The 57,671-nt window shown below is 70.3% G+C and carries 44 protein-coding genes and 2 pseudogenes (1 of these 46 cut by a window edge); 15 read left to right on the forward strand and 31 right to left on the reverse strand.

The window, feature by feature from the left end; all coding sequences use genetic code 11:
• Window positions 1-14 precede the first annotated feature (14 nt).
• Both K9S39_RS12730 and K9S39_RS12735 read left to right on the forward strand, forming a co-directional pair.
• Complete coding sequence (locus K9S39_RS12730) at window positions 15-632, forward strand: ScbR family autoregulator-binding transcription factor (protein WP_248863455.1); 618 nt, start codon at window positions 15-17, stop codon at window positions 630-632.
• A gap of 111 nt (window positions 633-743) precedes the next feature.
• Window positions 744-908, forward strand: a complete 165-nt coding sequence (locus tag K9S39_RS12735; protein WP_248863456.1) for a hypothetical protein — start codon at window positions 744-746, stop codon at window positions 906-908.
• On the opposite strand, the gene K9S39_RS12740 is transcribed toward K9S39_RS12735, so the two are convergent.
• The 7 genes from K9S39_RS12740 to K9S39_RS12770 all read right to left on the reverse strand — a co-directional run bounded on the left by K9S39_RS12740 (window position 895) and on the right by K9S39_RS12770 (window position 13,395).
• On the reverse strand, window positions 895-3,219 hold the full coding sequence (locus tag K9S39_RS12740; RefSeq protein WP_248868712.1) for a bifunctional salicylyl-CoA 5-hydroxylase/oxidoreductase: 2,325 nt from the start codon (window positions 3,217-3,219) through the stop codon (window positions 895-897). The genes K9S39_RS12735 and K9S39_RS12740 overlap by 14 nt on opposite strands.
• Window positions 3,220-3,233: 14 nt before the next feature.
• Window positions 3,234-4,061 (reverse strand): enoyl-CoA hydratase family protein, encoded by an 828-nt coding sequence (locus K9S39_RS12745; RefSeq protein WP_248863457.1) that lies wholly within the window; start codon window positions 4,059-4,061, stop codon window positions 3,234-3,236.
• Window positions 4,062-4,304: 243 nt separating this feature from the next.
• Window positions 4,305-5,813: an amino acid permease gene (locus K9S39_RS12750; RefSeq protein ID WP_248863458.1), complete on the reverse strand. Its 1,509-nt coding sequence runs from the start codon at window positions 5,811-5,813 to the stop codon at window positions 4,305-4,307.
• 320 nt (window positions 5,814-6,133) lie between these two features.
• Window positions 6,134-7,138, reverse strand: a complete 1,005-nt coding sequence (gene argF, locus K9S39_RS12755; protein ID WP_248863459.1) for an ornithine carbamoyltransferase — start codon at window positions 7,136-7,138, stop codon at window positions 6,134-6,136.
• Between the two features lie 179 nt (window positions 7,139-7,317).
• The gene (locus K9S39_RS12760) at window positions 7,318-8,553 is read right to left on the reverse strand and encodes an arginine deiminase (protein WP_248863460.1); all 1,236 of its coding nucleotides are present in this window, start codon (window positions 8,551-8,553) and stop codon (window positions 7,318-7,320) included.
• A gap of 355 nt (window positions 8,554-8,908) precedes the next feature.
• Window positions 8,909-11,866, reverse strand: a complete 2,958-nt coding sequence (locus tag K9S39_RS12765; protein WP_406707918.1) for a polynucleotide kinase-phosphatase — start codon at window positions 11,864-11,866, stop codon at window positions 8,909-8,911.
• Window positions 11,863-13,395, reverse strand: a complete 1,533-nt coding sequence (locus K9S39_RS12770) for a 3' terminal RNA ribose 2'-O-methyltransferase Hen1 (RefSeq protein ID WP_248863462.1) — start codon at window positions 13,393-13,395, stop codon at window positions 11,863-11,865. The genes K9S39_RS12765 and K9S39_RS12770 overlap by 4 nt, the downstream gene beginning before the upstream one ends.
• Window positions 13,396-13,633: 238 nt before the next feature.
• On the opposite strand from K9S39_RS12770, the gene K9S39_RS12775 reads away from it, so the two are divergent.
• Window positions 13,634-14,557, forward strand: a complete 924-nt coding sequence (locus tag K9S39_RS12775) for an LLM class F420-dependent oxidoreductase (RefSeq protein WP_248868713.1) — start codon at window positions 13,634-13,636, stop codon at window positions 14,555-14,557.
• Window positions 14,558-14,808: 251 nt separating this feature from the next.
• On the opposite strand, the gene K9S39_RS12780 is transcribed toward K9S39_RS12775, so the two are convergent.
• The 4 genes from K9S39_RS12780 to K9S39_RS12795 all read right to left on the reverse strand — a co-directional run bounded on the left by K9S39_RS12780 (window position 14,809) and on the right by K9S39_RS12795 (window position 17,998).
• Window positions 14,809-15,264: a DUF6099 family protein gene (locus K9S39_RS12780; protein WP_248863463.1), complete on the reverse strand. Its 456-nt coding sequence runs from the start codon at window positions 15,262-15,264 to the stop codon at window positions 14,809-14,811.
• Window positions 15,265-15,673: 409 nt separating this feature from the next.
• The gene (locus tag K9S39_RS12785) at window positions 15,674-16,033 is read right to left on the reverse strand and encodes a nucleotide pyrophosphohydrolase (protein WP_248863464.1); all 360 of its coding nucleotides are present in this window, start codon (window positions 16,031-16,033) and stop codon (window positions 15,674-15,676) included.
• Complete coding sequence (locus tag K9S39_RS12790; RefSeq protein ID WP_248863465.1) at window positions 16,030-17,553, reverse strand: biotin transporter BioY; 1,524 nt, start codon at window positions 17,551-17,553, stop codon at window positions 16,030-16,032. The genes K9S39_RS12785 and K9S39_RS12790 overlap by 4 nt, the downstream gene beginning before the upstream one ends.
• Window positions 17,554-17,608: 55 nt before the next feature.
• Window positions 17,609-17,998: a cell division protein SepF gene (locus tag K9S39_RS12795; RefSeq protein ID WP_248863466.1), complete on the reverse strand. Its 390-nt coding sequence runs from the start codon at window positions 17,996-17,998 to the stop codon at window positions 17,609-17,611.
• 288 nt (window positions 17,999-18,286) lie between these two features.
• Here K9S39_RS12795 and K9S39_RS12800 point away from each other — a divergent pair, with 288 nt between their 5' ends.
• Window positions 18,287-18,862: a hypothetical protein gene (locus K9S39_RS12800; protein ID WP_248863467.1), complete on the forward strand. Its 576-nt coding sequence runs from the start codon at window positions 18,287-18,289 to the stop codon at window positions 18,860-18,862.
• A gap of 3 nt (window positions 18,863-18,865) precedes the next feature.
• Here K9S39_RS12800 and K9S39_RS12805 read toward each other — a convergent pair whose 3' ends face one another.
• The 4 genes from K9S39_RS12805 to K9S39_RS12820 all read right to left on the reverse strand — a co-directional run bounded on the left by K9S39_RS12805 (window position 18,866) and on the right by K9S39_RS12820 (window position 25,227).
• Entirely contained in the window at window positions 18,866-19,519 is a 654-nt protein-coding gene (locus K9S39_RS12805; protein ID WP_248863468.1) for a hypothetical protein, read from the reverse strand.
• 241 nt (window positions 19,520-19,760) lie between these two features.
• On the reverse strand, window positions 19,761-22,070 hold the full coding sequence (locus K9S39_RS12810) for a nuclease-related domain-containing DEAD/DEAH box helicase (RefSeq protein WP_406707919.1): 2,310 nt from the start codon (window positions 22,068-22,070) through the stop codon (window positions 19,761-19,763).
• 180 nt (window positions 22,071-22,250) lie between these two features.
• Window positions 22,251-24,530: a family 2 encapsulin nanocompartment cargo protein terpene cyclase gene (locus K9S39_RS12815; protein WP_248863469.1), complete on the reverse strand. Its 2,280-nt coding sequence runs from the start codon at window positions 24,528-24,530 to the stop codon at window positions 22,251-22,253.
• Between the two features lie 112 nt (window positions 24,531-24,642).
• Window positions 24,643-25,227 (reverse strand): hypothetical protein, encoded by a 585-nt coding sequence (locus tag K9S39_RS12820; protein ID WP_248863470.1) that lies wholly within the window; start codon window positions 25,225-25,227, stop codon window positions 24,643-24,645.
• A 578-nt stretch (window positions 25,228-25,805) separates the two neighbouring features.
• Between K9S39_RS12820 and K9S39_RS12825 the strand changes: the two genes are divergently transcribed.
• From K9S39_RS12825 to K9S39_RS12840, 4 genes and pseudogenes are all read left to right on the forward strand, one after another.
• A complete protein-coding gene (locus K9S39_RS12825) occupies window positions 25,806-26,786 on the forward strand; it encodes an aromatase/cyclase (protein ID WP_283112309.1) in 981 nt (326 codons plus the stop codon).
• Window positions 26,776-28,503 (forward strand): FAD-dependent oxidoreductase, encoded by a 1,728-nt coding sequence (locus K9S39_RS12830; RefSeq protein WP_248863471.1) that lies wholly within the window; start codon window positions 26,776-26,778, stop codon window positions 28,501-28,503. The genes K9S39_RS12825 and K9S39_RS12830 overlap by 11 nt, the downstream gene beginning before the upstream one ends.
• A gap of 64 nt (window positions 28,504-28,567) precedes the next feature.
• On the forward strand, window positions 28,568-29,338 hold the full coding sequence (locus tag K9S39_RS12835; protein WP_248863472.1) for an SDR family oxidoreductase: 771 nt from the start codon (window positions 28,568-28,570) through the stop codon (window positions 29,336-29,338).
• A 19-nt stretch (window positions 29,339-29,357) separates the two neighbouring features.
• Window positions 29,358-30,175: pseudogene (locus K9S39_RS12840) on the forward strand (cyclase family protein).
• A gap of 116 nt (window positions 30,176-30,291) precedes the next feature.
• On the opposite strand, the gene K9S39_RS12845 reads toward K9S39_RS12840, so the two are convergent.
• From K9S39_RS12845 to K9S39_RS12855, 3 genes and pseudogenes are all read right to left on the reverse strand, one after another.
• Entirely contained in the window at window positions 30,292-31,356 is a 1,065-nt protein-coding gene (locus K9S39_RS12845; RefSeq protein ID WP_248863473.1) for an acyltransferase domain-containing protein, read from the reverse strand.
• A 5-nt stretch (window positions 31,357-31,361) separates the two neighbouring features.
• A pseudogene (gene dapC, locus K9S39_RS12850) lies at window positions 31,362-32,440 on the reverse strand (succinyldiaminopimelate transaminase).
• On the reverse strand, window positions 32,437-32,886 hold the full coding sequence (locus K9S39_RS12855; RefSeq protein ID WP_248863474.1) for a PPOX class F420-dependent oxidoreductase: 450 nt from the start codon (window positions 32,884-32,886) through the stop codon (window positions 32,437-32,439). Before K9S39_RS12855 ends, dapC begins: the two are co-directional and overlap by 4 nt.
• A 169-nt stretch (window positions 32,887-33,055) precedes the next feature.
• On the opposite strand from K9S39_RS12855, the gene K9S39_RS12860 reads away from it, so the two are divergent.
• Complete coding sequence (locus tag K9S39_RS12860) at window positions 33,056-34,567, forward strand: FAD-dependent monooxygenase (RefSeq protein WP_248863475.1); 1,512 nt, start codon at window positions 33,056-33,058, stop codon at window positions 34,565-34,567.
• A gap of 88 nt (window positions 34,568-34,655) precedes the next feature.
• Window positions 34,656-35,690, forward strand: a complete 1,035-nt coding sequence (locus tag K9S39_RS12865; RefSeq protein ID WP_248863476.1) for an acetylserotonin O-methyltransferase — start codon at window positions 34,656-34,658, stop codon at window positions 35,688-35,690.
• Window positions 35,691-35,776: 86 nt separating this feature from the next.
• Here the strand turns inward: K9S39_RS12865 and K9S39_RS12870 are convergent, their stop codons facing one another.
• Window positions 35,777-36,469, reverse strand: coding sequence for a response regulator transcription factor (locus K9S39_RS12870; RefSeq protein ID WP_248863477.1), 693 nt, complete (start codon window positions 36,467-36,469; stop codon window positions 35,777-35,779).
• A 575-nt stretch (window positions 36,470-37,044) separates the two neighbouring features.
• Between K9S39_RS12870 and K9S39_RS12875 the strand changes: the two genes are divergently transcribed.
• Together K9S39_RS12875 and K9S39_RS12880 are read left to right on the forward strand one after the other, a co-directional pair.
• Window positions 37,045-37,539: a MarR family winged helix-turn-helix transcriptional regulator gene (locus K9S39_RS12875; RefSeq protein ID WP_248863478.1), complete on the forward strand. Its 495-nt coding sequence runs from the start codon at window positions 37,045-37,047 to the stop codon at window positions 37,537-37,539.
• A 222-nt stretch (window positions 37,540-37,761) separates the two neighbouring features.
• On the forward strand, window positions 37,762-39,816 hold the full coding sequence (locus K9S39_RS12880) for an elongation factor G (RefSeq protein WP_248863479.1): 2,055 nt from the start codon (window positions 37,762-37,764) through the stop codon (window positions 39,814-39,816).
• A gap of 60 nt (window positions 39,817-39,876) precedes the next feature.
• Here K9S39_RS12880 and K9S39_RS12885 read toward each other — a convergent pair whose 3' ends face one another.
• The 3 genes from K9S39_RS12885 to K9S39_RS12895 form a co-directional block, all read right to left on the reverse strand.
• Entirely contained in the window at window positions 39,877-40,026 is a 150-nt protein-coding gene (locus K9S39_RS12885) for a hypothetical protein (protein WP_248863480.1), read from the reverse strand.
• Between the two features lie 740 nt (window positions 40,027-40,766).
• On the reverse strand, window positions 40,767-42,095 hold the full coding sequence (locus tag K9S39_RS12890) for a class I SAM-dependent RNA methyltransferase (protein WP_248863481.1): 1,329 nt from the start codon (window positions 42,093-42,095) through the stop codon (window positions 40,767-40,769).
• Window positions 42,096-42,291: 196 nt separating this feature from the next.
• Complete coding sequence (locus K9S39_RS12895) at window positions 42,292-44,370, reverse strand: APC family permease (protein WP_248863482.1); 2,079 nt, start codon at window positions 44,368-44,370, stop codon at window positions 42,292-42,294.
• A gap of 614 nt (window positions 44,371-44,984) precedes the next feature.
• On the opposite strand from K9S39_RS12895, the gene K9S39_RS12900 reads away from it, so the two are divergent.
• Window positions 44,985-45,653, forward strand: a complete 669-nt coding sequence (locus tag K9S39_RS12900; RefSeq protein WP_248863483.1) for a potassium channel family protein — start codon at window positions 44,985-44,987, stop codon at window positions 45,651-45,653.
• A complete protein-coding gene (locus tag K9S39_RS12905) occupies window positions 45,650-46,327 on the forward strand; it encodes a potassium channel family protein (protein WP_248863484.1) in 678 nt (225 codons plus the stop codon). The genes K9S39_RS12900 and K9S39_RS12905 overlap by 4 nt, the downstream gene beginning before the upstream one ends.
• 195 nt (window positions 46,328-46,522) lie before the next feature.
• Here the strand turns inward: K9S39_RS12905 and K9S39_RS12910 are convergent, their stop codons facing one another.
• The 4 genes from K9S39_RS12910 to K9S39_RS12925 all read right to left on the reverse strand — a co-directional run bounded on the left by K9S39_RS12910 (window position 46,523) and on the right by K9S39_RS12925 (window position 51,273).
• On the reverse strand, window positions 46,523-47,392 hold the full coding sequence (locus K9S39_RS12910) for a DUF3159 domain-containing protein (protein ID WP_248863485.1): 870 nt from the start codon (window positions 47,390-47,392) through the stop codon (window positions 46,523-46,525).
• Window positions 47,393-47,395: 3 nt separating this feature from the next.
• On the reverse strand, window positions 47,396-47,794 hold the full coding sequence (locus K9S39_RS12915) for an OB-fold nucleic acid binding domain-containing protein (RefSeq protein WP_248863486.1): 399 nt from the start codon (window positions 47,792-47,794) through the stop codon (window positions 47,396-47,398).
• 151 nt (window positions 47,795-47,945) lie between these two features.
• Window positions 47,946-48,629 carry a response regulator gene (locus tag K9S39_RS12920; protein ID WP_248863487.1) on the reverse strand — a complete coding sequence of 228 codons (684 nt, stop codon included), beginning with the start codon at window positions 48,627-48,629 and terminating at the stop codon, window positions 47,946-47,948.
• An 88-nt stretch (window positions 48,630-48,717) separates the two neighbouring features.
• Window positions 48,718-51,273 (reverse strand): sensor histidine kinase, encoded by a 2,556-nt coding sequence (locus tag K9S39_RS12925; protein WP_248863488.1) that lies wholly within the window; start codon window positions 51,271-51,273, stop codon window positions 48,718-48,720.
• A gap of 164 nt (window positions 51,274-51,437) precedes the next feature.
• Here K9S39_RS12925 and K9S39_RS12930 point away from each other — a divergent pair, with 164 nt between their 5' ends.
• Complete coding sequence (locus K9S39_RS12930) at window positions 51,438-51,998, forward strand: GNAT family N-acetyltransferase (RefSeq protein WP_248863489.1); 561 nt, start codon at window positions 51,438-51,440, stop codon at window positions 51,996-51,998.
• A 131-nt stretch (window positions 51,999-52,129) separates the two neighbouring features.
• Here K9S39_RS12930 and kdpC read toward each other — a convergent pair whose 3' ends face one another.
• From kdpC to K9S39_RS12955, 5 genes are all read right to left on the reverse strand, one after another.
• Entirely contained in the window at window positions 52,130-52,798 is a 669-nt protein-coding gene (gene kdpC, locus K9S39_RS12935; protein WP_248863490.1) for a potassium-transporting ATPase subunit KdpC, read from the reverse strand.
• A 5-nt stretch (window positions 52,799-52,803) separates the two neighbouring features.
• Window positions 52,804-54,933 (reverse strand): potassium-transporting ATPase subunit KdpB, encoded by a 2,130-nt coding sequence (gene kdpB, locus K9S39_RS12940; RefSeq protein WP_406707920.1) that lies wholly within the window; start codon window positions 54,931-54,933, stop codon window positions 52,804-52,806.
• Window positions 54,934-54,965: 32 nt separating this feature from the next.
• On the reverse strand, window positions 54,966-56,687 hold the full coding sequence (kdpA, locus tag K9S39_RS12945; protein ID WP_248863492.1) for a potassium-transporting ATPase subunit KdpA: 1,722 nt from the start codon (window positions 56,685-56,687) through the stop codon (window positions 54,966-54,968).
• A 9-nt stretch (window positions 56,688-56,696) separates the two neighbouring features.
• Entirely contained in the window at window positions 56,697-56,786 is a 90-nt protein-coding gene (kdpF, locus tag K9S39_RS12950; protein WP_248863493.1) for a K(+)-transporting ATPase subunit F, read from the reverse strand.
• Between the two features lie 327 nt (window positions 56,787-57,113).
• On the reverse strand, window positions 57,114-57,671 hold the 3' portion of the coding sequence (locus K9S39_RS12955) for a DUF3710 domain-containing protein (protein WP_248863494.1). Its footprint extends 204 nt past the window's final position; the window shows 558 of its 762 coding nt (coding positions 205-762); the start codon falls outside the window, past its right edge — the gene reads right to left on this strand; it ends in the stop codon at window positions 57,114-57,116.

The following is a 57,671-nucleotide window of genomic DNA, read 5'->3' on the forward strand; positions in this document are numbered from 1 at the left end:
ATGGAGGATGATCGGTGGTCAAGCAGGAACGCGCCTTGCGCACCCGACGCGCCGTCCTCGAAGCCGCGGCTCATGTCATCGGCAGCCGCGGGTACCAGGCCGCCACGATGGCCGAGATCACCCAGCGCGCCGGAGTCACCAAGGGGGCCGTCTACTTCCACTTCACCTCCAAGACCGCACTGGCCCGCGCGGTCGTCACGGAACAGATCGCTCCGTTCCTGCCGCAGGCCAGTGACTCCCGGCTGCAGGACGCCATCGACTTCACCCACCAGGTGGCGCTGGCCCTGCGCAGCGACCCGTTGTTGCAGGCCGGGACGCGGATCGCGGTCGAGACGACGTTCAGTGAGGATCCGCTGATGCCCTATCAGGCGTGGACGGACATCATCACGACGATGTTCACCGAGGCCCGTGCCAACGGTGAGCTGCTGTCCGCCGTCGTGCCGGAACGGGCGGCGGAGTTCTTCGTCGCCGCGTATATGGGGGTGCAGCTGTTCTCCCGTGCCGCGAGCGACCGCGCCGATCTGCCGCACCGCGTCACGGCCCTGTGGAAGCACACCCTCCCGGGTCTGGCATCGCCCGGCGTGCTCAGTCATCTTGACCCGCAGGGGCGCCGCGTGAAGCTCGCCGTCTGACGTCCGTCGCTCACCATCCGGTGCAGGAACGACTCTCCTTGTCCATGCCCTGCTGCGCCCAGACCCTCCGCGGCCCTTTTCGGCACCGGGATAACAGACCACACGGTTCGTATGCCGCGCCGCGCATACCGCGATCTGCGGCCCGCCGGCGCCCGTGAGCTGCCGCTGACAGAGGCCATCGCCCCACGGCTGGTCGCCGGTTACCGCGCGGATGTGGTGCCCTCCCCCACCGACCGGTCCCCGGGCCGAGCCGGCCACCCCGTCACCGCAGGGTGAGGCGGGGCTTCGGTCCGTCGGTGCGCCCGGTCGGCGGGGTGCGGCTGCCCGCCTGATACGGCAGCGGCCAGGGGGCGCCCGGTCCCGTGTAGTCCTGTTCGGCGGCGGCGTGCAGCGTCCAGTGCGGGTCGTAGAGATGCGGCCTCGCCAGCGCGCAGAGATCGGCGCGTCCGGCCAGCAACAGGGAGTTGACGTCGTCCCAGGAGGAGATCGCGCCGACGGCGATGACCGGCACGCCGACGGTGTTACGGATCCGGTCGGCGAACGGCGTCTGGTACGAGCGGCCGAAGTCGGGACGCTCGTCGGGAACGACCTGCCCGGTGGAGACGTCGATGGCGTCGGCTCCGTGTTCGGCGAAGGCCGCCGCGATGGCGACCGCGTCCTCGGCGGTGGTGCCGCCGTCCGCCCAGTCGGTCGCGGAGATACGGACCGTCGTCGGACGCCCGGCCGGCCAGACGGTGCGGACCGCGTCGAAGACCTCCAGCGGGAAGCGCAGCCGGCCGGTGAGGTCGCCGCCGTAGGCGTCGGTGCGGTGGTTGGTGAGCGGTGAGAGGAAGCCGGAGAGCAGATAGCCGTGCGCGCAGTGGAGTTCGAGCAGGTCGAATCCGGCGCGGGCGGCGGACTCGGCGGAGCGGACGAACTGCTCCCGTACGGTGGCGAGTTCGGGCTCGGTCAGGGCGTGCGGCACCTGGTTGACGCCGGGCCGGTACGGCAGCGCGGAGGGGGCGACCAGCGGCCAGTTGCCGTCCGGGAGCGGCTGGTCGATGCCGTCCCACATCAGCCGGGTGGAGCCCTTGCGGCCGGAGTGGCCGAGCTGTACGCCGAGGGCGGTGCCGGGGGCGGCGGCGTGCACGAAGTCGGTGATCCGGCGCCAGGCGGTCTCATGTCCCGGCGCGTACAGCCCCGTACAGCCGGGGGTGATGCGCCCTTCGGGGCCGACACACACCATCTCCGTCATCACCAGGCCGGCGCCGCCGAGTGCGCGGGCGCCGAGGTGGACGAGGTGGAAGTCGCCGGGGGTGCCGTCGCCGTCGGCGGAGTACATGTCCATCGGTGAGACGACGACGCGGTTGCGCAGCGTGAGGTCACCGAGCCGGAAGGGCGTGAACATGGGCGGGGTGCCGGGCGTGATACCGGCCTCCTTCGTCACCGACGCGACGAACTCGGCGTCGCGCAACCGCAGGTTGTCGTGGGTGACCCGGCGGCTGCGGGTGAGGAGGTTGAAGGCGAACTGGTGCGGGGGCTGGTCGGCGTAGGTCGCCAGATCCTCGAACCAGGCGAGGCTGGCGCGGGCGGCGCGCTGGGTCGAGGCGACGACGGGGCGCCGCTCGGTCTCGTACGCGGCGAGTGCCTCGTGCAGGGTGCCCTGTTCCTCCAGACACGCGGCGAGCGCCAGCGCGTCCTCGATGGCGAGCTTGGTGCCGGAGCCGATGGAGAAGTGCGCGGTGTGCGCGGCGTCGCCGAGCAGCACGATCCGGCCGTGCGACCAGTGGTCGTTGACGACCGTACGGAAGGCGGTCCAGGAGGAGTTGTTGGAACGCAGCGGCCTGCCGCCCAGTGCGCGGGCGAAGCGCCGGGCACACCATTCACTCGACGCGTGCGCGTCACAGCGGTCGAGGCCGGCCGCCCTCCAGACCTCGTCGCGCATTTCGACGATGACGGTGCTCGCACCGGACGGATACCGCGGCCCGGAGGGACTCGTTGAGGGGTGGTGGTCGGGCGACGGGCGGGCAAACGGGTAGCCGTGGAGCTGGACGACGCCGTGCTCGGTCTCGGCGATCTCGAAGCGGAAGGCGTCGAAGGCGAAGTCCGTGGCGAGCCAGATATAGCGGCAGCGGTGGGTGGTGATCTGCGGCCCGAACGCCTCCCGGTGGGCCTCCCGGGTCAGGCTGTGCACACCGTCCGCGGCGATGACCAGATCGTGGCAGGACGCCAGCTCCTCGGCCGGTGGGGCCGGTTCGCGGAAGCGGAGCCGTATGCCGAGCGAGGCACAGCGTTCGTGCAGGATCTGCAGCAGACGGCGGCGGCCGAGGGCGGCGAAACCGTGCCCCCCGGAGGTCAGGGTCCGGCCCCGGTGCACGATGTCGATGTCGTCCCAGCGCACGAAGTCACGGCGCAGTGCCTCGTACACCACCGGGTCGGCGTGCTCGATGCCGCCCAGGGTCTCGTCGGAGAGGACTACCCCGAAACCGAAGGTGTCGTCGGGGGCGTTGCGCTCCCAGACGGTGATGTCGCGGGTGGGGTCGAGGCGCTTGAGGAGGGCCGCGGCGTAGAGCCCACCGGGCCCGCCGCCGATGACGGCGACCCGCATGGCGGTCGCCACGCTTATTTCCCCTGCCACTTGGGCGACCGCTTCTCGGTGAACGCGGCGTGGAATTCGCCGTAGTCGGCGCTGTTCATCAGCAGCGCCTGGGTGGCGGCGTCCATCTCGACGGCGGCGGCGAGCGGCATATCGAGTTCGGCGGTGAGCAGGGCCTTGGTCTGGGCGTGCGCGAGCGCGGGCCCCTCGGCGAGCCGCCGGGCGAGCGCCGCGGCCGTCTCGTCGGCCCGCCCCTCGTCCGCCAATTCGCTGATGAGGCCGAGGCGTTCGGCCTCCGGGGCACGGACGGCATCGCCGAGCATCAGCAGTCGGGTGGCATGGCCGAGGCCGATGACGCGGGGCAGGAGGTAGGCCGCGCCCATGTCGCCGCCGGACAGTCCGACCTTGGTGAAGAGGAACGCGAAGCGCGCGGAGGGGTCGGCGACGCGGAAGTCGGCGGCGAGGGCGAGAACGGCTCCGGCACCGGCCGCGACCCCGTGGACGGCGGCGATCACCGGGCAGGGGCACTCGCGGATGGCCCGTACGACCTGCCCGGTCATCCGGTTGAAGTCGAGCAGTTGCCCGGTGTCCATTCCCAGCGTGGCGCCGATGATCTCGTCGACGTCTCCGCCGGAGCAGAATCCGCGGCCCTCCCCACCGAGGACGAGGGCGCGTACGGAGCGCTCCCTGGACACTTCCGCGAGCAGGTCGCGGAGGTCGGCGTACGCCTCGAAGGTGAGCGCGTTGAGTTTCTCCGGGCGCGCGAGGGTGACGGTGGCGATGCCGTCGTCCCTGGTCACGCGGATGTGCTGCCAGGTGTCGGTGCTGCGGGCGGATCCTGCGAACGGGCTCATCGGGCTGCCTGCCCCCTTCAGCCGGACGGCTGGTGCCTGTGGTCGGCGGTGCCTGCTGCCCTTTGAAGCTATCACTGCTTCGTGACTGCCGTCATGGATGCGCGATATAGATGGAGATGGGTGACGGGATGGATCGCATGTGAGTGACGGGCAGTCAGTTCCCGGTACGGCGCAGGGATCCCGACTCCACCATCGCGACCGCCACAGGCACCGGCACCGGCACCGGCACCGGGGCTGTATGGCTCACGCTCCCCGCGATCCGAAAGTCAGAGCCGGGTCAGGAGCCGTCGGATCAGAAGTCAGAGTCGGATCAGGGGCCTCGCTGCCGACCGGCTCCCGCGGCGCCGCACCGAGGCGCGAGTGCCGCCGCCCGTAGAGCGCGTAGACCAGCGAACCGACGACCAGGAAGCCGACGAACTGCAGCCAGGTCGCCGGACCGGTCCCGTAGATCAGATAGCCGCAGAAGCCGATGCCGAGGACCGGGCTGAGCGGGAAGAGCGGGACGCGGAAGCGGCGCGGCAGACCGGGGCGGGTACGGCGGAGGACCAGCACGCTGACATTGACCACCGCCATGATCGCCAGCGTCCCGATGGTCGTCAGATTCATCACGACGTCCAGCGGCACGACCGCCGCCGGGATCGCGAAGACGCCCGCGACGATCCAGGTGTTGGCGACGGGGGTGGCGGTCCGGGGCGAGATCCGCTCGAAGATCCGCGGGATCAGGCCGTCCCGCGACATCGACATCAGGATGCGGGTCTGGCCGTACATCACGGCGAGGACGACGGACGCGATGGCGACGACCGCGCCGAAGGCGATCACTCCGCCGCCGAGCGTGGAGTCGGTGACACGGTTGACGATCAGTGAGAGTGCGGCGGGCTGGTCGGCGACCTGGTCGGAGGAGAGCGCGCCGATGGCGGCGACGGCGACCAGGCAGTACAGGACGGTGACCACACCGATGCAGATCATGATCGCGATGGGGATGTTACGGCGCGGATTGCGGACCTCTTCGCCGGCCGTGGTGATCGCGTCGAAGCCGATGTAGGAGAAGAACGCGACCGAGGCGCCGGAGGTGATGCCGGCGACGCTCTCCGGTGCGAACGGCGAGAGGTTCCCGTCCTGGAAGGCCGAAAAGCCGATCACACAGAACAGCGCGAGGATCGCGAGCTTGAGGACGGCCATGGCGGCGGTCGCACGGGCACTTTCCCGGATGCCGCGGACCAGGAGGAGGGCGGCGAGCAGTATCACGACGACGGCCGGGGCGTTGACGATGCCGCCGTCACCGGGCGGCCTGGCGAGCGCCGCCGGCAGCTCCCAGCCGATCAGGCTGCCCAGCAGTTCGTTCAGATACTGGCCCCAGCCGACGGCGACCGCCGAGACCGAGACCCCGTATTCGAGGAGCAGGCACCAGCCGACGAGAAAGGCGGTGCGTTCGCCGAGGGTGGCGTACGCGTAGGAGTACGAGCTGCCGGACACCGGTATCGCGCCGCCCAGCTCCGCGAAGGAGAAGGCGGTGAAGACGCAGGTGAGGGCGGCCAGCACGAAGGAGACGATGACGGCGGGGCCGGCTTCGGCGACGGTGTCGGACAGGCCGACGAAGATGCCGGTGCCGACGATGGCGCCGATGCCGAAGCACACGAGCTGGAAGAGCCCCATGCTGCGCTGGAGGCCGTTGCCCGCACGGTCCACGCCGGATTCGGCGACGAGGAGGTCGGGGGACTTGATGCGCAGTCCGGACGGACCTGACGAAGCCATGGGGTGGTTCTCTCTCTGGTGGTGCGGTGCGCGCGGGCGGGGGTGGGGCCCACGCTCACGGGGTCCGGACCGGTGGGCCCGAACCCCGTGAGCGGCTCGATGGTAGCCGCTGTGACTGCATGATCGCCCAGCTCGCCGTATGAGTATGCGTACGGGGTGCGCAAACGGGCTTGACGGGCGGACGGGGCCGGCCTCGGCGAGGGACGGTGAGCGGGTGGGCGGCGATCCGGTGGACGGCAATACGGTGGATGATCTGCCGCTCGGCCTGCCGCTCGTTCTGCCGCTGGGCCCTGCCGCTCTCCCCGCCCCTCGTCGGCGCCTCAGCCCGCCATCGTCGCGACCAGCACGGCCTTGATGGTGTGCATCCGGTTCTCCGCCTCGTCGAAGACCACCGAATGCGCGGATTCAAAGACCTCGTCGGTGACCTCCAGCGACGACAGCCCGTGCCGCTCGTGGATTTCCCGGCCGACGGACGTGCCCAGGTCGTGGTACGCGGGCAGACAGTGCAGGAACTTCACGTCCGGTTTGCCGGTGGCGCGCAGCACGTCCATGGTGACCGCGTACGGGGCGAGCAGCGCGATCCGCTCGTCCCAGACCTCCTTGGGCTCTCCCATGGAGACCCAGACGTCGGTGGCGACGAAGTCCGCTCCGCGCACGCCCTCGGCGACATCCTCGGTGAGCGTGACCCGCGCGCCACTGGTCTCGGCAAGCGTGTGCGCCGCGGCGACGACCTTCTCCTCGGGCCACAGCCGCTTTGGCGCCACGATCCGTACGTCCATACCGAGCAGGGCGCCGGTGACGAGGTAGGAGTTGCCCATGTTGTTGCGGGCGTCACCGAGGTAGGCGAAGGCGGTCTCCTCCAGGGCGCGCCCTCCGCCGTGCTCGACCATGGTCAGCACATCGGCCAGCATCTGGGTCGGGTGCCAGTCGTCGGTCAGCCCGTTGAACACCGGCACACCGGCGTGCGCAGCGAGTTCCTCGACGTCCGACTGCCGACTGCCGCGGAACTCGATGCCGTCGAACATCCGGCCGAGGACCCGGGCGGTGTCCTTGACCGACTCCTTGTGCCCGATCTGCGAGCCGGACGGGTCGAGGTAGGTGGTCGACGCACCCTGGTCGACGGCCGCGACCTCGAAGGAGCAGCGGGTCCTCGTGGAGGTCTTCTCGAAGATCAGGGCGATGTTCCTGCCCCGCAGGCGGGCGACCTCGGTCCCGGCGCGCTTGGCGGCCTTGAGCTCGGCCGCCAGGTCGATCAGTCGGCGGAATTCCTCGGCGCTGAGGTCCAGCTCCTTGAGGAAGTGGCGGCCCCTGAGGTCTGTCGCCATGGTGGGCTCCTGGTTCGTGACGGTTGTGGTTCGTGGCGGTCGGGCGTGCGGTCGGCCGGGGACGCGACCAGACGATGGAAGTCTATACGAACTTCCGCATCTCTATACGGGGGGTGTGGGCGAAGCCACGGGTGGGCCCCTGCCGCCACCGCCCACCCGGATCGGCCGAGGACAGGCTCTCAGACCGCGCCCGGGACCGCGTCCCGCTCCACCGGGCAGCTCATACAGCGCGGTCCGCCCCGGCCCCGGCCCAGCTCGCTCCCCGGGATCGTGATCACCTCGATGCCGCGCTTGCGCAGAAAGGTGTTCGTCGTGACGTTCCGCTCGTAGGCCACGACCACGCCCGGCTCCACCGCGAGCACATTGCATCCGTCGTCCCACTGCTCCCGCTCCGCCGAGTGCACGTCCTGGGTCGCGGTGAGCACGCGGATGTCGGCCAGACCCAGCGCGGCCGCTATGGCGCGGTGCATATGCTCCGGCGGATGGTCGGTGACCTTGAGGTCCTGATCGCACGAGCCCGGCTCGATGGTGTACGAGCGGAGCATCCCCAGGCCCTCGTACTGGATGAAGGTGTCCCCGTCGATCATGGTCATGACGGTGTCCAGGTGCATGAAGGCCCGCCGCTTGGGCATGTCGAGCGCCACGATCGTGCGCGCGGAGCCGGCCGCGAACAGCCCGCGCGCCAGCAGCTCCACGGCCTGCGGAGTGGTCCGCTCGCTCATCCCGATCAGCACCGCGCCGCTGCCCAGCACCAGGACGTCGCCGCCCTCGATGGTCGAGGGGAAGTCCGCCTGGCCCTCCGACCAGACGTGGAAGTCCTCGCCCTGGAAGAGCGGGTGGTGCCGGTAGATCGCCTCGTAGTGGACGGTCTCGCGCTGCCGGGCCGGCCAGCGCATGGCATTGATCGACACCCCGTCGTAGACCCAGGCGGAGGTGTCGCGGGTGAAGAGGTGGTTGGGCAGCGGGTCCAGCAGGAAGTCGTCCAGGTCCATCACATGGAAGCGGACCGAGGTCGGCTCGGCGTGCCGCTCCAGGAACTCCCGCTTGGTCATGCCGCCGACCAGCGCCTCGACGAGTTCGGGCACCGGCAGCTCGTCGAAGGCCGCCCGCAGATGGCCGGTGGCCAGCGGGCCGTACTCCTTCTCGTCGAAGACGCGGTCCAGGACGAGCGTGCGCGCTTCGGGGGTCCGCAGGCAGTCGGCCAGCAGATCACCGAAGAGGTGCACGGCCACGCCCCGGTCCCGGAGCACATCCGCGAACCCGTCGTGCTCGGCGCGCGCCCGCCGGACCCACAGCAGATCGTCGAAGAGCAAGGCGTCCTTGTTCGTCGGCGTAAGCCGCTTCAGCTCCAGATCGGGGCGATGCAGGATGACCCGGCGCAGCCGCCCGGCCTCGGAGTCGACATGGAATCCCATCTCCCCATCTTGGCCGCTTCCGGGGCCCGATGAACGGCGCGAGAGCGATGTTCGGGGATGTCGGCGGGATGGTGGGGGTGGCTGGCGCATCAGGGCGGCTGGCGCATCAGGGCGGCCTATCAGGGCAGGCGGTATCAGGGCTGGCCTCCGAGTTGCGTCAGGGACGACGCCCTCCGGGTTGCGTCAGGGCCGGGGCCTCGGGGCTGCGTCAGGCCTCCGGCCTCTGGACCGCCGCCGACCTCCGCCGCCACTTCACCCGCGCCGTCGGCGTACCGCCGATCGACTACCGCCGGTCTTCCGGACGACGCGGGTGGCGTGACGTTTCGGGGCCGCTCCCACGGCCTCGGTGCCGCTCCTACAACCGCGGGTCCACCGGCTCGCTTTCCAGCGCGAGCACGGCGAAGACCACCTCGTGCACGCGCCACAGCGGTTCGCCGTCCGCCAAGCGGTCGAGTGCCTCCAGTCCGAGCGCGTACTCGCGCAGGGCCAGCGAGCGCTTGTGGCCGAGGTGGCGGATGCGGAGCCGCTGCAGGTTCTCCGGACGGGTGTATTCCGGCCCGTAGATGATCCGCAGGTACTCGCGGCCGCGGCACTTGATGCCCGGCTGTACGAGGCGCCCGTCCTTCTGACGCACCAGTGCCTGCACCGGCTTGACGACCATGCCCTCACCGCCGTCCGAGGTGAGATCCAGCCACCATGCGATACCGGCCGCGACGGATGCCTCGTCCTCGGTGTCGACGATGAGACGACGGGTCGGCGCGAGCAGCCCGAGCCGGTCCGCGGGAACCGCTGTCGCAGCGCCGTCGCGCGCTGCGGACTCGCCCGCCGGCGCGGACTCGCCTGCCGCTGCGGTGTCGCCCACCACCCCGATCTCGGGTTCCGCCGCGATGAGCCGGTCTATCAGCGCAAGCTGTTCGGTGTGCGGCAGCCCGGCGAGGCTGCGGCCCTGCACGGCGAGGATCTGGAACGGGGCGAGCCGTATGCCGTCCAGCGCATCGGCCCCGGCCTGCCGGTCCGCACTCCCGCTCGCCACGGCGGACGGGTGCCCGGCTGCCGGCGCCGCTGCCTCCCGCGCCCCTGCCATCCGCGCCGTCTCTGTCCCGACCCGCCAGCAGTAACGCCGGTACGCGTCCGTGAACGCCGCCGCGTCCGCGGCACGGTCGCGCTGCCGCTCCAGCAGTGTCGATACATCGACTCCCCGTGCGGCCGCCGCCTCCAGGGCGCCGAGCGCACCCGGGAACACCGCACCGGACGCCGCGCCGACGGCCGCGTACTGCTTGCGCAGCAGACCGGCTGCCTTCAGGGACCATGGCATCAGCTCGGCATCCAGCAGCAGCCAGTCGGTTTTGAGCTCGGCCCAAAGCCCGGCCCGTTCCGCGCAGTCGCGGACCCTCCGCAGAATGTGCTCCGTCGTCTCGGCGTCGTCGAAGAACGGCCGTCCCGTACGGGTGTAGAGCGCGCCGGTCACGCCCTTAGGCACCCCGAAGAGGCCGGCGGCCACGGCCTCGTCGCGGCAGACCAGGACCACCGCCCGGGAGCCCATGTGCTTCTCCTCGCACACCACCTCCCGCACACCGTCGGCACGGTAGGCGGCAAACGCCTCCGCCGGGTGCTCCAAGTAGCCCTCCTCCTTCGACGTCGCGCAGGGCGCCATCGTCGGCGGAAGGTAGGGCAGCAGCCGCGGATCGATCGCGAAGCGGCTCATCACCTCCAGCGCGGCCGCGGAGTTCTCCTCCTTGACGGCGAGCCGGCCCATGTGGCGGGTCTCCACGATGCGCTTGCCCGCCACGTCGTTCAGGTCGAGTGGACGGCCGTCCGCACCGCCCGGGGCTTCCGTGGTGAGCGGCTTGGCGGGCTCGTACCAGACCCGCTCCGCCGGTACGTCGACCAGCTCGCGCTCCGGCCAGCGCAGCGCGGTCATGGTGCCGCCGAAGACGCAGCCGGTGTCGAGGCAGATGGTGTTGTTGAGCCAGCTGGCGCGCGGGGTTGGCGTGTGGCCGTAGACGACGGCGGCGCGGCCCCGGTAGTCCTCGGCCCACGGGTACCGCACCGGGAGGCCGAACTCATCGGTCTCGCCGGTGGTGTCGCCGTACAGCGCGAAGGACCGGACCCGGCCCGACGTCCGGCCGTGGTACTTCTCCGGCAGCCCGGCGTGGCATACCACCAGCCCGCCGCCGTCCAGGACGTAGTGGCTGACCAGGCCCTGGATGAAGTCCTGGACCTCGGCGCGGAAGGCGTCGTCCTCCTTGTCCAGCTGCTCGATGGTCTCGGCCAGGCCGTGGGTGTGCTGGACCTTGCGTCCCTTGAGGTAACGGCCGAGCTTGTTCTCGTGGTTGCCCGGCACGCACAGTGCGTGGCCGGCCCGGACCATGCCCATCACCAGGCGCAGCACACCGGGGCTGTCCGGCCCCCGGTCGACCAGGTCACCGACGAAGACGGCCGTACGGCCCTCCGGATGCGCGGCGTCCACGGCGCGGCCGGACTCATCGTGCACCAGCGCGTATCCCAGGCGGCCGAGCAGGGTTTCCAGCTCGGAGCGGCAGCCGTGGATGTCCCCGATGATGTCGAAGGGGCCGGTGCGGTGGCGCAGATCGTTGAACCGCCGCTCGGTGACGACTTCGGCCGACTCGGCCTCCGCCTGGCCGCGCAGGATGTGTACCTTGCGGAAGCCTTCACGCTCCAAGTGCCGCAGAGATCGTCGCAGTTCACGCTGATGGCGCTGGATGACGCGGCGCGGCATCCCGGCCCGGTCGGCCCGCGCGGCATTGCGCTCGGCACAGACCTGCTCCGGAACGTCAAGCACGATCGCCACCGGGAGGACGTCGTGCTCGCGCGCCAGCCGTACCAGCTGGGCGCGGGACTCGGACTGCACGTTGGTGGCGTCCACGACGGTCAGCCGGCCGGCCGCCAGCCGCTTGCCTGCGATGAAGTGCAACACGTCGAACGCGTCGCGGCTGGCCCCCTGGTCGTTCTCGTCATCGCTGACCAGCCCCCGACAGAAGTCGGAGGAGATGACCTCGGTCGGCTTGAAGTGCCGGGCGGCGAAGGTGGACTTGCCGGAGCCGGTGGCCCCGACCAGCACGACGAGGGAGAGGTCGGGCACGGGGAGGGAGCGGGACGGCCGGCTCCCGCTTCCCTTGGTGTGCTTCTGGCTCACGGTCTCGCTCACGTTCTCGGGCTCTGTCCTTGCGCGGTGTGTCTCTGTGCGGCCTGTCCCCGCGTGATCTGACCTTGTGTGGTCCGACACTGTGTGGCCCGTCTCTGTACGGTCTGTCCCTGTGTGGCCTGTCCCTGTACGGTCGGCGTCCGTCATGCCGCAGCTTCCTTCATGCTCCGCGGGCCGTTCGCGCTCCCCGAACCGCTCGCCCTCTCACCGCCGTTCGCCTGCCGCTCCCAGCCGTCGACCTCCGCCGTACGGAAGTGCGCGAGCTGGGTCGGCGGACCGACCTCTGGGTCCGCCGGCCCCACGGGACCGAAGGTCACCACGTAACCGTGCCGCTCGGCGACCTCCCGCGACCACTGACGGAACTCCTCCCGCGTCCACTCGAAGCGGTGGTCCGCATGGCGTACATGGCCGGCCGGCAGCGACTCCCAGCGCACGTTGTACTCGACGTTGGGCGTCGTCACCACAACCGTCTTCGGCCTGGCCGCCCCGAACACCGCATACTCCAGCGCGGGCAGCCGCGCCGGATCGACATGCTCGACGACCTCGCTCAGCACCGCCGCGTCATACCCCTTGAGCCGGTTGTCGGTGTACGCCAGCGACCCCTGTACGAGACGTATCCGCTCCGACTGCCGCTCGGGCATCCGGTCCAGACGCAGTCGGCGCCGGGCTTCGTGCAGCGCCCGCATCGACACATCCACCCCGACGATCTCGGTGAACTGCATCTCCTTGAGCAGCGCACCGACCAACTGGCCCTGTCCGCAGCCCAGATCGAGGACCCGCGCCGCACGGGACCCGCGCAGCACCGTGAGAATCGCCTCGCGCCGCTGTACGGCGAGCGGTACCGGCTTCTCCTCGGTGTCGGTCTCCTCGTCCACCGCGTTGTCGATCTCCTCGACCTGGGCGTCGTCGGCCTCGGCCAGGCGTTCCAGCTCCAGCCGCTCCATGGCCTGCCGGGTCAGCGACCGGCGCCGGGCCAGATAGCGGCCGACGATCACCCGCTGCTCCGGGTGGTCCTCCAGCCAGCCCTCGCCGGCGCGCAGCAGCTTGTCGACCTCATCGGGCGCGACCCAGTAGTGCTTGGCGTCGTCGAGGACCGGCAGCAGCACATACAGGTGGCGCAGCGCGTCGGCGAGCCTGCGCTTCCCGTCCAGGACGAGCCGTACGTAGCGCGAATCGCCCCACTCCGGGAAGGTCTCGTCCAGCGGAAGCGGCTCGGCCAGCACCGTCCATCCCAGCGGCTGGAACAGCTTCCGTACGAGTTCCGCACCGCCCCGGGCAGGCAGCACCGGCACCTCGATACGCAACGGGAGCGCCTGCTCCGCCAGTTCGGGACGCGCCGGGCACTGTCCCTTCATCGCGCTCGCGAAGACGCTCCGCAGCGCCACCGCCAGCAGTGAGGAGGCCGCGTACGGCCGGTCGTTCACATACTGCCCGAGCGCCGAATCCGGAGCACCTCCCCGGCCCTTTCCCCTGCCCCGGCGGACCAGGGCGATGGGATCGACCTCCAGCAGCAGCGCGGCCGTGCACCGCTCGGCTTCCGCCTCCGGGTACAGCACATGCGCGGTGCCGTACGACGTCGAGAACTGCTGCGCCTTGTCGGGATGCTTGTGCAGCAGGAATCCGAGGTCGGTCGCGGGACGTTCGGCGCTGCCAGTGGTGGTTATCGTCAGGAACACACGTCTGAGTATTACGTGACCTGCCTCGATCCCCCACCGGTTTTCCGGCAGCAGCGACGATTGATCGAGCAGGCCACCGATGCCCCCCTCCAAAAGCGCGTCCATAAGCCCGCCCATGAGCCGTTCCATGAGCACATTCAGGGCCTCCCCCGGCCACGCGCACGGCGGGGTTGCCACGGCCGGCCAGGCGCTCCCGCCGGGTCGTGCCGGCAGCGATCACCAAGGCAATATGGGCGGCATGGAACTTCGCATCTTCACCGAACCCCAGCAAGGAGCCACCTACGAGACGCTCCTCCGCGTCGCGCGGACGGCGGAAGAGCTCGGCTACGGGGCCTTCTTCCGCTCCGATCATTACCTGCACATGGGCAATGTCGACGGACTGCCCGGCCCTACGGACGCCTGGACCACCCTCGCCGGTCTGGCCCGCGAGACCCAGCGGATCCGGCTCGGCACGCTGATGACGGCGGGTACCTTCCGCCTCCCGGGCGTGCTCGCCATTCAGGTCGCGCAGGTCGACCAGATGTCGGGCGGGAGGGTGGACCTGGGCCTCGGCTCCGGTTGGTACGCGGAGGAACACGCCGCCTACGGAATCCCGTTCCCGAAGGAGAAGTTCGGCCGGCTCGAAGAACAACTGGCGATCATCAGGGGCCTGTGGGACACGCCTGTGGGCGAGCGCTTCACCTTCGACGGGAATTTCTACCAACTGCAGGATTCTCCGGCGCTCCCGAAGCCCGCACAGTCGCATGTGCCTCTCCTCATTGGCGGGCACGGCGCCAGGCGCACTCCGGCTCTCGCCGCGCAGTACGCCGACGAATTCAACATTCCTTTCGCATCGCTGGAGGACACGGAGCGGCAGTTCAAGCGGGTACGGGCAGCGGCCGAGGAGCGTGGCCGGAAGGCGGATGATCTCGTCTACTCCAATGCTCTCGTGGTGTGTGTGGGTAAGAGCGACGCGGAGGTCGAGCGACGCGCGGACGCCATAGGGCGGGAGGTCGAGGAACTGAAGGCCAACGGGCTCGCGGGCTCCCCGGCCGAAGTCGTGGAAAGGCTGGGGCGGTTCGCGGCCCTGGGATCGCAGCGCGTCTATCTTCAGATGCTGGATCTTGACGACCTGGACCACATGGAACTGATTGCCGCGGAGGTCATGCCGCAGCTTTCCTGAACACCGGGCGTCCCGTCGGACGAGCCGCGTCACACCCGGCGGGACGCCGACCGGCGCAGGAGCGGTGGCACTCCCCGCGCATGGCCGGACGGAGCAACGGGCGTGGGGGCCTGGGCGTAGGCACGAGCGTGGGCGTAGGCACAAACGCGGGCGTAGGCATGGGCTCCGGCGTGAGCGCTGCTGGACTCACGATCGAGTGGCACCGCCGATTCAGCCGGCGCGGAACCACTCCAGGACGGGCCGGTGCACCATCAGGCGAGGTCCCTGTCGCGCACCTCCAGCTTTTCGAGTATTCCGGCCACGCGGTCCCTCGACTCATCGGCCATGTCGATGGCCTCGACACAGGTCCAGTACATCCCCTCCTCATCCGCGGTCGACACCACACTCACCAGCGCCTCGCACACCTCTTGCAGCAATTGGCACATGCCGGCCAAAGCGGCCTTGACATCACGCACTTCGGACAGCTGAGCCGCCCGCAGCCCACCGGTCGCAGGCCCCGAGCACAGCAGTCCCCCGCTGAACCGCCCGCCCGCGTCGCCCAACCCGCGTGCTCTGGACCGGACTTCATAGGGCCCGAATATCGCGAGATGGCTACCGATCGCCTCCGACAAAGCTTGCGCTTGCCATGCTTCGACGACCACGTCATGAGCCGTGCCCGCCTGCGCCAGACCGCGCCGGTTGGCCGCGATGATCCGCACCGCGTCCATCCGCGCCCCCTCCTTCCCTCTCCGTCACTTTCACCTACACTCTTTCCACTACCCAGAGTGAGGGTCAACACCCAAAAACGCCAGGGGAATTCGCAAATCTGTGGACAACCAAGGCGCTGTGGAGAGATCCATGACTCCGGAGAGTGACAAATGGCGGGTTCAGACCCGCTCCTCCCCCTTGCGCCACCCTGTCCCCGCCAACCGCCCTGCCACTACAGGCCACTTGAACCGCCGCCGACACTACCGTCACGCCGATCCACGCGATCCCCGCCCGTCGGCCGACATACCGCGCCAGGAGGAGAGGGCACGCCTCAGCAGGGAGGAAGTGCACGTCTCGGCAGGAAGGCGGCAGGGCGCGCCCGGAGCCCCGCGCACCTCTCCCGTGCCCCGGCTGCCGCCCGGCCGTTCCCTACCCCTCGCTCCCCCGCGGCCGGTCCGGGCGTGCCGAGGGCCCCGGCGGGAAGCGTGACTCATTGCGTTCGATCTTCGCGGCGAGTGCCGTCAGGGCATCGATCCCCAGGGCCTCACAGAACTGCAGCAGATAGGCCAGTACGTCCGCGACCTCGTCCTCGACCCGGCCGGCGCGTTCCGGGTCGGACATGACTTTCGCCGATTCCTCAGGAGTCAACCACTGGAAGATCTCCACCAGTTCGGCGGCCTCGACGCTGAGCGCCGCGGCCAGGTTCTTCGGGGTGTGGTACTGCTGCCAGTCCCGGGCCGCCGCGAAGGCGGCGAGTCGTCGCTGCAGGGCTTGAAGATCCTCACTCATACCCCCAGGTGTAGCACCCGTACATCGGGCAGCCCCTCGGCGACCGACGGGTCGCGCACCGTCCCCAGCAGACGGACATGCCCCCGCTCAGTCATCCGTACGGCCAGCGACACCAGCTCCCGCGCCTGCCGCTGGTCCATGCAACGGTCCATCCCGTCCGCCAGGACCGTCAGCTGCTGCTGAGCCGACGGGATCTCCCCGGCCGGGTCCATGGCGAGCACCCCCGGGCCGGTGAGCAGCACCAGCGCCAGCGCGACAAACCGCAGCTCACCGTCCCCGAGCTGCTCGATGGGCAGCGCCCCCAAGGCACCCCGGTCGATGACGGCCCGCATGCCCTGTGAGCCACGCCCCGCCTGGGACGCGTCCACCATGGGGGACCCGCTCACGGCCTGAGCCGCCTCAGCACCTCGTGACGGCTGAGTCAGCTGAGCTACCCGGGGCCCTTGCGCCCCCTGGGCTGCCGGCGCCGACCCGACCCCGGCCTTCTGCCCCACCCCGGGCCCGGCATCCACCGCCCCCTCGGCACTCCCCTGCCGCGGCACCGCCCGCAGCCCGTCGACAGGGCCGGTGGACGCCTCCCGTACGGCCCTGACCAGCACCTCATGCCGTCGCCTGCATTCGCGACTCGTACGGTCCAGCACCGCGGGAAGGTTGTCGCAGGACGGCCTCAGCCGCCCCTCATCCACCACTTCCTCGTCCCCGTCACGCCGCCAGTCGCCGGATTCGCCACCGCCCCGGCGCCCGGCACGCGCACCCCCGCGCCCGGCCCCACGGGATCCCCCGGAACTCCCCTCCCGGCCACCCCCACGAGCCCCGTTCCGCACCGCACCTCCCCCACCGGAACCGCCGTGGCCGTCACCCCCACCCTGCGCAGCGTCCCCACCCCTGCCCGCCGCGCGCATCACTTCCGGCCGGGGATCGCAGACGAACGCTGACCGGAGCGCGACCACGACCTGCTCCGCCGCGGCCAGGACCAGTCGCTGTCCCGCCGTCTTGCCCGCGACGCGCAACGGCAGCAGCGAGGTGCCCAGCCGGTCGTCGGGCAGCGGCGCACGTGTCACCGGAGTGGCACCCGCCGTGTGCCAGGCCGCTTGGACGGCGGGGCGGGACGGATCGGTGAGGGCCGTGGTGAGCAGCGTCTGGCCGCCACCGGTCAACCGCTCGCCGACGATGCGCAGTTCGGGCTCGGCCTGCACGGCGAGATCGAGGCTGACCGGGCCGGCCGGTCCGTCGACCGTGCAGCCGATACGGAACCCACGCCGCCCCTGGCCGTCGGGGCGGGCGCCCGCCGGAACGCATGCCGTCGCACCGCCCGCCACCACCTCGACGGCCCGCGCCAGCCGCTCACCACTGCCGAGCCTGGCGAGGATCTCGTAAGCCTGAAGCGCACTGGACTTGCCGCTGCCGCTCTCCCCGCTCAGCAGCGTCAACGGGCCGAGCGGCAAAGTGACGCCTCGATGGGACTTGAAGGCGGACAGCCGTAATTCGGTGACCGCCGGCCGCACACTGTCGGTATCCATGTGGGGACGCTATGCAGCGCCCCGCACGGAGAACCGTTACGCCCGACAGCTCTTCCTACGAACGGGGGACGGTACCGCCCGCCGCCTCGGCGACCTCGGTGCCGATCGGCGCCAGCAGGAACACATTGGTGTCGACGCGGTGCATTCCGCTGCCGAGCCCGAAGACAACCCCGCTGGAGAAGTCCAGGATGCGCTTGGCCACATCGGTGTCGGCGCTGCTGAGGTCCAGCAGGACCGGGATCTGCGCCATGAGGTACTCGGCGACCTCGCGCGCGTCCGCGAAGGTCTGCACGCGGATGACGATGAACCGCCGCATTTCCTCCGCCGGTTCCTCCTCGGGGAGGGCGCGGTGGTCGGGCCAGGACGGCCATTCGCTGCCGCTGCGGAGCGGGACGACCTCGGCGAGCCCCTCCCACTGCTCGTCGGTGGCATCGGGGTCGTTCACCGAATCACCTCACCCAGAGGGGCACTGATTGTCTGCGGCGGTATCTGCATCGCACGATTCTAGGGATAAACACACAAAGCTTGTCACATGCGACACGCGGCGCCGCACCCCTGCCCCATCCTGCACCATGGCCCCTGACCAGTGCCGACGACGTCGGCAGATATCTTGCGTCGAGTTTGTGTGTGCCCGTTCATCCCCCCTTGTGACGGAGGTCGGTACAGTCGTCCACGCTGGGCCTCCCGTAGCCGCAGCACCTCACGCGTTTCTTGCTGGGTATCGTGGCGCCACGTGGGCGACAGCACTGTATGGACCGTGGCGATCGCGGCGCTGACCGGTGGCACCGCGGTGCTCGCCAGTTGGGTCACCAGCCGCGGCAGCACCCAGGCCGCCAGAATCCAGGCGGAGATAGTCGCGCGGTCGCAGCGTGCCGAGCGGCTGCGCGAGAGCCGGCGTACGGCCTATCTGGATCTGATCGAACAGACCCACCGGATGGGCGAGTTGTACTGGGAGATATCCGCGTCGCTGCGGCTGCCCGAATCCGCTGACCGTACGGCAGCTCTCCACGAGCTGTACGACCGGGAGATCGCCGAGTATGCCCGGATGCGCCGCTGCGCACGCGTCGTGGAGCTGGAGGGCCCGGCCGCAGCGGCCGCGGCGGCGCTCGCCCTCCAAAAGGCCACCGGTCCCTTCTTCTCGGCTTTCAAGGCCGAGTTGGATGGCAACAGCGGTGCCCGCAACGGCGATACGGACAACCAGCGCGACAACCACGAAGAGTTTAACGCCGCCTACAACCCCTTCTGGAAGGCGCTGGAGGACTTCGTGGACGCGGCCCGGGACGCCCACCAGAACGGCGAGGGCGCCTGAGCTCTAGAGGGTGTCGTCGAGCAGGTCGGTGACGAACTTTCGCAGTCGCCCGTCCACTACGGGAGTGACGCCGTGCAGCACCTGGGCCCCGTAGGCGACGACGGTGCCCGGCCCCGCATCGCACATCCACCGGGTACGGTGCGCGCGCTGAAGCCATCCCGGCTGCTGGTCGTGCTGCTGCAACCCGTGTGTTCCGGCGGGAAGGTGCCGGGTGAGCGGAGTGTCCGGTGCGAAGCCGTCCTCCGGACCGGCGATCCGGCCGTCCCAGAGCACCGGGTCGGACGATGTCTCGACGTAGAATCCGCCGCCCCGGTCGGCGTCGTCGAGGACCACGCCGATCCGGCCCGAGCGGCGCGGGCGGGCCGCCGGGTCCACGATCCCGTCGATATGCGCCGGCACGCTCTCGCCCTCCCCCAGTTCCGTGTACCCCCAGGGCGCGGCGCTCCGCACCGACGGGAGCACACGGCGCAGCACGGGCAGCGCACGCTCCAGGGCACTGTGCAGAATGTCCTGTGCCTCTTCCGGCGCCTCGACCACTTGCGCCTGGAAGGCGGGCCGCCAGCCGCCGAGTCCGGTGGCCACGATCTTCCGCAGCTGAGTGAGTTCCTCCTCCGTCAGAAAGTTCTCGACCGTCTGCAGTGCCAGCGTCTGCCCCACGGTAATCACGGCACGCCCCCTTCGAAGAGCACTCGTCGGTCCGATCAGGGTCCCGCCGGATCCGGCAGGCGCTGCAGGGCGCGAAGCGCCACGTCGACGCAGAACGGCGCAGCCGGGGCGCCCACGCCCGCGCGTACGACGGGGTCCGCCGCTTACGCGAAGGGGGGCACGGGGTCGGCTGGGTAGTCTCCGCGCCCTGTACGGTGCACCGTCGTCCGTGCGGGGTCGCTCCCTGCCCCGCCTATCGCGGTCGTACGCTGCCCAGCCACAGAACGTCGCGGGCGCGGGTCATGGCGACGAAGAGCTGGCTGCGGGCCAGTTCGCCGCGTTCACGTGCCGTCTCGGCCGATTCGGGGCCCGTTGGCACATCGGCGTCGTGCAGCGGCAGATAGACACGCTTGAATTCCAGGCCCTTGGCGCGGCGATAGCTGCCGAGCTTCACGGCCTCGACGGTGTGTCCGTCGTAGTGCTCCAGCAGGCACACGCGTATGCCGGCCTGGGTGAGAAGGCGCTGGTAGCCGTCGATGGCGCGCTTCGACGAGCACAGTACGGCGGCGTCCGACCGCTCCTGGGGTGTCAGCTCGCGCAGGGCCGCCACGAGCGCCTGGTCGTGTTCGGCCGCCGTCGGCTTCACCACGCGGTGCACCCGGCCGTCGTGATAGGTCAGGTCGACGTCCCGTCGTCCCGGGGTACGAAGGCCGTCGATGTCCTCGAAGGAGTCCTCGGCGACGATGGCCAGCGCGGCGTCCACGATCTCCTTGCTGTTGCGGTAGTTGGTACGGAGGACCTGGCCGCGGTCGCCACGGATGTCGACGCCCGCGTCCGACAGCCGGAAGCCACCCGGGTAGACGGCCTGCTGGCCGTCGCCGACCAGGAGCAGGCCGTTGGGTGTGTCGCCGACCAGGGCGTACAGCAGCCGCACTCCGACGAGTGTCAGATCCTGGACCTCGTCCACGATGACGGCCCGGTAGGGGGAGTCGCCGGCGCCGGTCGCCTCTTCCAGGGCGAGGGAGAGAATGTCGTTGAAGTCGTGCACGGCGCGCTCGGTCCGGTGGGACTCATACGCCTCGTACAGCGCCCAGACCGCCCGCCGGTGAGCGCGTCGGAGGGTGGTCCGTCGACGGCGGCGGGCGACGGCGGCGTATTCCTCGAACGAGGCGATGCCGCGCCCCTTGATGACGTAGCTGATCTCTTCGTGCCAGTAGTGCGGGGACGGGTCGATCTCGGCCAGGCAGCTGTCCCGTCCGACGTCCTTCCAGGCGAAGCTGAAAGCCGTCTCCGCCCTCGCCTTGTTCAGCTGGACCGGCACACCGCGTCCCTTCAGGAACTCCTGGGCCCAGGAGTGCAGGCTGCGGAAGTCGATCCGGTCCGCCACGGCCGGGGCCATGGTCTTCAGAAAGGTGCCCTGCACACGGGGCAGGTTGTTCGCGAAGGTGACGTACAGGACCCGGCCGGTGGTGTGCCGGGCGAGGTGGGCCGCACGGTGCAGTCCGACGACCGTCTTGCCGGTGCCGGCCGGACCGCTGATACGGGCGGGGCCGGCCCAGTTACGGCGCACCAGCGCGACCTGGTCAGGGTGCAGAAAGGTCATCCACTGTTCGATGGGCGCCTGACGTGCCTCGTCCAGCGCGGCCTGGCAGAGGCCGTCGAGGTCGAAGAGGCCGTCGGGCTCCGATCCCGGTTGCCGTGGACGGCTGCGCGACGGAACGGTCCGCGCGGGCGCCCGGTCTGACTGCCCCGTCCGTCCGGCCACCGGGGGCCACGAGTTTCGTGCGGCTTGTGGGGTGCGTGCGGACTGTGGGGTTGGTGCGCCTCGGGCCGGCGCGCTCCGCTTCGCGGACGGGTCCTCGTACTCGGGGAAGACCCGCTCCAGATGCTCGGCGATGGCGCGCACCTGCGCCGCGGAGAGCCGGGTGCGCTCACGCAGCAGCGCCGGTCCGATCTCGTACTCGCCCAGCAGCCGGATCCGCCCTAACTCGACGTTGACCTGCCGCCCCACGAAGGCCATGACCGGCTGCACCGCCACCGGGGACAGGCCCAGCGAGGCCACGGCGCCCTCCGCCGTCTTCGTCACCGCCAGCAGCTTGCGCCGGTGCTCGTCGCGCGACTCGCCCCCGGCGCGCAGCTCACCGTCCGAAGTCTCCGGAGCGGCCTGCCAGTTCTTGACGTCGACGACGAAGACACCACCGGGGCCGATCAGCAACATATCGACATTGGCCGCGCGGGTGCCCGGCCATCGCCGGTCGACGAGCAGCCGCCAGCCCCGCTCGGTCAGCACCAGCAGCTGCGCGGCGACCCGCCGCTCGCCCTCGCTCGCCGCCTCCCAGCGCAGTGCCCGCTGCCGGGCCGCCCGCCACTGCTCGCGCAACAGCCGTTCCTGGAGCCGGGCTTCCTGAGCCCGACGTGCGGCCGAACCGCCTGCCGCCATGTACTCGCCCCCCTCGTACGCGGAGTAGTGACCATAGGTCGTTGCACGGTGGTGCAATAGCTGCCGTGGGGTGGCGCCGAGCTGCAGACCGGCGCCCCAGCGGCTCGGCGAAGGCTCGGTCACGCGTCGTATGAGGGGTCTCATGCCGGTCGTTTGACGGTTCGTTTGACGCGTCGTCTGACGAGTGGTTTGACGGTTGGTGTGACAGTTGGTGTGACGGGGCGGTGGCAGGGTCGATGACAGGTCGGCGGAGGCGCCGGGAAGCCATGGTGCGGTCCGGCGTCCCGGCGCCCCCGCCCGGCCCTACCCGGCGCTCAGGCTCAGCAGCGACGGAAGGATGCGCGCGGCCGATGTACCCAGTCCCGTCGGTCCCCCGGGCCACATCGGTGACACCGGTCCGTGGCTCAGGTACTCCTCGCGGTAACGACGGCAGTCCCGGTGCCAGTTGAGGATCCCGGCCATCCAGTTCTCCAGCTCTTTCACATACCCGTCGAGTGCCGCACGCGCTTCCCCGGAGAGATTGAAGTCGTCGTAGACGATGGGGAGTTCGTTGGCGGCGACATGCTGGAACTCGCGCATACGGGACGTCATCAGGTCGTGGACGATGGCCAGCGCGGCCGGGTAGTCGCAGTCGAAGAAGTTCTGGACCACGAGGAGGGAGTTGTGCACCTCGCCCTCGTACTCGATCTCCTTCTGGTAGGAGAAGACGTCGTTGAGCAGGCAGGCGTAGTCGACGGCGGAGTTCTCCAGTGAGCGCATCGGGCCGGTGCGGTAGATCTCGGGTGGGACCGTCCGCCCGTGTCCGATGCGGCTCAGGCTCATGGTGAGGTCGGCACCGAAGGTCGCCCGGCGCATCTCGATGTAGTCGACCGGGTCGGGGATACGGTTCAGCGCCTGGTTCTCCAGTTCCCAGAGCCAGCTGGAGATCATGGTCTCGACGGCCGCACGGAACGAACGGCGCGCGTCGGGGGACATCGGGCCCGCCGTACGGGACCACAGGTCCGCCAGGCCGCGTTCGAGGGGGGTGACCGGTGCGGTCGTCGGGGCCGAGAAGTCGACCGTCATCAGCTGCGACAGGCGCTCATTGCATGCCTTGGCCGGGGCCAGGTCGCGGGTCCGGCCGAAGACCGCGGGGTAGTAGTCGTCCGCGTAGGTGCCCCAGGCAAGCCACTGGGTGCCCAGATCGAGTTCCTCCAGGGTGGCGTCCGGGTGGAGGCCCGCCGCGCAGAGGGCGAGATCGTGCCGCTTGATCGCGGGCTCGTCCCAGATGCCGGAGAAGGGCACGCCGGGCTGCGGCCGGAGCATGCCCATGCGGTGCGCCCATGCGATGACGTTGCGGCGGGACGTTTCCAGGTGCGGGCTGAGGGTGAGGGTGAACGGCATGTAGATGTCGGGGATCTTGGACGGCCCGACCTTTGTGTACGGGACGTGGCTGTGGCTGCGGGCACGCCGTCCGGCGGCCGTGGCCAGGGCCCTCTTCAGGTCCGCCGCCGAAGTGCCTAGGCCGCTGACGGCGAAGGGCGACCAGGACGCGGATGCCGCGGAGGACGACAACGGGGCCCCCGCCGCCGCTCCCCCGCCGTTCATGTACCGGCTGGAGCGCATATGCCATTCATGGCCGCCGGACTGCCAGTCCTGCAGCCCCTTCGCGTACGCCAGCACGTCCGCGCAGGATTTCGGGTCGAGCCCCTTCTCCACGAAGAGCGCGGGGAGTTCACCCAGCACCGTGTTCTCGAACTGCTGGAGACGCGAGGTGATCAGGTCGTTGACGGCGTCCGCGGCCTCCTGGGTGGTGCAGTCCAGGAATGTCTCCAGGACCAGAACGCCGTTGCTCAGCTCTCCTTCGTCCTGCGTTTCCCGCTGGTAGGAGAAGAGGTCGTTGCGCAGATGGACGCCGTCGCAAAAGGTGTCCTTGAGGACCCGCAGGGGACGCGAGTCGGCCACGGCCGCGGGAATTTCGGCGCCGGCCGCGAACTCCACCAGGCCCGAGGACCACGGCGCTCCGCCGACCTTCCGCCGCATCTCGATGTACTCGACGGGATTGGGCACGCGGTGGATGTTGATATTCGCCAGTTCCCACAGCGATTCATTGAGCAGATGCTCGGTGGCCTCGGCGAACCGCGCCCGCCACGCCATGGACATATGCGGCACGGTGCGCTGCCACAGATCCGCCAGGCCGGCTTCGACGGGGTTGGTCGGCTCGGGCATGGGCGTCGCCAGATCCATCGGCATAAAGGCCGGCAGCCGGTCCAGATATGCCTTGCCGCCCTCGCGGTCCTGCGTCCGCTTGAACTTCTCCAAGAAATGGTCGTCGAAGAAGAAGACCCACACATACCAGTCCGTCACCATCGAGAGCGCCTGCTCCGAGGCGTCCGGATGGGTGTACGAACACAGCAGGGCATAGTCGTGGGCGTCGAGGTCCCGTTCCTCCCAGATGTCCGAGCCTTCGAGCATTCCCATGCCGCGGGCCCACTTCTTCGAGTGTTTCCGGGCCGATTCGAGATGCGGGTTCAGCCGCGCCGGATGAGGGACGTAGAAGTTCGGCAATTCGAATGGCTGTGTCGTCTGCGTCGTCTCTGTCATCGCTGCTGACCTCTCCCGATACGCGCGGAGGGAAGGCGCGGTGCGGTACGCCCCCCTGACGTGCACAGCACTACCCCGGGGGGTGCCGTGGTAGGCCGGGTCCATCGAGACATCAGCGTTGATCGGCGTTGAGCAGCGTTGCCGTTTTCCGTATCTCGTGCGCGCATTCGAGCCAATCGGGCCCATTCGAGCTCATGAGCGGTGTTTCGCTGATGGGTTGTGCGTGATGCGTGATGCAGGTGTGTGATGCATGGTGCAGGTGTGTGATGCATGGTGCAGGTGTGTGATGCATGGTGTGTGATGCGTTCCGCGTTCCGTTGATGCGTTCTGCGTCGTCACGGTGAACCGGGACTCCCAGGGCTCCGGACAACAGCGCCGGCAGCGCCTGCCCGGGCCCCCTCCGGCACACCACCCGGTCGATCAGCAGCCACTTCGCCAGGACGCCCGCGACGACCATTCCGGTGGCGGGCGCCGTCGACCCGAACCGTACCGTCGCCCACACCGCGCACCCGCCCCGCGGCACGGTCCGCCCGGCGAGTTCGGCGAGCGTGGCGGCCGGGTCGAGGGGGTGTCCGGCGGCCGTCAGCAGCCCCACCAGGGTGAGAGCTGCGAGCCCCGTGACGGCGGCGGGCCAGGCGAGGCGGCGGGCGACGGTGCGCGGGTAGCCGGTCGGCAGCGAGAGGTGCAGCGCGGCCATCGGCTCCCGCGCCACCGCCGCGGCGCAGGCCGCGCCGCGGCGGCCGGAGGCGCGCAGGTCAGCAGCGAGCGGCCGAGGAGCAGACCGGCGTCGGTGCGCACGACCATCGACGCGTACGCGAGGAGCTTCGGCAGCGCCGACAGCGCGTAGGACTGCCGTCCACAGCGGCGTACCTCGTGGGACCATCAAGTCGCGGCGGCCATTGCGGAGTTCCTCCCGAGTGTCCCTGGCCGGGCTGCAACGGTGGAACGGCATATGCGCAGCACCGCATCGATCGAGGCCATGACTCGGGCTGCCACGGCCCTGACATCCCTGGGGGGCACAGCTCCGGGACGCGGGATTCACCGCGCACGAGATCAGCGCGCGGCTCGGCGTACCCGACATCCGCGAGGCGCCGGCCAACGCGGCCTGGCACTCCTTCGCCCAGGGCCACAGCGACGAACCGGCCGAGCGCCGGTGACGTCCTGCTGCGCCTGTTCGCACTGAACCTCCCGGTGCCCTTCGGGCAGTTCACGCCCCTCGTACCCGCCGCTGCGCGCGGCGCTCACGGATCTGGACATGGTGCGGCCCGCCGGGGAGTGCACCGAGACCGCCGCCTGTGTCGAGGCGACGGTCTCGCTCTCGCCGGTCTCCGCCGATACGGTCGTCGGATCGCCGCTCCGGCCGACCAGGTCTACGCCCTCATCCGCGACGCCGTGGACTGGCCACAGCACTTCATCCCCACCCTCCACGTCGAGCGCGCGGCCCTGGGCCCCGACAGCGAGCGCCTGTGGATCTGGGCCACCGCCAACGGCGACGTCACCCACTGGACCTCGCACCGCACCCTCGACCCGAGGCGGCGGCGGATCGTCTTCGAACAGGAGGTCTGTTCCCCGCCCGTGGCCGCGATGAGCGGCGAATGGACGGTCGACGACGGCCCGGACGGCGGCTGCGAGCTGGTCCTGCACCACACCTTCTCCGCCGTGGACGACCTCCCGGAGAACGTCGACTGGATCACCTCGGCCACCGACCGCAACAGCCGCACCGAGCTGGCCAACATCAGGGCCCTGGCCGAGAACGCCCAGGCCGACGCCGAACTCCTCTTCTCCTTCGCGGACTCCGAGACGGTGCGCGGCCCCTCCGAGCAGGTCTACGCATTCCTCCAGGAAGCCGGCGCCTGGCCGGACCGGCTCCCCCACGTCTCCCGCCTCGACCTCCGCGAGCCCTCCGAAGGACTCCAACTGATGACGATGGTGACCCGCGCGGGCAATGGCTCGGAGCACACCACCGAGTCGGTGCGGGTCTGCTTCCCCCACGACCGGATCGTCTACAAGCAGCTCACCACGCCCCCTCTGATGGCCACCCACATCGGGCAGTGGCTGTTGCAGGAGACCGACGACGGCGTGTGCGTCACCTCCCACCACACCATCAGGGTGAACGAGGCGGCCATCCCCGCCGTCCTGGGCCCCGAGGCCACCCCGGCGACCGCACGCGACTACCTCCGCGAGGCGGTCGGCGGCAACAGCGCTGCCACTCTCTCCCTCGCCAAGCGCTTCGCAGAGGCCCCCCATGCCGTCTGAGCCCGGCGGCCCCCACCCCGACGGTGACCGCGCGCCACAGGTGCTGGTCGCCGGCGCCGGACCGGTCGGCCTCACCCTCGCCCACGAACTGGCCCGCAGGGGAGTACGAGTACGGGTCGTGGATCGGGCCGCCGGCCCGGCGACCAGCAGCCGCGCCCTGGCCCTCCATCCGCGCACCCTGGAGCTCTGCCACCAAATGGGCCTGGCTGACGCCCTGTTGGAGCGCGGCCGTCGCGTCACCCACTTCACCCTGCACCTGCGCGGCCGCGAGCTCATCCGCTTCAACACCAACTACACGCGGCTGCCCACCGCCTACCCCTTCAGCCTGATGCTCGACCAGGTCCACACCGAGGAGGTGCTCCGCACTCGCCTGGCGGAGCTCGGTGTCCGGATCGAGTGGGGGGTGGAGCTGCGGGACTGTGTCACAGAGGGCCCCCACGTCGCCGTACGGCTGGGGCACGGCGACCGCACGGCGGAGCTCACCGTCCCTTGGCTGGTCGGCGCGGACGGCTCACGAAGTACCGTGCGGAAGCGGCTGGGGCTGCGGCTGGTCGGGGACGCCACCCAGACCTGGCTCAACGCGGATGTGGTCCTCGACGTCGACCTCCCCCCGGACAGCAACCACTTGGTGCACACCGGATCCGGAAGCGTGCTGCTCGTCCCGTTCCCGGAGTCGGGCAAGTGGCGGGCCGTGGACACTGAGTACGCCCGGTACGACCGCGGTGGGGAGCGGGGGGACGGCCCGGAAGTGGTGCGCCGCCGGCTGGCGGAGGCCCTCTCGCGCGGCCTGGGCCGACCGGTCGCGGTCGCCGAACCGACCTGGGTCTCCGTCTTCCGTGTCCAGCAGCGCATGATCACCGCGATGCGGGCCGGCCGCTGCTTCGTGGCGGGCGACGCGGCCCATGTCCACAGCCCGGCCTCCGGCCAGGGCATGAACACCGGGATGCAGGACGCCGTCAACCTCGCCTGGAAGCTCGCCCAGGTGGTGCGCGGCGAGGCGGACGAGGCGCTGCTGGACACCTACGCCGCCGAGCGCGTCCCGGTGGGGGGCCGGCTGCTCTCCTCGACGCGGAAGGCCACGGCCCTGGTGGCGCTGCGCAACGCCGCCGCACCCGTCCTGATGCCGGTGGGGCTCACCGCACTGCGGGCGCTCGGACCCGTCAAGCGGCGCGTCGAGCACCGGTTCATGGCGGGCCTGTCCGGACTGGCGCTGCACTACGCCGATAGCCCGTTGAGCAGTGCCCCACCGTCCTCGCCCCAGCGCCTGGGCCGGCGCGGCGCCGGTGTCGAGCCGGGGCACCGGGTGGGCTGTACCGCGCGGGACGCGGCCCGCCACCCTGGGTGGTGGGCGCTCCGTCAGGCCCTCGCCGACCCCCGCTGGACGCTGCTCCACTTCAGCCAATCTGCAGCCGAACGGACATCCGAAGAAGGCGATTTGACTTTCCTGGTCGAGCGGTTTGGCCGCGCCGTCCGCGTCCACGAGGTGCACCCTGGCGGCCGGTCACGGAGCAACGGGGGCGCCATCCCGGACCCAGGCGGTGTCCTGCGGCGCACCCTGGGGGTCCCAGCCGGCGGCTACGCGCTCATCCGGCCGGACGGCTACCTGGCGGCGAAGGGGCCGCGGGCCACGGCGGACACCCTGACCGCCGCCCTGCGCGCCGTACACCTGCTCTCCGACGTCGACGCCCCCCAACTCCCGACGTCGACGCCCGCATAACACCCACGCGAGAACCGCAAGACACCCGATGCCTCCACGGCACGGCAGAGAGGAATACCTGGGGATGACACGAAGGGAAAGCGACGACCCGGCCGCCGCGCACGGCTCCGTGGCGCTGGTCACCGGCGCAACCCGTGGTCTTGGCCTGGCCATCGCATCGAAGCTCACCGCCGCCGGCTGCGAGGTCCTGCTCAACTATGCCCACGACGAGAGCGCCGCGCGGGCCGCCGAACGGGCCCTGGCCGAGGCCGGTGGCAAGGTCCGGCTGCTGCGCGCGGACATCGGCCGGCCCGCCGGCGTCGTCCGGATGCTCGACGAAGTCCGGCGTGTACACGGCACGTTGGACCTCCTCGTACACAGCGCCGGTACCTACCATCCGGCACCGGCCGCGGCGCCACACATCGGCCGCGCGCTCCGCGACGGCGCAGTGGCGCTCGGACCGCTGCTGTACGGGGCCGGGCGGCTGAGCGACCTGATGACTCCGGGCACCGGACGGATCGTCGCCGTCTCCAGCACCGGTGCCCACTCCGTCGTCCCCGGCTACGCCGGCCTGGGCATGGCCAAGGCGGCTCTGGAGACCCTGGTGCGCTATCTCGCGGTCGAGTTGGCGGACCGCGGCGTCGCCGTGAACGCGGTGGCAGCCGGCAAGCTCGCCGACGGCGCCTCCGCCGTGCTGCCCGCCGAAGCGGTGGCGGGGCTGGTGCGGCGCACTGCGGTGGGCCGGCTCACCGCTGCCGTCGAAGTGGCCGATGTCGTGGGGCTGTTGTGCCGCCCGGAGGCCGGCGGGCTCCATGGCCAGGTGCTGACCGTGGACGGCGGCGCCAGCCTCCGCTGAGGGGAGAGGAACCCACACCATGCGCATCATCGATCTGTCGACGACCGTGGACGCCTCCCAGTGGGAGGTGGACCCGGTCATCCACGAGGTGCTGACCCCGGCCGAGGGCGGCCGGCACATGGCCGAGGGGATGCGGCGCAACCACGGCGTCGTTTTCGACCCGGCCGAGCTGCCGGACGGCGAGCTGCTCTCCCTGGACACCCTCAAGCTGACCACCCACACAGGGACCCACGTGGACGCCCCCTCCCACTACGGCTCCAGGGCCGGCTACGGCGGCACCCCACGCCACATCGACCAGATGCCGCTCGACTGGTTCCTGCGGCCGGGGTTCCGGCTCGACCTCACCGGCGAGCCGGTCGGCGCCATCGGGGCCGACCGGGTGCGGCGCGCGCTCGACGCGTGCGGCTGCACCCCCGCCCCGATGGACATCGTGCTGCTCTACACCGGAGCGGACCAACTAGCCGGCACGCCCGCCTACTTCACCGACTTCGGCGGCCTCGACGCCGAGGCCACCCACCTCCTGCTGGACCTGGGGTCAAGGTCATCGGCACCGACGCGTTCAGCCTGGACGCGCCCTTCGGCCACATGATCGACGCGTACCAGCGGACCGGCGACCGCGGGGTGCTCTGGCCGGCGCACTTCGTGGGCCGGGAACGGGAGTACTGCCAGATCGAGCGGTTGAGCAACCTCGGCTCCCTCCCCGGCCCCACCGGCTTCCTGGTCTCCTGCCTCCCCGTCAAGATCGCAGGGGCGGGGGCCGGGTGGACCCGGGCCGCCGCGCTCGTCGAAGAGGAGCCGGCCGCCGAGGAGCGGTGCCCGGACCGCGCCGACGGATGAGCCCTTGAGGCAGAGAGCGCCACCTATCTCTCCCTGCCTCATACGTACCTCCCACTACCTCAAGGGCGCCCCGCACACCGTGCGGGGCGCCCTTGGGTCTGTCCGATGGGATGGGCTCAGGCGCGGGGCTCCAGCTCCCGCCGCAGCGCCTGACGTGCCGCATCCAAGGTCGCCACCTCGTCCTCCGGCCCTCGTACCCGCCGTGGGGAGAGCGGCAGGACGCCACTGTCCCCCCGGCGTACGGCGGGGTGCTGCCGGGCCAGAAGGGAGAGTCCACGCCCCGGCCCAGCCTCGACCAGAGAGAATTCGCCGGACGCCAACAACCCCTGGAGTGCGGGCCAGAAGCGCACCTTCGCGACCGGCTGGGCCGCCCAGTACACGGGGTCCGCGATCTCACGGGCGGTCAGTGGCGCGGCCGTGGCGCACGAGTGGATCGGCACCGCCGGGGAGTGCCGCGCCACCGAGGCCAGCACCGCAGTGGCACCCATGGCGTACGGCGCGATGGCCGGGCTGTGGAACGGACTGAGCGCCGGGACGGGCCGCACCGCGACGCCCCGGACACGCAGCCGCTCGCCCACTGCGCGCAGCGCGCCCTCCGGCCCGGCCAGCACCGTCTGGAGCGGCGCGTTGACCGCAGCGACCACCACCTCACAGTCGAGGAACGGCGCCAGCTGATCGGCGGAGGCGGCCACCGCGATCATGCCGCCCGGCGGGGAGTGCGCCAGCCGCACCACCCTGTCCAGTACGACGTGCGCGGCGTCGTGTACGGAGAAAACCCCGGCGAGCGTGGCCGCCGCCAACTCGCCGATGCTGTGGCCCAGCAGCGCCGCGGGGCGCACGCCCCAACTCTCCACGGTCCGCCCCAGGGCGTAGTCGACGGCGAAGAGCAGCGGCTGGGCCCGCAGTACATGGTCCATGGGCAGCTCCGACTGCTCAGCCAGCCAGTCCGCGCGGATGCGGGCCCCCTCCCTGCCCATCGCGTCGAAGACCTCGTCGAGCGCCTCGGTGAATGCCGCGACCGTGCCGTACAGGCCGGCGGTCATACGGGGGTACTGGGAGCCCTGCCCGGGCAGCAGCAGCGCGACCGGTCGGGACGCATGCCGCGCGGCGGCTCCGCGACAGCGCGCACGATCCGCCGCGCTGGCCGCCGTGACGGGCCCGGCCAGGGGAGTCTGGGGCACCTCTGTCATGACAGTCGGGCGGCTGCGGCCGCGATCCGCTCGTCGCTCGCCGTGAACGCGATCCGTACGTGCTGCTCGCCAGCTTCCCCGTAGAAGGTGCCGGGCGCCACGAGCAGGCCCCGATCGGCCAGTTCCTTCACAGTCACCCAGCACGACTCACCGCGGGTGGCCCACAGGAACAGCCCGCCCTCAGAGTGCTCACAGCGGAACCCCGCGGCGTGCAGGGCCTGTTGGAGGGTGTGGCGGCGCCGGGCATACCGGGCGTACTGCTCCGCCACGTGCGCGTCGTCGTCCAACGCGGCCACCATGGCTGCCTGGACGGGGGCGGGCACAGCGTGCCCGGCGTGCTTGCGGATCCGCAGCAATCGCTCGACCAGGCGCGGGTCACCGGAGCAGAGCCCCGCGCGGTAGCCAGCGAGATTGGAGCGCTTGGAGAGCGAGTGCACCGCCAACAACCCCTCGTGGCTGCCCCCGCACACCCGCGGGTGCAGCAGCGAGATCGGCTGGTGGTCCCAGCCGTACTCGATATAGCACTCGTCGTTGACCACGACCGTGCCGCGCTCCCGCGCCCAGGCCACCAGGTCGCGTAGCTCCTCCTCGCCCAGCACTCTGCCTTCAGGGTTGGAGGGGGAGTTGAGCCACAGCACCCGCACCGGTTCCGTGCCCAGGTCCCCCACGGCAGCCACCGGCCGGGAGGCGGCGCCGGCCAGCCGGGCGCTGACGTCGAAGGTGGGGAAGGCCAGGTGGGGAAAGGCCACGGTGTCGCCGGTGCCGGCGCCCAGCATGGCCGGCAGCCAGGCGATCAACTCCTTGGTTCCGACCGCGGGCAGCACCGCCGACGGCGCGACCGTCACGCCCAAGCGGCGGTGGAGCCAGCCGACGGCGGCCTCGCGCAGCACCGCGGTGCCTTCGGTGGGGGGTAGCCCGGCGCGTCCGAGGCTGAGGCGAGGGCCCGGCGGACAGGCTCGGGGGTGGGGTCGACGGGTTCGCCCAGGGCCAAGTTAACCAGTCCGTCGGGGTGTTCGGCCGCCCGGCGCTTGTGCGGCAGGAGGACGTCCCAGGGGAAGTCGGGCATCGCTCTCATCGCTGGCTCGCCTCCGCTCCCTCGGCCTCAGTCGGGGCCGCCTCGGGGTGCGAAGCGTCCGTAAGGCCCCAGGAGACCACCCTTGCGGGGTGAATGCGGATCATCTCGTCCGCGCAGACCGGGACATGGGACCTGCCTCCCGTGACGAGCGCCTGAGCGGTGCCACGGACGACGACGGCGCGGACAGTCTCGGGGTCCCGGCAGGGAATGTCGTCGATGACGAATGCGACTCTGCCGTTCCGCTGGACATTCCGGTACTTCCGGCTGTTTCCCATGTCCCTGCCGACGATGTCGATCAGCCCGTTCTCGGCATCGAAGAAGAAGCCCACGGGCGTGACATGGGGCTCGCCCCGTGCGTCGACCGTCGCCAGCCGGCCGTAGGTCTGCGTTCGTATATAGGCGATTTCCTGTGGGGTGAAAGACGGCACCTTTGCGTCCTTGTCCATAGCGAGCGGGTCACCGGCACGCTACGGATTCCGCTTCGAGCCCGTTTCGAGGCCGCGCACCCGGATTCCGGCTGGACCCCGGCTCGAAGGCCCAAGGCCACCATGGCGTTCGCGACTTCCCCTTGCGAGCTGTCCGCTTGCGAAACTTCCCCTAGCAGAAGGAGGGCAGATGCCGTACGACGTGGTCGTGGTGGGCGCCGGGCCCACCGGACTCATGCTCGCCTGTGAGCTCCAACTCGCCGGATCCCGAACCCTGGTCATCGAACGCCTGGAGCGGCCGGCCGACTTCTCCAAGGCGCTCGGCGTCCACGCGCGCACGGTGGAACTGCTCGATCTGCGTGGGCTCTGCGCGGACTTCCTGCAGGACGCCCGGAAACTTCCCGGCGGCAACTTCGCCAGCCTCGGTGTGCCCCTGGAGCTTACGCCCTTCGACACCGAGCACCCCTACGTACTGTTCGTCCCCCAGGTCCGCACAGAGGAGCTACTGACGCGGCGAGCCCTGGAGTTGGGGGTGGAGCTACGGCGCGGCCACACCCTGACCGCCCTGGAGCAGGATGACCAGAGCGTGACGGCCACGGTTACCGGTCCCGATGGGCCCACCCAGATCACTTCCTCGTATCTGGTCGGGTGCGACGGCGGCGGCAGTACTGTGCGCAAGCTGCTGGGCATTGACTTCCCCGGCGAGAAGCCCCATATGCTCGCGTTGATCGCGGACGCGCGGTTCCGCGAGGAGCTGCCCCGAGGGGAGGGAATGGGTCCCATGCGCCCCCGCGGGGTCATGCGGCACGACCTGCGCGCCTGGTTCTCCGCCTTCCCGCTGGAAGGGGGTGTCTTCCGCATCACCGTCGCCTTCTTCGACCGGCCCTTCGCCGACCGGCGCGCGCCCATCACCGACGAGGACCTGCGCGTGGCGCTCCGCGAGGTGGCCGGCGACGACTTCGGCATGTACGACGTGCGGTGGCGCTCCCGGCTCACCGACGCTTCGCGGCAGGCCACTCGGTACCGGGAGGGGCGGGTGCTGCTCGCCGGCGACTCCTGTCACATCCATCTGCCCGCGGGTGGCCAGGGGCTCAACCTCGGCTTCCAGGACGCCGTCAACCTCGGCTGGAAGCTGGGGGCCACCGTCACCGGCACTGCCTCGCCCCACCTGTTGGAGACCTACGAGGCCGAGCGCCGCCCGGTCGCCGACGGCGTGCTGCGCAACACCCGCGCACAGGCCGTCCTGATTGACCCCGACCCGCGGTTCCGGGGGCTCCAGGACCTGATGCGCGACCTGTTGCGCCAGCCGGAGACCAACCGCTATCTCGCCGGGCTGGTCTCCGCGTTGGACGTGCGCTACCCGATCGACGGCGAACACCCCCTGGTCGGGCGGCGGATGCCCGACCTCCTGTTGGACGCCGACACGGGGCGCCGCCGGCTGAGTACGCACTTCCACGCGGCGCATGGCGTCCTGTTGACGCTCTCCCCGGACCCGCACCATGCCGAACTCGCCACCCCGTGGAAGGACCGAGTGGACCTCGTCACAGCCACCGATGTGCTGGAGCGCGGCCCGGCCGTCGAGGGGCTGTCCGCGGTGCTCATCCGCCCCGACGGCTATGTCTGCTGGGCGGGTTCGGCCGCGGACGACACCGAAGGGCTGACCTCGGCGCTGCGTACCTGGTTCGGCTCACCCCTCTCGTAACCCGCTCCCCTTCGCCGGCCTCTCAGCCTCTTCACGCCTCTCCAGCCGCTGTTCCCCACCCCCCTACGACCTCAGGCCAAGGAGTTCCATGACCACCGCGCCCCACGCGTCCGTTGAGCAGGCCCGCGCGCTGCTCTCCCTGAACACCGCCTACCACCGAGCGAAAGCGCTGCACTCGGCCGTCGAATTGGGCCTGTTCGAGCTGCTCGCCGCCGGCCCCGCAACCATCGCGGAGATCAGAGAGCGATTGGGCCTGGCCCATCCGCTGACCGAGGAGTACCTGAAGTCCCTAGCCGCCCTCGGCCTGTTGGACAGGGACGGCGCGTCGTTCCGCAACACTCCGGCGGCCGCCGCCTTCCTCGTCCCCACCTCGTCCACGTACCTCGGAGGCAGCGTCCTCCAGCACGCCCGTAAGCACTACCACGTATGGGCCGGCCTGACGACCGCGCTGCGCGAGGGCGGGGCCGACTCCGGGGCCGAGGCCCACGGCCCCGAGGCATACCCCCAGCACTACGCGGACCCCGACCGGGCCCGGCAGGTCATGGCGCATTTCGACACCTTCAGCACCTTCACCGCAAAGGAGTTGGCCTGTCGCGTCGACTGGGAGCGGTACCGCACCTTCGTCGACATCGGTGGCGCTCGCGGCAATCTGGCCTCGCGTCTCGCCCTGGCCCACCCGCACCTGTCGGGCACCATCTTCGACCTGCCGGCCCTGGCGCCGTTGTGCGCGGAGCTGGTGGCCGAGCGCGGGGTCGAGGGACGCGTGGGCTTCCAGGGCGGTGACTTCCGGACCGATCCGCTGCCGACGGCCGACGCCGTGGTCATCGGGCATGTCCTCCCCGACTGGCCCCTGTCCGTGCGGCGGAAGCTGCTCGCCCGGATCTTCGATGCGCTTCCTTCGGGCGGGGCGTTGGTGATCTACGACCTGATGACCGACCCCGGCACCGAGACCGAGGACGATCTCCTCCAGCGCCTGAACCACGGGCTGATCCGGGGCGACAGCTCCTCCTGCAGCGTCCAGGAGTGCCGCGAGGCCGTCGCAGAGGCCGGTTTCCGGGTCCGTCAGACGGAGCGGATCGACAACCTCTTGGGGGACTGGCTCGTCGTCGCCCTCAAGCCCTGAGGGGGCCGGACAGCGAACCGGGCCGCTGCTCCCCTCTCCCAACCTGGTGTGGGGAGCCGGGCGGACGGCCCGGTCGTGGCACGCCGTCAGGAGCCCGCTCTCATCCGCAGCGCCGCCCCGCGCCGTGGCACTGGGCCACCGGCCACCGACAAACCCATCATGAGCATGGACTTGGCCTTGTTGACCGCGTCGATCCGGGACGCGGCCCCCAACTTCTCGAAAATATTGCGCAGATGGCGCTTGACCGTTGCTTCGGTTATTGCCAGGCGGGACGCGATCTGACTGTTGCTCAATCCCTGTGCCACATACTCCATGATCTGTAGTTCCCGGGCGGACAGTGACGCCTCCGCGAGGTGCGGCAGACTCGATGCGCTCCCCTTCGGGATGGATAGCACACTCTGCTCCGGGTGGGCACTGATCATGCGAATGACAGAGAGCACCTCATGCCGATTGAGGCTTTTCGTCAGAAAACCGCTCACTCGGAGTCGCAGTGCGTGCTTGATAAGCAGCGGGTGCTGGAAAGCGGTGAGGATAATGCAGTGGGAATCCGGCGACTGATTTCTCAGCCTCGCAGCAGTGGCGATGATTTCGCGGGGTTCAGCGCCGTCGAGCAGGATGATGTCGGGACGGGTCTCGGCCGCGACCCGCGCGGCGAGTTCGTCATTGGCCACCCCGCCGACGACCTTGATGTCCGGCTGCTGGGCCAGCACGTCGCAGAGGGTGTCCCGGAGCAGCGTCTGGTCGTCGACGACGAGGACGGTGATGACCTTGCTATCCATGAATCCTCCCCGGGCGCGGGGAAGTGTCCGTCGCACCTAAAGCCGGCAGACGGCCGAGCCTTCGGTGAAAGCCCTGGTGGATCAATTCGCAGAACATTGAAAACTTTCTCACTCGAAAATAGGACAGACGTCGACAATAGAGAACTTGATAAGTAATACCGCAAACGCGACTCGCACCAGTACAGCCTGACCGCGTTGCGAGAGCAAGCGCGCGGGGATAAAAAAATGGTCAGCGAAGAGTAAAGTGGAAACGAAAGGCTGAACCCTGGACGTTTTTGACCAAGCCGCCGTCCGCGTGATTGCATTGGCACCCCCGAAAGGCCCGTCGGGTGGCAGTCTGGATTCTGCCCACGGATAAAGCCCAAAGGCAAAAGGCCCGACCACGGCGGCTCTCCTTTCGGCGTCACCCCCTTTCATTTTGCGTGGTCATGCAGAAAATGAATTCCCGGCTCCTCGGTCTACGCTCCACAGCCATGGGCGGGGTTCGGCCGGAGTGGCGGTTCGGCCGGGGGGCGGACCGACGCTCCGACAAGCTCTTGTCGACATGTGAGGTCTGGCGATCTACGCTGTGGTCCATGGACGCATCAACGCCGGAGATCGACCCCCTGGTCGCGGTGACGGCCGAGGTCTTTGCGGTCAACGGCCGACTGCTCCGTGAAGGGGATCGGCTCTCCGCCCATGTCGGGCTGACCTCGGCTCGTTGGCAGGTGGCCGGTCTCCTGCTGGACGGCCCGCGCACCGTCGCCGACCTGGCCCGTGACCGCGGCCTCCGCCGTCAGGCCGTCCAGCAGACCGTCGACCGGCTCCGCGACCAGGGGTTGGTCACCACCAACCCCAACCCGCGGGACCAGCGCAGCCCACTCGTCGAGCTCACCCTCCGCGGCAGAAAGGCCCTCGACGACCTCGGTCCCCACGAAGACCGCTGGCTGGCCGAACTGGCCGAAGGCATCGCCCCGGAAGAGCTGCGCACCACGGTCTCCGTCCTGCGCCGGCTCCGCCGGAAACTCGACGCCCAGCTCGCGGACACCGCGCTGGGACAGCGGAACACCACGCCGCCCCAGCGCCGTTGAGTCACCCCGCAGCTGCACGAAGGCGGCTGTGGCGGAGCGGAGACCGCGGACGCAGGGCCGCATGACGGCCCCCCACGGCCTCCCCCAGGGAGCACGAGAAACTCCAGGAAGCACAAGGGATCACAAGAAACCGGAAGAGGGAGGAGCAGGCGATGCGGCAGGAGTGCCTGAATCCGGTCGGCAGGGACGTTGCGACAAGGGCGAAGGACTCTAAGGCGCGATATGAAGCAGTGGAAGAAGCTAAACCTAGGCATTCTGGCACATGTTGACGCCGGAAAGACCAGCCTGACCGAGCGGTTACTCCACCACACCGGCGCGATCTCGGCGGTGGGGAGCGTGGACGCGGGGACCACGCAGACCGACTCCATGGACCTGGAGCGGCGGCGCGGCATCACGATCCGGTCCGCAGTAGCCACCTTCACTCTCGGCGACCTCAAGGTGAACCTCATCGACACCCCAGGGCACTCCGACTTCATCGCCGAAGTCGAGCGGGTGCTGGGGGTGTTGGACGGCGTGGTGCTGGTGGTGTCGGCGGTGGAGGGGGTGCAGCCCCAGACCCGCGTGCTGATGCGGACGCTCCGACGGCTGGGCACCCCCGTACTATTCTTCGTGAACAAGGTCGACCGGATGGGCGCGCGGGACCGGGGTGTTGTGCGGGAGATCAGGGATCGGCTGGCCCCAGCTGCGCCCGTGCTCTCCACCGTCGCGGGAGCGGGGACGGCACGGGCGCGGGTGGCGCGACGGGAGCTGGCTGACTCCAGGGACCCGGGGTTCGCCACCGAACTGGCCGAGGTGCTCACCGCCCAGGACGACGCCTTCCTCGCCCGCTACATCGAAGGGTTGGAGGGCGGCCCCGCCCTGGGGGAGAAGGAGTACGTCGCGGAACTGGCCGCGCAGACGGCGCGTGGCGCGGTCCATCCCGTGTTCTTCGGTTCCGCGCTGACCGGGGAGGGAGTTCCCGAACTCATCGAAGGCGTACGAGAGTTGCTGCCGACCGTGGCACCGCAGGAGGCGGCCCGCCCGCTGCTCGGCTCGGTGTTCAAGGTGGAGCGCGGCGCGCGGGGTGAGATGGTCGCCTACGCACGGCTGCGCTCGGGCACGCTGGGCGCCCGTGAGCATGTGACGCTGCGCCGTGCCGACCGCTCCGGGCGGACCACCGAACACCCGGGGCGGATCACCGCCCTTGGAGTCTTCGAGCACGGCCCGACCTCCGGCGGAGCGGCGCGCGAGACACGGGCAGCGGCGGGGGACATCGTCCGGATCTGGGGGCTGAAGGGCGTCCGCATCGGTGACCGCGTCGTGAGCGCCGGCGCCGACCGCGACGAGGACCCGGCAGACTCGACCCCGCCCAGGATGTTCTTCGCTGCGCCCAGCCTGGAGACGGTGGTGCGGCCAGTCCTGCCGGCGGAGAAGGGGCGGCTGCACACGGCGTTGCGGATGCTGGGTGAGCAGGACCCATCGATCGAGGTCCGCTCGGACGAGGACTCCGCGGACGGGGCGGTGGTGCGCCTCTACGGGGAGGTGCAGAAGGAGATCCTGGCGGCGACGCTGGAGGAGTCCTTCGGAGTACGGGCGTGCTTCGACGTGACGCGGACGGTCTGTATCGAGAAGCCCGCGGGCGCCGGGGAGGCGCTGGAGGAACTGGACACGCGGACGCGGAACTACTTCTGGGCCACGGTCGGGCTGCGGGTAGAGCCGGGCGAGCCGGGCAGCGGCGTGAGCTTCGGTCTGTCGGTGGAGTTGGGCTCGCTGCCGCTGGCGTTCCACAAGGCGATCGAGGAGTCCGTCCACAGTACGCTGCGGTATGGGGTGTACGGCTGGCAGGTCACCGATGTGAAGGTGACGCTGGTGCGGACGGGGTTCGCCAGCCCTGTGAGCGCGGCGGACGACTTTCGGAAGGTGACGCCGCTGGTGGTGATGCGGGCCCTTCAGGAGGCGGGGACCGAGGTCCATGAGCCGGTCAGCGCCTTCGAGTTGGAGCTGCCAGCGGCCCGCCTCAGCCCTGTCCTGGCGAAGTTGGCTGAACTGGGGGCCATCCCGGCCGCACCGTCACCGCTCGGCGATGTCTACCACCTGCCGGGCACGCTTCCCACACAGCGTGTGCACGAGTTCCAGCAGGTCGTGCCCGGCCTGACCAACGGCGAGGGGGTGTTCACCGCCGAGCCCCACGGCCACCGTCCGACCACGGCCGCCGCCGTCCCCGAACGCCCCCGCCCGGCCGGCCCGGACCCCCGCAACCGGGACGCATACATCCTCCACGTCCTCAAGAACCTCTAGCGCCGCGGGTGCGGGCCAGCGCGGCCCACACCCGCCGCCCGGCGGCGACCAGGAACCGGCCTAGCCGACGGCCTGGCGTCCCCAATCCTTCGTGTTCAGGGGTGGGTTGGCGGGGACGACGTCGGCGGACAGCATGGTCGGGCCCGTGTGCCGGCTATCGACCGTTCTGCCGCCAAGGTCGTGGGGCAGTCCGTTGAGCATCAGGTTCATCGCCGCAGCGTGGCGGGCCTCGGCGCGGATATCCCTGCCGTGGTAGAGGGGGCACACCGACCGCGCGCTCCGGCTCGCGCGCCCATTGCTCGGCGGCGATCAGGAGCCGTCCGCTTCCGCAGAACGGTACTGATCGAGGCAGGCGTCGAACACGCCCGCCGGTTCCTCCAGCCGGGCCACTTCAGTGCTGAGTGCGGCCAGTGAGCGATCGGCCTCGCCATGCGGCCTCCGGGTCTGGGTGTCCCCCGGTGCCCCGTGCCGACGGACTGGTCGAGCCCCAGGCGCGCCCATGCCCCGTTCAGCGCCGGTTCGGCAGGTCCGAAGCTCCGGTCGTGGCCGACCCCGTCCGGGGCTGGCCACGACCGCAGGAAGATCACCTGGTAGGCGAGTTCCGGGTTGCGTCGCGGCACAGGGCGTCCAACGCCCGCCGCACTCCCCTGAACATCGACGAATCGTGACTGGCGGACATGACGGCTTCAGCCAGGTCTTACGTCCCCACGGCTTTCCGGTCGCGGGTTCCCAGTGCCCGCGCACCGCAGCGCACAGCGCGGGTCCGCATCGCATCAGACCTCGCCACCTGTGAAACTCAGGCCCCCGCAAGCAGCTCTTCCCGTGCCTGGCGGTGGGTCAGAAAGTGCGTCAAACGCGCGTCACTCGTGCGTCATGTGCATCGACCATGCGTCAAGATATCGCCCGTAACGCACACAACGCCCATAATGCACACTCAGCGAAACCGCAGGTCAGCGGCCCTTTCCAGCGGGCTCAAGGATTGCGACGCATTCCACGTGATGGGTCATCGGAAACAGATCGAACGCCCGCATCCGCCGCGGTACATACCCCGCCTCCCCGAAGTACTTCAGGTCGCGGGCGAGGGCCGCCGGGTCGCAGGCGACGTAGGCGATGCGGCGGGGGGTGAGGGCGGCGAGCTGGGTGACGGTTTTCTTGCCGGCGCCGGCGCGCGGGGGGTCGAGGACGATCAGGTCGACGTCGGTGATGCCGGTGCGGGGCAGGATCTGGTCGACCTTGCCGTGTTCGACGCGTACGCGGTCGAGGTCCTGGAGGTTGTGGCGGGCGTCCTCGACGGCGCGCTTGCCGGATTCGATGCCGAGGACCGCGCCCTTGTCGCCGACGCGTTCGGCGAGGGCGCCGGCGAAGAGGCCCACGCCGCAGTACAGGTCGAGGGCCATATCGCCCTTCTTCGGCATCAGGCCCTGCATGACCGCCTCGACCAGCAGGTCGGCGGCCTTCGGGTGGACCTGCCAGAAGCCGCCGTTGCCGACCCGCCAGGTGCGGCCGGCGGCGCGTTCGCGGACGAAGGGGCGGCCGTGGACGCGGTGGACGCTGCCGTCCTTCTCGCTGACCCGGAGGACGGATACCGGCTTGTCGAGTTCGACGAGCGGGAGGCGGCCGCCGGGCTTGGGGGTGAGGATGACCTGGCGGTCGTGCGAGCCGGTGGCGGCGATGGCCTCGACGGTGGCGATCTGTGGCCAGTCGTGCTTCTCGACGCCCAGCTCGGAGACGCCGGGGGCGGCGATCATGCAGTGGGAGACGGGCTCGACGTCGTGGGAGCGGTGTTTGCGCAGGCCGACGCGGCCCTCGGCGTCGATGGCGTACTGGACGCGGGTGCGCCAGGCCGGGACCTCGCCCTTGGCGACCTTGTCGCCCGGGGCGGGCTCGACGGTGCCGTCCCAGCGGGCGTCCTCCGGGGAGAGCCCGGCCAGCCGCGCCAGCTGCTCGGCGACGACGGCGCCCTTGAGGCGGCGCTGGGCGCCGGGCGCGGCGTGCTGCCAGTCGCAGCCGCCGCACCTGCCGGGGCCGGAGAAGGGGCAGGGGGCCTCGATCCGGTCCTTGGACGCCACCTGGATCTCGACGGCGTCCGCGCGGAGGAAGCGGGCGTCCTCGTCGCCTTCGGTGACGCGGGCGATGACGCGTTCGCCGGGCAGGGCGTGCCGTACGAAGAGGACCCTGCCCTCGTCCGTGCGGGCGATGCAGTGGCCGCCGTGGGCGACCGGGCCGACCTCGACCTCGTGCTCCTCGCCGACCAGCGACTTCTTCGGTTCTGTCTGCATGGCGGGGAGGGCTCCTGAGGTGCGGGGGGCGACAGGGACATGAAGGAAACAGGGACGTCGATAAAGTCGACAAAGTCGATAACCATGACGGCCCGGCCTCCGGGCGGAGGCCAGCCGTCAAGTCTACGTCCCATCGCGCCGTGCCCCCTCCTCCTGGGGGCGGGGCGTCAGGGGCCGATGCCCTGGAGCCGGGCGGTCACGGCTTGGCGGCCGCCTTGTCCTTCTTCGACTGGCTGGCCGGCTTCTCCTTCTTCGGCTGGGTGACCGGACCGCGCCGCACCGCGCCCGGAGCGTTCCACTCCGCGCGCTTGCGGGCCCGCAGCTTGGCGGCCTCGGAGGAGTCCAGCTGCCAGGGCACGGAGGTGACCATGACTCCGGGGGTGAACAGGAGGCGTCCCTTGAGGCGCAGGGCGGACTGGTTGTGCAGCAGATGCTCGTACCAGTGACCGACGACGTATTCCGGGATGTAGACGGAGACGGCGTCGCGCGGACTCTGCCGGCGCAGCGATTTGACGTGGTCGATGATCGGCCGGGTGATCTCGCGGTAGGGGGAGGCCAGGACCTTGAGGGGCACCTCGATGCCGCGGCGTTCCCATTCGTCGCGCAGCGCCCTCGTGTCGGCCGGGTCGACGTCGACGCTGACCGCTTCGAGAGTGTCGGAGCGCATCAGCTTGGCGTAGTTCAGGGCCCGCAGTGTGGGTTTGTGGACCTTGGAGACCAGGACCAGGGAGTGCACCCGGGAGGGGCGTACGACGCCGTCGTCGGGGGTGTCGTCGGCGGCGAGCTCGTCGGCGACCCGGTCATAGTGGCGGCGGATCGCGGACATCGTGACGAAGAAGATGACCATGCCGAGCAGGGCCACCCACGCGCCGTGGGTGAACTTCGTCAGCAGGACGACGGTGAGGACCAGGCCGGTGAAGGTGGCTCCGAAGGCGTTGATGGCGCGCGAGCGGTGCATCCGGCGGCGCTTGGCCGGGTCCTTCTCGGCGGCCAGGTGGCGGTTCCAGTGCCGGACCATGCCGACCTGGCTGAGCGTGAAGGAGACGAAGACGCCGACGATGTAGAGCTGGATCAGCTTGGTCGAGTCCGCATCGTAGAGGTAGACGAGGACGGCGGCGGCCCCCGCGAGCAGCACGATGCCGTTGGAGAAGGCCAGCCGGTCGCCGCGGGTGTGCAGCTGGCGCGGCAGATAGCGGTCCTGGGCCAGGATCGAGCCGAGCAGCGGGAAGCCGTTGTAGGCGGTGTTGGCGGCCAGGAAGAGGACCAGTGCGGTGGCGGCGGCCAGCACGACGAACGGAAGCGATCCGCCGCCGAAGACCGCGGCGGCGACCTGGGAGATGACCGGTTCCTGGGTGAAGCCGGCGCCGACCGGGGTGCCGTTGTCGAGCAGGTCCTTGGCCGGGTTCTCCGCCATGTGGACGTTGGTGGCCAGGGCCAGCACGATGATCCCGCAGAACATGGTGACGGCCAGGCCGCCCATGAACGCCAGCGTCGTACCGGCGTTCTTGGACTTCGGCTTGCGGAAGGCCGGGACGCCGTTGGAGATCGCCTCGACGCCGGTGAGCGCGGCACAGCCGGAGGAGAACGCGCGCAGCAGGAGGAAGACCAGCGCGAAGCCGGCCAGGCCGCCCTGTTCAGCGTGGAGGGTGAGGTCCGCGGTGGGGGCCTTCATGGTGTCGCCCAGCACCAGGCCGCGGAACGCGCCCCATATGAGCAGGAGGAAGACGCCGGTCACGAAGACGTACGTCGGTATGGCGAAGAGCTTGCCGGACTCCTTGACCCCGCGCAGGTTCATCAGGGTCAGCAGGACGATCACGGCGATGGCGCAGAGCGTCTTGTGCTCGACGACGAACGGGATCGCGGAGCCCAGGTTCTCGATGCCGGAGGAGATGGAGACCGCGACCGTCAGGACGTAGTCGACGAGCAGAGCGCTGGCGACGGTGAGTCCGGCCCGCGGGCCGAGGTTGGTGGTGGCGACCTCGTAGTCGCCGCCGCCGCTCGGGTAGGCGTGCACGTTCTGCCGGTACGACGCCACGACGGTGAACATCAGCACCACGACCGCGACCGCGATCCAGGGGCTGAAGGCGTATGCCGACGCACCCGCGACGGACAGGACGAGCAGCACCTCACCCGGCGCGTAGGCCACGGAGGACAGCGGGTCGGAGGCGAAGACGGGGAGTGCGATGCGCTTGGGAAGGAGGGTTTCCCCCAGCTTGTCGCTGCGCAGTGCGCGCCCGATCAGGATGCGTTTGGGCACGTCGGTCAGTTTGGACACGGGGAGGATGCTAAGCCTTTGTCCACGTTCACGCCCACCCGCTACCCGCATGGTGGTCACCCTGGGTCCGCGAGGCGGCCCGTCCGACCTGGCCGGGACTACGCAGTGACACAGCGCGTGCACATAATCCGCACATTCCGGCCATGTCGGTCCGTCGTTCCCCGCGGTGGTGGCGTCGTCGGCGTACCCGGCAGGCGCCCGCCGACCGCCGGCCGTGGACACGGGACCGATCAATCCCGGACGATCATCTCGGCGTGCGACCGGCACCTTGCGGGGCGGCGGGGCGAGTGGCGCGCCCGGCCGCGCGGCCCCGGCGGGGCGCACGGCTCACCGCCTCCCCCGAACGCGGCGCGTCCGCCAGGTCGTTGGCGGAGGCGGAGGGCAGGTCGGCGGCGCCGCACCCGACCGCTTCCGAACGGGCCCGACCGCGCTCCCTCCAGGGCACGTCATTACGGCTACGGTTGTACCGGACCACGGAGTGCCCAACGCCCCCGTTGGCGCGTCAGGTCCCTGTCGCGAGCAGTGGCTTCGTGTCGCCGGTACTCGGAGAAGAAAGTAGTGAGCAGGGTGTTTGTGCAGTTCAGCGCACTAGTGCAGGGCACGGGGTAATCAGCATGCACATCGTCATCATGGGGTGCGGCCGCGTGGGTGCCGCGCTCGCGCAGACCCTGGAGAGCCAGGGGCACACCATCGCGGTGGTCGACCAGGACCCGACCGCGTTCCGCCGCCTGGGCTCGTCCTTCGGCGGCCGGCGGGTGACCGGCGTCGGCTTCGACCAGGACACCCTGCGGGAGGCCGGCATCGAGGAGGCGGGCGCCTTCGCCGCCGTCTCCAGCGGTGACAACTCCAACATCATCGCGGCCCGGGTGGCCCGCGAGACGTTCGGCGTCGAGAATGTCGCGGCCCGGATCTACGACCCGCGCCGCGCCGAGGTCTATCAGCGGCTGGGCATCCCGACCGTGGCCACCGTCCGCTGGACGGCGGACCAGATGCTGCGCCGGCTTCTGCCCTCGGGCGCCGAGCCGCTGTGGCGGGACCCGAGCGGCGGCGTCCAGCTCGCCGAGGTACACACCTCCACGGCCTGGGTCGGCCACAAGATCAGCACCCTGCAGGACGAGACCGGCGTACGGGTCGCCTTCCTCACCCGGCTGGGCGAGGCGATGCTGCCGACCTCGCGGACCGTGCTGCAGGAAGGCGATCTGGTGCACGTGATGATGCACAGCGACGAGGTCGAGAAGGTCGAAGCGGCATTCGCCGGGGGTCCTGAGGAGGCGCACGCATGAGGGTCGCAATCGCGGGCGCGGGCGCGGTGGGCCGTTCCATCGCCGGTGAGTTGCTGGAGAACGGGCACGAGATCCTGCTCATCGACAAGGCGCCGACCGCCATCTCGGTCGAGCGGGTGCCGCTGGCGGAGTGGCTGCTGGCCGACGCCTGCGAGATCACCTCGCTGGACGAGGCGGCGCTGCAGCGCTGCCATGTCGTCATCGCGGCGACCGGCGACGACAAGGTCAACCTCGTCGTCTCGCTGCTCGCCAAGACGGAGTACGGGGTACCGCGGGTGGTCGCCCGCGTCAACAACCCGAAGAACGAGTGGCTGTTCAACGAGTCCTGGGGCGTCGATGTCGCGGTCTCCACGCCGCGGCTGATGTCGGCCCTGGTCGAGGAGGCGGTGAGCGTCGGCGATCTGGTACGGCTGCTGCGCTTCAGCCACGGCGACGCCAACCTCGTCGAGCTCACACTGCCTCCGGAGGCGGCCCTGGCCGGCACCCGGGTCGGCACCGTGGAGTGGCCCGAGGACACCTCCCTGGTCACCATCATCCGCGGTACGCGGGTGCTCACGCCCAACACGGAGGATGTGCTGGAGGCGGGCGACGAGCTGCTGTTCGTCGCGGCCCAGTCGCGCGAGGAGCAGCTGGAGGATCTGCTGTCGGTACGCCGCGAGGACACGGCCGGCTGAGATCTCCGAAGCCGGCGGGCGGTCGTGGCGACTGACGCCACCCGGCGGTCGACGGCGGTCGTGACGGCTGTGGCCGGGCGATCGCCGTGACCATCGCCGTGACAGACGAGGGCCCCTGGGACCACATCGGTTCCCAGGGGCCCTCGTCAGCGGAACACCGGCGTCGGCGGAGGAGTACCGGGTGGCCCGGGCCGCTCAGCCGCCCTGCCGTGGTCCCTCGGGTCGCTCGGCGATCGCGTCGGGCGTGACATCCCGCGCCAGTCCGTCCGCGACCAGGTTCAGAGCCTCGCGCTCCTTCTCCCGCTCCCCCTTGGCCGCTTCTTCCGCCCTCTCCTTCGCCTCCATCTCCGCGAAGACATCGATGGGCGGCGGTGCCTTCGCCAGGAAGACCCAGGTCAGATAGACCGCGAGCAGGAACGGCGGGATCTTCAGCGCGATGAGCACCCAGCCGAGGTGGGTGGTGTCCGCCCACCAGTACAGCGGGAAGAGGATCGCGCACTTGGCGAACAGGATCAGTCCCCAGGCATAGCTGGCCTTGGCGTATGCCTTCTTCCGGCCCGGGTTACGGGTGCGCCAGGAGAGGTTCTCCTTGAACACCGGGCCCAGGATCAGGCCGATCAGCGGCACACCCGCCAGCGTGGTGACGAAGTACGCCACCGACAGCCCGAGGGTGTAGAGCATGCCCGGCAGATAGAAGTCCTTGGCGTTGCCGGTCATCATCGCGAAGACCACGCCGAAGGCCACGCCGAAAACACCGCTGAAGGCGTGCTTCATGGTGTCCCGGCGCACCAGGCGGACGGCCGCCAGCACCAGGGAGACGGCCAGCGCGGCGATCGCCGAGACATGCAGGTCCCTGTTGACGGTGTAGATCGCGACGAACAGCAGGCCGGGGAGAACGGTCTCCACCATGCCGCGTACGCCGCCGAACGCCTCGAACAGGGCGGCCTCGGTGAGGTGTTTGCCATCGTGTCTGCCGTGGGCGTCCCCGGCCGCGTCGGGGGGCGGCGCAGTGGCGGACGAGCGGTCTGCGGAAGTGTCAGTGGTCGGTCTGTCGTAAGACGTCACCGGCTACTCCTGTCCGAGCGGTCGGAGTTCGTACTTCGGGTTGAAGAGCACCCGGCGTCCGTGGCTCATGGAGACCCGGCCCGAGGCGATGAGCTTACGGCCCGGCTCGATGCCGACGATGGAACGACGTCCCAGCCACACCACGTCGAGCGCCGCGGAGCCGTCGAACAGCTCCGCCTCCAGCGCGGGCACACCGGCGCGCGGCCGCAGCGTCACATGCCGCAGCGTGCCGGTGACCTTGACTATCTGGCGGTCGTCGCAGTCGCAGATACGGGTGCACCCCGTGGTCTGCGTGTCCCGCTGCAGCTCGGCGGACTGCAGTTCCTCCTGGGAGGAGGACAGCCTGTCGAGCAGCCGGCGGAAGCGACCGGCCGGCTTCCCGGTGGGGGTCCCAGCACTCATGGAACCAGCCTACCGGTGCACCACATCCGCCCTCACGGGCCACGCACCCCGACCGCACCTCCCGGGGACACTCCCCGGCCCCGGCCGGAACACCGCCCCCGACCCGTCCGTACAGGTCGCCTCCTGCCCGTCCGCACAGGTCGCCCTCGCCTCACTGCTCGAACCGGTACCCCATCCCGGGTTCGGTGATGAAGTGCCGCGGATGCGAGGGATCGTTCTCCAGCTTGCGGCGGAGCTGGGCCATGTAGACCCGGAGGTAGTTGGTCTCGGTGCCGTACGACGGGCCCCAGACCTCCTGGAGCAGCTGCTTCTGGCTGACCAGCCGGCCCCCGTTCCGGACGAGGACCTCCAGCAGATGCCACTCGGTGGGGGTCAGCCGGATGTCGCGGCCGCCGCGGTTGACCTTCTTCGCGGCGAGGTCGACGGTGAATTCCTCGGTCTCCACCACGACCTCGTCATCGGCCGGCCCGGTCGGCTCCGCCCGCCGCACCGCCGCCCGCAGCCGGGCCAGCAGCTCGTCCATCCCGAACGGCTTGGTGACATAGTCGTCCGCGCCCGCGTCCAGCGCTTCGACCTTCTCGTCGGAGGTCTGGCGGGCGGACAGCACCAGGATCGGCACCCGTGTCCAGCCGCGCAGGCCCTTGATCACCTCCACCCCGTCCATGTCGGGCAGGCCGAGGTCAAGGACGATGACATCGGGGTGGCGGGCGGCGGCGAGCCTGAGGGCGCTGGCCCCGTCGGGGGCGGCGTCCACCTCGTACTTGCGCGCCTTCAGGTTGATCACGAGGGCGCGTACGATCTGCGGCTCGTCATCGACCACAAGCACCCGGTTCACTGGCGTTCTCCCTCGTGGTTACGGTGTGTCGGTCCCCGCCGGGCCGGGCCCGGGGAGCGTCTGGTGAGCGTGGTCGGGGCGGCCCGGCTCATGTGGTGGCCTGGGCCGGAAGGTCGGGCCGCACCGGCGGACGGCCGGGCACGGCCCGCAGCGTGAGGACCATTGTCATCCCCCCGCCGGGGGTGTCCTCGGCGGCGAGCGTGCCGCCCATCGACTCCGCGAAGCCGCGGGCGACGGCCAGGCCGAGGCCGACGCCGGCGCCCCGTGGTGCGTCACCGTACCGCTGGAACGGCTCGAAGATCCGGTCTTTGGCACTGTCCGGGACGCCCGGTCCGCGGTCGACGATCCGCAGCTCCACACGGTCGCCGAGGGCGCTGGCCTTGACCAGCACCGCCTCCCCGTCCGGGCTGTACTTCACGGCGTTCTCGACGAGATTGGCGACCGAACGTTCCAGCAGCCCCGGATCGATGGCGACGATCGGCAGTGCCTCGGGGATGTCCAAGGTGACGCTGCCCTCCGGTACACCGCCGAGCGCCATCGGGACCACCTCGTCGAGGTCGATGTCGCGGATCAGCGGGGTGACCGTGCCGGTCTGCAGCCGGGACATGTCCAGGAGATTGCCGACCAGGTGGTCCAGCCGGTCGGCGCCCGCCTCGATGCCCGCCAGCAGCTCCGCCTCGTCCTCCTCCGACCAGGCGACGTCGTCGGAGCGCAGGGAGGTGACGGACGCCTTGATGCCGGCGAGCGGGGTCCGCAGATCATGGCTGACCGCGGCCAGCAGCGCCGTCCTGATCCGGTTGCCCTCGGCCAGCTCCTGGGCCCGCGCCGCCTCGCCCACCAGCCGCTGCCGGTCCAGGACGACCGCGGCCTGGGCGGCGAACGCGGCCAGCACCCGCCGGTCCTCGGCCGGCAGCACCCGGCCGGTCAGGGCCAGCGCCATGTGATCACCCACCGGCATGTCGACATCCGCGTCCTCGGGGCGCCGCAGCGGCTCGCAGTCGTCGGTGCCGCCGGCCCGGCCCGCGCAGGTCCACGGCTCGACGTCGCTGCCGCGCTCCAGCAGGGCGACGGTTTCCATCCCGAAGGTCTCCCGGACCCGCTCCAGCAAGGCGTCCAGCGTCGTCTCGCCGCGCAGCACGCTGCCCGCGAGGAAGGACAGGATCTCCGACTCGGCGCGCAGCCGGGCGGCCAGCTGGGTGCGCCGGGCGGCCAGATCCACCACCGAGGCGACGGACACCGCCACCGCGAGGAAGATCGCGATGGCGACCATGTTCTTGGGGTCGCTGATGGTGAGGGTGTGGGTGGGGGACGTGAAGAAGAAGTTCAGCAGCAGCGAGCCGACGGTGGCCGAGGCCAGTGCCGGCAGCCGCCCGCCGAGCAGCGCCACGACGACGGTCAGGAAGAGGAACAGCAGAACGTCGTTGGTCAGTCCCGGACCGGGCGACATGCTGGTGAGCAGCAGGGTGAGCAGGGGCGGCCCGGCCACACCGACGAGCCAGCCGGCGATGTTCCGGCTCCGGCCGAGGCGGGCTCCGTGCGGCACCGGGAGGCCCCGGCCCTTGGCGACCTCGTCGTGCGTGACGATGTGCACATCGAGGTCGGGCCCGGAATCGCGGGCGACGGTCGCCCCGACGCCCGGCCCGAACATGTACTGCCATGCCTTGCGGCGGCTGGAGCCCAGCACGATCTGGGTGGCGTTCACCCCGCGTGCGAACTCCAGCAGCGCGCTCGGTATGTCGTCGCCTATGACGTGGTGAAACGTGCCGCCCAGGTCCTCGACCAGCGTCCGCTGGACGGCGAGCTCCTTGGGCGAGGCCGAGGTCAGCCCGTCACTGCGCGCTATGTAGACGGCGAGCACCTCGCTGCCCGAGCCCTTCGCGGCCATACGGGAGGCGCGGCGGATGAGGGTGCGCCCCTCGGGGCCACCGGTAAGGCCGACGACGATGCGCTCGCGGCCGGCCCAGATGGTGGAGACATGGTGTTCGGTGCGGTACTGCTGGAGGTATTCGTCGACCCGGTCGGCGACCCACAGCAGCGCCAGCTCGCGCAGTACGGTGAGGTTGCCGGGCCGGAAGTAGTGGGAGAGCGCGGCGTCCACCCGGTCGGGGCGGTAGATGTTGCCGTGTGCCATGCGGCGGCGCAGCGCCTGGGGCGACATGTCGACAAGCTCGATCTGGTCGGCGCGGCGCACGCTCTCGTCCGGAACCGTCTCGCGCTGACGGACACCCGTTATCGACTCGACGACATCCCCGAGTGATTCGAGATGCTGGATGTTGACCGTCGAGATCACATCGATACCTGCTTCCAGCAGTTCCTCGATGTCCTGCCAGCGCTTCTCGTTGCGCGAACCGGGGACGTTGGTGTGCGCCAGCTCGTCGACCAGCGCGACGGCCGGCCCGCGCTCCAGGACGGCGTCCACGTCCATCTCGGTGAACACCGTGCCGCGGTGCTGGAGCTCCCGGCGCCGGATCTGCTCCAGGCCGTGCAGCATGACCTCGGTACGGGGCCTGCCGTGGTGCTCGACGAACGCCACGACGACGTCCGTGCCCCGCTCCATGCGCCGGTGCGCCTCGGCCAGCATCGAGTACGTCTTGCCGACGCCCGGTGCCGCACCGAGATAAATCCGTAGCTTGCCGCGTGCCATGGCCCCATTGTCTTACGTGAAAGCCGCCCCCATCGGGCTGGCCGGATTCGACATTACAGACCCCACAGGGGGACAAAACACCCAGGTAGTGGCTTGGTGTCGGGTCTTGACGCGACTCTGATACAGGTCCGCGCGCCCCCGCGAACCGACCGGGAGGATCCCGTATGACCGATGTCAGCGTCCGCATCTCCCCCACCGCCCGTGTCCGTATCGCCCACACCGCCGATCTGGACGCCGCCGCGCGCAAGGCCGCCCGTGCCCTGCTGTACGACGTCTTCGACGACATGACCGAGGACGACTGGGAGCACGCGCTGGGCGGTCTGCACGCGCTGTTCCACGAGGACGGGGAGCTGGTCGGGCACGCGTCCGTGGTGCAGCGGCGGCTGCTGCACGGCGGACGGGCACTGCGCTGCGGCTATGTGGAGGGCGTGGGCGTCCGCGCGGACCGGCGCGGCCGCGGCCTGGGCGCGGCGCTGATGGACGCCCTGGAGCGGGTGGTCCGCGGCGGCTACGACCTCGGCGCGCTGGGAGCCGCGGACACGGCCGCAGCCTTCTACGCGGCGCGCGGCTGGCAGCTGTGGCGCGGCCGGTCCTGGGCGCTCACCCCGACCGGCATCCGGCGCACCCCGGACGAGGACGGTTTCCTCTACGTCCTTCCGGGGGCCGTCCCGCTCGACCTCGACGGGGATCTCACCTGCGACTGGCGCGACGGTGACGTGTGGTGAGCGGAGGGCCGAGTCCCCGCGGAGGGCCGAGTCCCTCGTGAGCGCAATGACCGGGACCGCAGAACCGGGCGGCCCCGGAGAAGCTCTCCCCGGGGCCGCCCGCTGCGCGGTCCGTCGACTGCCGTGACCGCTCAGCCCTTGGCCCTGCCCCGCGCCAGGTCCTTCAGCGCGATGTTCAACTCCAGGACGTTCACCCGCGGTTCGCCCATGAAGCCCAGGATGCGGCCGTCGGTGTGCTCCTTGACCAGAGCCGCCACCTGCCGCACATCGAGGTGGTTCTCCTTGGCGACCCGGGTTGCCTGCAGCTCCGCGTACTCCGGGGAGATGTGCGGGTCCAGGCCGGAGGCGGACGAGGTCACCGCGTCCGCGGGAACCTCCGGCTGCGGGACGCCGTACGTCTCGGAGACCCACTTCTTGCGCCGCTGCACCGCCTCGGTCAGGTCGGTGTTGCTCGCACTCAGGTTGGTGGCCCCGGACACCTGCAGATCGTACTGGGTGTTGACGCCGTTGTCCCTGTTGCTGCCCAGTCCGTCCGACGGGCGCGGCTGGAAGTACCGCAGGTCCGGTATCGGATCGCCGTGCTTGTCCGTGCCCTTGTCGTAGCGCTGGCCGATCAGCGAGGAGCCGACCACCTTGCCGTGGGACGTCACCTCGGACCCGTTGGCCTGGTCCGGGAACACGGCCTGCGCCACGCCGGTGACCACCAGGGGGTAGATCACCCCGCAGACCACGGTCAGGACGAGCAGGGCGCGCAGCCCCGCCGCCGTCAACCGGGCGCTGTTGCGTACGGAGTTGTTCACGGAGGTCACCGGATTCCGGGGAAGAGGGAGATGAGCAGGTCGATGATCTTGATGCCGATGAAGGGTGCGATCAGCCCGCCCAGTCCGTAGATGCCGAGGTTGCGGCGCAGCATCCGGTCGGCGCTCACCGGCCGGTACCGCACGCCCTTCAGGGCGAGTGGCACCAGCGCGACGATGATCAGCGCGTTGAAGATGACCGCCGACAGGATCGCGGAGTTGGGGCTGGACAGCCGCATGATGTTGAGGGTGTCCAGGCCCGGGTAGGCCACCGCGAACATCGCCGGGATGATCGCGAAGTACTTCGCGACGTCGTTGGCGATCGAGAAGGTGGTCAGCGCACCACGGGTGATCAGCAGCTGCTTGCCGATCTCGACGATCTCGATGAGCTTGGTCGGGTTGGAGTCGAGGTCGACCATGTTGCCGGCCTCCTTGGCGGCCGACGTCCCGGTGTTCATCGCCACGCCGACGTCCGCCTGGGCCAGCGCGGGCGCGTCGTTGGTGCCGTCACCGGTCATCGCGACCAGCTTGCCGCCCGCCTGCTCCCGCTTGATCAGCGCCATCTTGTCCTCGGGCGTGGCCTCCGCGAGGAAGTCGTCCACACCCGCCTCGTCGGCGATGGCCTTGGCCGTCAGCGGGTTGTCACCCGTGATCATGACGGTCTTGATGCCCATCTGGCGCAGCTCGACGAACCGCTCGCGCATGCCGTCCTTGACGACGTCCTTGAGGTGGATGACGCCCAGGACGCGCGGACCGCGCTCGTCCTCCAGGGCGACCAGCAGCGGCGTGCCGCCGGCCTGCGAGATGGTGTCGGTCAGCTCCCGGGCGTCGGCGGCGACCTCGCCGCCGCGCTCCTTGACCCAGGCGATGACCGAACCGGTCGCGCCCTTGCGGATCTTGCGGTGGTGCCCGTCCTCGGTGACGTCCACGCCGGACATCCGGGTCTGGGCGGTGAACGGCACCCACTCGGCGTCCACCAGCTCACCCTGGTGGCGCTCGCGCAGCCCGTACTTCTCCTTGGCGAGGATGACGACCGAGCGGCCCTCGGGCGTCTCGTCGGCCAGCGAGGAGAGCTGGGCGGCGTCCGCGACCTCCGCCTCCGTGGTCCCGCGCACGGGCACGAACTCGGCGGCCTGGCGGTTGCCGAGGGTGATGGTGCCGGTCTTGTCGAGCAGCAATGTCGATACATCGCCTGCCGCCTCGACGGCCCGGCCGGACACCGCCAGCACATTGCGCTGCACCAACCGGTCCATACCGGCGATGCCGATGGCCGACAGCAGGGCGCCGATCGTCGTCGGGATCAGACACACCAGCAGCGCGAGCAGCACGATCATGGGCTGTTCCGCGCCGGCGTAGACCGCGAACGACTGCAGGGTGACGACCGCGAGCAGGAAGACGATGGTGAGCGACGCGAGCAGGATGTTCAGCGCGATCTCATTGGGCGTCTTCTGCCGTGCCGCGCCCTCGACCAGGTTGATCATCCGGTCGATGAAGGTCTCGCCCGGCTTCGTCGTGATCTTGACGACGATCCGGTCGGAGAGCACCTTCGTGCCACCGGTCACCGCGGACCGGTCACCGCCGGACTCCCGGATGACCGGGGCCGACTCACCCGTGATCGCGGACTCGTCGACCGACGCCACCCCTTCGACCACATCGCCGTCACCGGGAATGATGTCGCCCGCCTCGCACACGACCAGGTCACCGACGCGCAGTGCGGTACCGGGGACCTCCTCCTCGGTGCCGTCGACACCGCCGGTCAGCCGGCGCGCCACGGTGTCGGTCCTGGCCTTGCGCAGCGTGTCGGCCTGCGCCTTGCCGCGGCCCTCGGCGACCGCCTCCGCGAGGTTCGCGAAGATGACGGTCAGCCACAGCCAGGCGGCGATGGCCCAGCCGAACCAGTCCGACGGCGAGGTGATCGCGAAGATCGTGGTCAGCACGGAGCCGACCTCGACCACGAACATCACGGGGGACTTGGCCATCACCCGCGGGTCGAGCTTGCGTATCGCGTCCGGGAAGGACGTGACCAGCTGCTTGGGGTCGAAAAGACCGCCGCCCACGCGGCCGTCGCCGGGCTTGTGCCCGCTGGGGACGTCCTGATGCGGGGCGCGGGTCGGGGTAGCGGTCGAGCTGGAGGCCATGGAGCCCGGTTCCTCTGGTTTCACGGGGGCGGTCATGACAGGCCCTCCGCCAGCGGCCCGAGGGCCAGCGCCGGGAAGTAGGTCAGACCGGTGACGATCAGGATCGTGCCGACGAGTAGCCCGGTGAAGAGCGGCTTCTCGGTACGCAGGGTGCCCGCGGTCTCCGGGATCGGCTTCTGGTCGGCGAGCGAGCCGGCCAGCGCGAGCACGAACACCATCGGCAGGAAGCGGCCGAGCAGGATCGCCAGACCGATCGTGGTGTTGTACCAGGGGGTGTCGGCGTTCAGCCCGGCGAACGCGGAGCCATTGTTGTTGGCGCCGGAGGTGAAGGCGTACAGCACCTCGGAGAAGCCGTGCGGACCGGCGCCCAGCGCCTTGGTGTTGAGCATCGAGCCCAGGGCGTCCGGCAGCACCATCGAGGCGGCGCTGAAACCGAGCACCAGCGTCGGGGTGATGAGGATGTAGCACGCGGCGAGCTTGATCTCGCGGGTGCCGATCTTCTTCCCGAGGTACTCGGGCGTACGGCCCACCATCAGGCCGGCGATGAACACCGCGATGATCGCCATCACGAGCATGCCGTAGAGACCGGAGCCGACGCCGCCCGGCGCGATCTCACCGAGCATCATGCCCAGCAGATCGATGCCGCCGCCGAAGGCCGTGAACGAGGAGTGGAAGGAGTCCACCGCTCCGGTCGAGGTCAGCGTGGTGGAGACCGAGAAGATCGCGGAGGCGCCGACGCCGAAGCGGGTCTCCTTGCCCTCCATCGCCGCGCCCGCCGCCTGCAGCGCCGTGCCGCCGTGGGCGAACTCGGTCCACATCATCAGGCAGACGAAGCCGAGCCAGATGACGCCCATCGTGGCCAGGATCGCGTAGCCCTGCCGCACAGTGCCGACCAGCTTGCCGAAGGTGCGGGTCAGCGAGAACGGGATGACCAGGATCAGGAAGATCTCGAAGAGGTTGGTGAAGGCGTTGGGGTTCTCGAACGGGTGGGACGAGTTGGCGTTGGCGACGCCGCCGCCGTTGGTGCCTAGCTCCTTGATGACCTCCTGCGAGGCGTACGCACCGCCGCCGGTCTGCTGGGTGCCGCCCATGCCGTGCTCATTTACCAGCCGGCCGACCTCGTGGATGCCGGAGAAGTTCTGGATGGCGCCGCAGGCGACGAGGACGAGCGCGCCGATGACCGAGACGGGGAGCAGGATCCGTACGGTGCCGCGCACCAGGTCCGCCCAGAAGTTGCCGAGGTTGCCGGTGGGCCCGCCGGCCTGCCGGCCATGGATACCGTGGGCGAAGCCGCGGACGAGGGCGATGGCGACGGCGACGGCGATGCCGGTCGCGGCCGACACGAAGTTCTGCACCGCCAGGCCGGCCGTCTGCACGACATGGCCCATGGCCTGTTCGCCGCTGTAGGACTGCCAGTTGGTGTTGGCGACGAACGACGCCGCGGTGTTGAACGCCTGGTCCGGGCTGATCGACGCGAAGCCGAAGGACAGCGGCAGGATGCCCTGGACCCGCTGCAGCAGGAACAGGAAGAGCACACCCGCCACGGAGAAGGCGAGGACGCCGCGGAGATATGCGGGCCACCGCATCTCCGCGTCCGGATTGGCGCCGATGCAGCGGTAGATGACCTTCTCGACGCGGAGGTGCTTTGAGGAACTGTAGACGGCGGCCATGTAGTCGCCGAGGGGACGGTATGCCAGGGCCAGTGCTGCGATCAGCGCTGTCAGCTGGAGCACGCCTGCGAGAACGGGGCTCATATGTGGCTCTCAGAACCTCTCCGGGAAGACGAGGGCGAGGACCAGGTAGCCGAGCAGGCAGACGGCCACTATGAGGCCGACGATGTTTTCCACGGTCACAGCCTCGTCACCCCTTTGGCGACGAGAGCCACCAACGCGAAGACCGCGATCGTGACGACGACGAAGGCCACGTCGGCCATCGTGTGCTCCTAGGTGATGGGGAGTTGGGACCCCCAGAGCAAACCGTCCGTCCGGCCCGCCCCGACGGCCGTTGACGCCTCCCTTACGGCCACGAACGGGGCGTTGACGGAATCCTTACGCCTAGGGCTCTGGCCTGCAAAAACACCGGAGGGCCGTACTCCCTCAAACGGGAATACGGCCCTCCGCGACCGCCTCTGCCGAGCCGCTTGCTGGCGCGTTTCGCACCGCCGCGGCCCGTGGTGTGCTTCAGCGGATCTCGGTGATCTCCGGTCCGCGCTCCAGGCGCTCCACACCACCGCCGAAACGCGAGGTCTCGGCCGGCTCCTGCTGCACGCCGTCCGGCACCATCTGGGCGTCGTCCGGCAGCTTCAGGACGATCGGGTCGCGCGGCGCCATGGGGGCGTCACCGCGGACGATGACGGTGTCCCGGAAGATGTGCTCCAGCACCCCGGCGGCCTGCGGCTGCACCGCGCCCTGGCCGGAGATCACGCCGCGCAGGAACCACCGCGGACCGTCGACGCCGACGAAGCGCACGACCTGCACACCGTTCGTCCCGTCCGGCAGCTGCACCGGCACTTGGGCGCGCAGCTCCCAGCCCAGCGGGCCCTCGACCTCGTCGATGACCCCGCCCTGCTGGGTGATGCCGGAGGCGATCTCCTCTCGGACCTCGCCCCAGATCCCCTCGTTACGGGGGGCGGCGAACCCCTGCAGCTGCACGGCGCTGTCCTGCAGCACCACGGTCGCCGCGACGATCGCGTCACCGGCGACCTCCACCCGCAGCTCCATGCCCTCGACACCGGGCAC

Origin of the sequence: Streptomyces halobius, from assembly GCF_023277745.1 — a bacterium.
GTDB lineage: Bacteria > Actinomycetota > Actinomycetes > Streptomycetales > Streptomycetaceae > Streptomyces > Streptomyces halobius.

Bases quoted from the DNA above. Each gene is read 5' to 3' on its own strand.
- K9S39_RS12735 (WP_248863456.1), top strand. From the start codon at position 744: ATGCCGCGCCGCGCATACCGCGATCTGCGGCCCGCCGGCGCCCGTGAG.
- K9S39_RS12740 (WP_248868712.1), bottom strand. From the start codon at position 3,219: ATGCGGGTCGCCGTCATCGGCGGCGGGCCCGGTGGGCTCTACGCCGCG.
- K9S39_RS12745 (WP_248863457.1), bottom strand. From the start codon at position 4,061: ATGAGCCCGTTCGCAGGATCCGCCCGCAGCACCGACACCTGGCAGCAC.
- K9S39_RS12750 (WP_248863458.1), bottom strand. From the start codon at position 5,813: ATGGCTTCGTCAGGTCCGTCCGGACTGCGCATCAAGTCCCCCGACCTC.
- argF (WP_248863459.1), bottom strand. From the start codon at position 7,138: ATGGCGACAGACCTCAGGGGCCGCCACTTCCTCAAGGAGCTGGACCTC.
- K9S39_RS12760 (WP_248863460.1), bottom strand. From the start codon at position 8,553: ATGGGATTCCATGTCGACTCCGAGGCCGGGCGGCTGCGCCGGGTCATC.
- K9S39_RS12765 (WP_406707918.1), bottom strand. From the start codon at position 11,866: ATGACGGACGCCGACCGTACAGGGACAGGCCACACAGGGACAGACCGT.
- K9S39_RS12775 (WP_248868713.1), top strand. From the start codon at position 13,634: ATGGAACTTCGCATCTTCACCGAACCCCAGCAAGGAGCCACCTACGAG.
- K9S39_RS12780 (WP_248863463.1), bottom strand. From the start codon at position 15,264: ATGGACGCGGTGCGGATCATCGCGGCCAACCGGCGCGGTCTGGCGCAG.
- K9S39_RS12785 (WP_248863464.1), bottom strand. From the start codon at position 16,033: ATGAGTGAGGATCTTCAAGCCCTGCAGCGACGACTCGCCGCCTTCGCG.
- K9S39_RS12790 (WP_248863465.1), bottom strand. From the start codon at position 17,553: ATGGATACCGACAGTGTGCGGCCGGCGGTCACCGAATTACGGCTGTCC.
- K9S39_RS12815 (WP_248863469.1), bottom strand. From the start codon at position 24,530: ATGACAGAGACGACGCAGACGACACAGCCATTCGAATTGCCGAACTTC.
- K9S39_RS12820 (WP_248863470.1), bottom strand. From the start codon at position 25,227: ATGGCCGCGCTGCACCTCTCGCTGCCGACCGGCTACCCGCGCACCGTC.
- K9S39_RS12830 (WP_248863471.1), top strand. From the start codon at position 26,776: ATGCCGTCTGAGCCCGGCGGCCCCCACCCCGACGGTGACCGCGCGCCA.
- K9S39_RS12835 (WP_248863472.1), top strand. From the start codon at position 28,568: ATGACACGAAGGGAAAGCGACGACCCGGCCGCCGCGCACGGCTCCGTG.
- K9S39_RS12855 (WP_248863474.1), bottom strand. From the start codon at position 32,886: ATGGACAAGGACGCAAAGGTGCCGTCTTTCACCCCACAGGAAATCGCC.
- K9S39_RS12860 (WP_248863475.1), top strand. From the start codon at position 33,056: ATGCCGTACGACGTGGTCGTGGTGGGCGCCGGGCCCACCGGACTCATG.
- K9S39_RS12865 (WP_248863476.1), top strand. From the start codon at position 34,656: ATGACCACCGCGCCCCACGCGTCCGTTGAGCAGGCCCGCGCGCTGCTC.
- K9S39_RS12870 (WP_248863477.1), bottom strand. From the start codon at position 36,469: ATGGATAGCAAGGTCATCACCGTCCTCGTCGTCGACGACCAGACGCTG.
- K9S39_RS12875 (WP_248863478.1), top strand. From the start codon at position 37,045: ATGGACGCATCAACGCCGGAGATCGACCCCCTGGTCGCGGTGACGGCC.
- K9S39_RS12880 (WP_248863479.1), top strand. From the start codon at position 37,762: ATGAAGCAGTGGAAGAAGCTAAACCTAGGCATTCTGGCACATGTTGAC.
- K9S39_RS12885 (WP_248863480.1), bottom strand. From the start codon at position 40,026: ATGAACCTGATGCTCAACGGACTGCCCCACGACCTTGGCGGCAGAACG.
- K9S39_RS12890 (WP_248863481.1), bottom strand. From the start codon at position 42,095: ATGCAGACAGAACCGAAGAAGTCGCTGGTCGGCGAGGAGCACGAGGTC.
- K9S39_RS12900 (WP_248863483.1), top strand. From the start codon at position 44,985: ATGCACATCGTCATCATGGGGTGCGGCCGCGTGGGTGCCGCGCTCGCG.
- K9S39_RS12905 (WP_248863484.1), top strand. From the start codon at position 45,650: ATGAGGGTCGCAATCGCGGGCGCGGGCGCGGTGGGCCGTTCCATCGCC.
- K9S39_RS12915 (WP_248863486.1), bottom strand. From the start codon at position 47,794: ATGAGTGCTGGGACCCCCACCGGGAAGCCGGCCGGTCGCTTCCGCCGG.
- K9S39_RS12925 (WP_248863488.1), bottom strand. From the start codon at position 51,273: ATGGCACGCGGCAAGCTACGGATTTATCTCGGTGCGGCACCGGGCGTC.
- K9S39_RS12930 (WP_248863489.1), top strand. From the start codon at position 51,438: ATGACCGATGTCAGCGTCCGCATCTCCCCCACCGCCCGTGTCCGTATC.
- kdpB (WP_406707920.1), bottom strand. From the start codon at position 54,933: ATGGCCTCCAGCTCGACCGCTACCCCGACCCGCGCCCCGCATCAGGAC.
- kdpA (WP_248863492.1), bottom strand. From the start codon at position 56,687: ATGAGCCCCGTTCTCGCAGGCGTGCTCCAGCTGACAGCGCTGATCGCA.